This window comes from Rhodococcus sp. WWJCD1 (assembly GCF_002258735.1).
Classification (GTDB): Bacteria; Actinomycetota; Actinomycetes; order Mycobacteriales; family Mycobacteriaceae; genus Rhodococcoides.
Window position 1 is genome coordinate 115,344 of record NZ_NOXY01000026.1, and the last position, 57,671, is coordinate 173,014.

General features: G+C 64.8%; 50 protein-coding genes and 2 tRNA genes (2 of these 52 cut by a window edge). 31 read left to right on the forward strand and 21 right to left on the reverse strand.

Annotation, left to right across the window (positions count from 1 at the left end):
- The 3 genes in view from CH286_RS18640 to CH286_RS18650 are tightly spaced (at most 56 nt apart) and all read left to right on the forward strand, a layout consistent with a single transcriptional unit that may run on beyond the window.
- A protein-coding gene (locus CH286_RS18640) for an NAD-glutamate dehydrogenase (RefSeq protein ID WP_094610059.1) crosses the window boundary here: on the forward strand, positions 1-4,813 show its 3' portion. The gene continues 41 nt to the left of window position 1, outside the view; the window shows 4,813 of its 4,854 coding nt (coding positions 42-4,854); its start codon lies off the left edge, out of view; the stop codon is at positions 4,811-4,813.
- Between the two features lie 56 nt (positions 4,814-4,869).
- Complete coding sequence (locus tag CH286_RS18645) at positions 4,870-5,334, forward strand: acyl-CoA thioesterase (RefSeq protein WP_052077516.1); 465 nt, start codon at positions 4,870-4,872, stop codon at positions 5,332-5,334.
- Entirely contained in the window at positions 5,327-6,016 is a 690-nt protein-coding gene (locus tag CH286_RS18650; protein WP_032402371.1) for a hypothetical protein, read from the forward strand. Before CH286_RS18645 ends, CH286_RS18650 begins: the two co-directional genes overlap by 8 nt.
- Here the strand turns inward: CH286_RS18650 and CH286_RS18655 are convergent.
- On the reverse strand, positions 6,013-7,596 hold the full coding sequence (locus CH286_RS18655) for a glycoside hydrolase family 13 protein (RefSeq protein WP_094610060.1): 1,584 nt from the start codon (positions 7,594-7,596) through the stop codon (positions 6,013-6,015). The genes CH286_RS18650 and CH286_RS18655 overlap by 4 nt on opposite strands.
- Before the next feature lie 211 nt (positions 7,597-7,807).
- On the opposite strand from CH286_RS18655, the gene CH286_RS18660 reads away from it, so the two are divergent.
- Positions 7,808-8,272, forward strand: coding sequence for a cupin domain-containing protein (locus tag CH286_RS18660; protein ID WP_032402373.1), 465 nt, complete (start codon positions 7,808-7,810; stop codon positions 8,270-8,272).
- A gap of 12 nt (positions 8,273-8,284) precedes the next feature.
- Here CH286_RS18660 and CH286_RS18665 read toward each other — a convergent pair whose 3' ends face one another.
- Positions 8,285-8,680, reverse strand: a complete 396-nt coding sequence (locus CH286_RS18665; protein ID WP_032402374.1) for a globin — start codon at positions 8,678-8,680, stop codon at positions 8,285-8,287.
- Positions 8,681-8,745: 65 nt separating this feature from the next.
- Positions 8,746-9,705 (reverse strand): mechanosensitive ion channel family protein, encoded by a 960-nt coding sequence (locus CH286_RS18670; RefSeq protein ID WP_094610122.1) that lies wholly within the window; start codon positions 9,703-9,705, stop codon positions 8,746-8,748.
- Between the two features lie 231 nt (positions 9,706-9,936).
- On the opposite strand from CH286_RS18670, the gene CH286_RS18675 reads away from it, so the two are divergent.
- The 3 genes from CH286_RS18675 to CH286_RS18685 all read left to right on the forward strand — a co-directional run bounded on the left by CH286_RS18675 (position 9,937) and on the right by CH286_RS18685 (position 11,396).
- Positions 9,937-10,599: an HNH endonuclease gene (locus CH286_RS18675; RefSeq protein ID WP_170944789.1), complete on the forward strand. Its 663-nt coding sequence runs from the start codon at positions 9,937-9,939 to the stop codon at positions 10,597-10,599.
- An 82-nt stretch (positions 10,600-10,681) separates the two neighbouring features.
- Positions 10,682-10,933 carry an aa3-type cytochrome oxidase subunit CtaJ gene (ctaJ, locus tag CH286_RS18680; protein WP_032379229.1) on the forward strand — a complete coding sequence of 84 codons (252 nt, stop codon included), beginning with the start codon at positions 10,682-10,684 and terminating at the stop codon, positions 10,931-10,933.
- Complete coding sequence (locus CH286_RS18685) at positions 10,920-11,396, forward strand: DUF5130 family protein (protein WP_032402376.1); 477 nt, start codon at positions 10,920-10,922, stop codon at positions 11,394-11,396. Before ctaJ ends, CH286_RS18685 begins: the two co-directional genes overlap by 14 nt.
- A gap of 90 nt (positions 11,397-11,486) precedes the next feature.
- On the opposite strand, the gene pepN is transcribed toward CH286_RS18685, so the two are convergent.
- Entirely contained in the window at positions 11,487-14,060 is a 2,574-nt protein-coding gene (gene pepN / locus CH286_RS18690) for an aminopeptidase N (protein WP_094610061.1), read from the reverse strand.
- A 157-nt stretch (positions 14,061-14,217) separates the two neighbouring features.
- Here pepN and CH286_RS18695 point away from each other — a divergent pair, with 157 nt between their 5' ends.
- On the forward strand, positions 14,218-14,835 hold the full coding sequence (locus CH286_RS18695) for a mycothiol-dependent nitroreductase Rv2466c family protein (RefSeq protein WP_094610062.1): 618 nt from the start codon (positions 14,218-14,220) through the stop codon (positions 14,833-14,835).
- A gap of 62 nt (positions 14,836-14,897) precedes the next feature.
- Here CH286_RS18695 and CH286_RS18700 read toward each other — a convergent pair whose 3' ends face one another.
- Positions 14,898-15,560, reverse strand: a complete 663-nt coding sequence (locus tag CH286_RS18700; protein ID WP_094610063.1) for a DUF429 domain-containing protein — start codon at positions 15,558-15,560, stop codon at positions 14,898-14,900.
- A gap of 16 nt (positions 15,561-15,576) precedes the next feature.
- Here CH286_RS18700 and CH286_RS18705 point away from each other — a divergent pair, with 16 nt between their 5' ends.
- Together CH286_RS18705 and CH286_RS18710 are read left to right on the forward strand one after the other, a co-directional pair.
- Positions 15,577-16,056: a ribose-5-phosphate isomerase gene (locus CH286_RS18705; protein ID WP_032379225.1), complete on the forward strand. Its 480-nt coding sequence runs from the start codon at positions 15,577-15,579 to the stop codon at positions 16,054-16,056.
- Positions 16,057-16,851 carry an Fpg/Nei family DNA glycosylase gene (locus tag CH286_RS18710; protein ID WP_094610064.1) on the forward strand — a complete coding sequence of 265 codons (795 nt, stop codon included), beginning with the start codon at positions 16,057-16,059 and terminating at the stop codon, positions 16,849-16,851.
- Here CH286_RS18710 and CH286_RS18715 read toward each other — a convergent pair.
- Both CH286_RS18715 and CH286_RS18720 read right to left on the reverse strand, forming a co-directional pair.
- Positions 16,848-17,654: a hypothetical protein gene (locus tag CH286_RS18715; RefSeq protein ID WP_032402380.1), complete on the reverse strand. Its 807-nt coding sequence runs from the start codon at positions 17,652-17,654 to the stop codon at positions 16,848-16,850. The two genes, CH286_RS18710 and CH286_RS18715, sit on opposite strands and share 4 nt — an antisense overlap.
- A 110-nt stretch (positions 17,655-17,764) precedes the next feature.
- Positions 17,765-17,838: transfer RNA gene (locus tag CH286_RS18720), tRNA-Gly, on the reverse strand.
- Between the two features lie 170 nt (positions 17,839-18,008).
- On the opposite strand from CH286_RS18720, the gene CH286_RS18725 reads away from it, so the two are divergent.
- The 5 genes from CH286_RS18725 to clpX all read left to right on the forward strand — a co-directional run bounded on the left by CH286_RS18725 (position 18,009) and on the right by clpX (position 22,571).
- Positions 18,009-18,082: transfer RNA gene (locus CH286_RS18725), tRNA-Pro, on the forward strand.
- 113 nt (positions 18,083-18,195) lie between these two features.
- Positions 18,196-19,575 (forward strand): trigger factor, encoded by a 1,380-nt coding sequence (tig, locus tag CH286_RS18730; protein ID WP_032379222.1) that lies wholly within the window; start codon positions 18,196-18,198, stop codon positions 19,573-19,575.
- A 100-nt stretch (positions 19,576-19,675) separates the two neighbouring features.
- Positions 19,676-20,308: an ATP-dependent Clp protease proteolytic subunit gene (locus CH286_RS18735; protein WP_032379221.1), complete on the forward strand. Its 633-nt coding sequence runs from the start codon at positions 19,676-19,678 to the stop codon at positions 20,306-20,308.
- Between the two features lie 46 nt (positions 20,309-20,354).
- Positions 20,355-20,996, forward strand: coding sequence for an ATP-dependent Clp protease proteolytic subunit (locus CH286_RS18740; RefSeq protein WP_008715342.1), 642 nt, complete (start codon positions 20,355-20,357; stop codon positions 20,994-20,996).
- Between the two features lie 294 nt (positions 20,997-21,290).
- On the forward strand, positions 21,291-22,571 hold the full coding sequence (gene clpX / locus CH286_RS18745; RefSeq protein ID WP_032379220.1) for an ATP-dependent Clp protease ATP-binding subunit ClpX: 1,281 nt from the start codon (positions 21,291-21,293) through the stop codon (positions 22,569-22,571).
- Positions 22,572-22,639: 68 nt separating this feature from the next.
- Here clpX and CH286_RS18750 read toward each other — a convergent pair whose 3' ends face one another.
- From CH286_RS18750 to CH286_RS18760, 3 genes are all read right to left on the reverse strand, one after another.
- Positions 22,640-23,437, reverse strand: coding sequence for an N-acyl homoserine lactonase family protein (locus CH286_RS18750; protein WP_094610065.1), 798 nt, complete (start codon positions 23,435-23,437; stop codon positions 22,640-22,642).
- Positions 23,438-23,443: 6 nt separating this feature from the next.
- Positions 23,444-24,805 (reverse strand): MFS transporter, encoded by a 1,362-nt coding sequence (locus CH286_RS18755; protein ID WP_052058436.1) that lies wholly within the window; start codon positions 24,803-24,805, stop codon positions 23,444-23,446.
- 174 nt (positions 24,806-24,979) lie between these two features.
- Entirely contained in the window at positions 24,980-25,657 is a 678-nt protein-coding gene (locus CH286_RS18760; protein ID WP_032402382.1) for a TetR/AcrR family transcriptional regulator, read from the reverse strand.
- Positions 25,658-25,767: 110 nt separating this feature from the next.
- Here CH286_RS18760 and CH286_RS18765 point away from each other — a divergent pair, with 110 nt between their 5' ends.
- Both CH286_RS18765 and CH286_RS18770 read left to right on the forward strand, forming a co-directional pair.
- Positions 25,768-26,667 carry a shikimate dehydrogenase gene (locus tag CH286_RS18765; RefSeq protein WP_032402383.1) on the forward strand — a complete coding sequence of 300 codons (900 nt, stop codon included), beginning with the start codon at positions 25,768-25,770 and terminating at the stop codon, positions 26,665-26,667.
- Complete coding sequence (locus CH286_RS18770) at positions 26,664-28,553, forward strand: sugar phosphate isomerase/epimerase and 4-hydroxyphenylpyruvate domain-containing protein (protein WP_094610066.1); 1,890 nt, start codon at positions 26,664-26,666, stop codon at positions 28,551-28,553. Before CH286_RS18765 ends, CH286_RS18770 begins: the two co-directional genes overlap by 4 nt.
- Before the next feature lie 34 nt (positions 28,554-28,587).
- Here CH286_RS18770 and CH286_RS18775 read toward each other — a convergent pair whose 3' ends face one another.
- The 6 genes from CH286_RS18775 to pcaH are packed head-to-tail and all read right to left on the reverse strand — an operon-like array spanning position 28,588 to position 34,496.
- Positions 28,588-29,799 (reverse strand): acetyl-CoA C-acetyltransferase, encoded by a 1,212-nt coding sequence (locus CH286_RS18775; RefSeq protein ID WP_094610067.1) that lies wholly within the window; start codon positions 29,797-29,799, stop codon positions 28,588-28,590.
- Positions 29,792-30,613 carry an IclR family transcriptional regulator gene (locus CH286_RS18780; protein ID WP_037151053.1) on the reverse strand — a complete coding sequence of 274 codons (822 nt, stop codon included), beginning with the start codon at positions 30,611-30,613 and terminating at the stop codon, positions 29,792-29,794. Before CH286_RS18780 ends, CH286_RS18775 begins: the two co-directional genes overlap by 8 nt.
- Complete coding sequence (pcaDC, locus tag CH286_RS18785) at positions 30,610-31,779, reverse strand: bifunctional 3-oxoadipate enol-lactonase/4-carboxymuconolactone decarboxylase PcaDC (protein WP_094610068.1); 1,170 nt, start codon at positions 31,777-31,779, stop codon at positions 30,610-30,612. Before pcaDC ends, CH286_RS18780 begins: the two co-directional genes overlap by 4 nt.
- The gene (gene pcaB, locus CH286_RS18790; protein WP_032402388.1) at positions 31,776-33,125 is read right to left on the reverse strand and encodes a 3-carboxy-cis,cis-muconate cycloisomerase; all 1,350 of its coding nucleotides are present in this window, start codon (positions 33,123-33,125) and stop codon (positions 31,776-31,778) included. The genes pcaDC and pcaB overlap by 4 nt, the downstream gene beginning before the upstream one ends.
- Before the next feature lie 23 nt (positions 33,126-33,148).
- Entirely contained in the window at positions 33,149-33,787 is a 639-nt protein-coding gene (gene pcaG / locus CH286_RS18795) for a protocatechuate 3,4-dioxygenase subunit alpha (protein ID WP_037151045.1), read from the reverse strand.
- Complete coding sequence (pcaH, locus tag CH286_RS18800; protein WP_032402390.1) at positions 33,780-34,496, reverse strand: protocatechuate 3,4-dioxygenase subunit beta; 717 nt, start codon at positions 34,494-34,496, stop codon at positions 33,780-33,782. The genes pcaG and pcaH overlap by 8 nt, the downstream gene beginning before the upstream one ends.
- A gap of 108 nt (positions 34,497-34,604) precedes the next feature.
- On the opposite strand from pcaH, the gene CH286_RS18805 reads away from it, so the two are divergent.
- Positions 34,605-35,354, forward strand: a complete 750-nt coding sequence (locus CH286_RS18805) for a CoA transferase subunit A (protein ID WP_176458291.1) — start codon at positions 34,605-34,607, stop codon at positions 35,352-35,354.
- Complete coding sequence (locus CH286_RS18810) at positions 35,351-35,998, forward strand: CoA transferase subunit B (RefSeq protein WP_032379210.1); 648 nt, start codon at positions 35,351-35,353, stop codon at positions 35,996-35,998. Before CH286_RS18805 ends, CH286_RS18810 begins: the two co-directional genes overlap by 4 nt.
- Here the strand turns inward: CH286_RS18810 and fdhD are convergent.
- Positions 35,975-36,820, reverse strand: a complete 846-nt coding sequence (gene fdhD, locus CH286_RS18815) for a formate dehydrogenase accessory sulfurtransferase FdhD (protein ID WP_094610069.1) — start codon at positions 36,818-36,820, stop codon at positions 35,975-35,977. The two genes, CH286_RS18810 and fdhD, sit on opposite strands and share 24 nt — an antisense overlap.
- A gap of 60 nt (positions 36,821-36,880) precedes the next feature.
- On the reverse strand, positions 36,881-39,067 hold the full coding sequence (gene malQ, locus CH286_RS18820) for a 4-alpha-glucanotransferase (protein WP_255182710.1): 2,187 nt from the start codon (positions 39,065-39,067) through the stop codon (positions 36,881-36,883).
- A 147-nt stretch (positions 39,068-39,214) separates the two neighbouring features.
- Here malQ and CH286_RS18825 point away from each other — a divergent pair, with 147 nt between their 5' ends.
- From CH286_RS18825 to proB, 12 genes are all read left to right on the forward strand, one after another.
- Positions 39,215-39,646 carry an ATP-binding protein gene (locus CH286_RS18825; protein WP_032379208.1) on the forward strand — a complete coding sequence of 144 codons (432 nt, stop codon included), beginning with the start codon at positions 39,215-39,217 and terminating at the stop codon, positions 39,644-39,646.
- Positions 39,646-40,428 (forward strand): SigB/SigF/SigG family RNA polymerase sigma factor, encoded by a 783-nt coding sequence (locus CH286_RS18830; RefSeq protein ID WP_032379207.1) that lies wholly within the window; start codon positions 39,646-39,648, stop codon positions 40,426-40,428. The genes CH286_RS18825 and CH286_RS18830 overlap by 1 nt, the downstream gene beginning before the upstream one ends.
- 60 nt (positions 40,429-40,488) lie before the next feature.
- Positions 40,489-42,480, forward strand: coding sequence for a S9 family peptidase (locus tag CH286_RS18835; protein ID WP_094610070.1), 1,992 nt, complete (start codon positions 40,489-40,491; stop codon positions 42,478-42,480).
- A 9-nt stretch (positions 42,481-42,489) separates the two neighbouring features.
- On the forward strand, positions 42,490-45,159 hold the full coding sequence (locus CH286_RS18840; RefSeq protein WP_094610071.1) for a valine--tRNA ligase: 2,670 nt from the start codon (positions 42,490-42,492) through the stop codon (positions 45,157-45,159).
- The gene (gene folC, locus CH286_RS18845) at positions 45,160-46,590 is read left to right on the forward strand and encodes a bifunctional tetrahydrofolate synthase/dihydrofolate synthase (RefSeq protein WP_052077517.1); all 1,431 of its coding nucleotides are present in this window, start codon (positions 45,160-45,162) and stop codon (positions 46,588-46,590) included.
- Complete coding sequence (locus CH286_RS18850) at positions 46,587-46,976, forward strand: DUF4233 domain-containing protein (protein ID WP_032379204.1); 390 nt, start codon at positions 46,587-46,589, stop codon at positions 46,974-46,976. Before folC ends, CH286_RS18850 begins: the two co-directional genes overlap by 4 nt.
- Positions 46,977-47,043: 67 nt before the next feature.
- Complete coding sequence (gene ndk / locus CH286_RS18855) at positions 47,044-47,457, forward strand: nucleoside-diphosphate kinase (protein ID WP_032379203.1); 414 nt, start codon at positions 47,044-47,046, stop codon at positions 47,455-47,457.
- Between the two features lie 502 nt (positions 47,458-47,959).
- The gene (locus tag CH286_RS18860; RefSeq protein WP_094610072.1) at positions 47,960-51,388 is read left to right on the forward strand and encodes a translation initiation factor IF-2 N-terminal domain-containing protein; all 3,429 of its coding nucleotides are present in this window, start codon (positions 47,960-47,962) and stop codon (positions 51,386-51,388) included.
- 234 nt (positions 51,389-51,622) lie between these two features.
- The gene (gene rplU, locus CH286_RS18865; protein ID WP_027497555.1) at positions 51,623-51,934 is read left to right on the forward strand and encodes a 50S ribosomal protein L21; all 312 of its coding nucleotides are present in this window, start codon (positions 51,623-51,625) and stop codon (positions 51,932-51,934) included.
- A 59-nt stretch (positions 51,935-51,993) separates the two neighbouring features.
- Positions 51,994-52,257: a 50S ribosomal protein L27 gene (gene rpmA, locus CH286_RS18870; RefSeq protein ID WP_032379202.1), complete on the forward strand. Its 264-nt coding sequence runs from the start codon at positions 51,994-51,996 to the stop codon at positions 52,255-52,257.
- A 171-nt stretch (positions 52,258-52,428) separates the two neighbouring features.
- Positions 52,429-53,880: a GTPase ObgE gene (gene obgE, locus CH286_RS18875; protein WP_032368196.1), complete on the forward strand. Its 1,452-nt coding sequence runs from the start codon at positions 52,429-52,431 to the stop codon at positions 53,878-53,880.
- A 2-nt stretch (positions 53,881-53,882) separates the two neighbouring features.
- Entirely contained in the window at positions 53,883-55,022 is a 1,140-nt protein-coding gene (proB, locus tag CH286_RS18880) for a glutamate 5-kinase (protein WP_176458292.1), read from the forward strand.
- Here proB and CH286_RS18885 read toward each other — a convergent pair.
- The 3 genes from CH286_RS18885 to ectB all read right to left on the reverse strand — a co-directional run.
- Positions 54,995-55,861, reverse strand: a complete 867-nt coding sequence (locus tag CH286_RS18885; RefSeq protein WP_032379590.1) for a Sir2 family NAD-dependent protein deacetylase — start codon at positions 55,859-55,861, stop codon at positions 54,995-54,997. The genes proB and CH286_RS18885 overlap by 28 nt on opposite strands.
- A gap of 97 nt (positions 55,862-55,958) precedes the next feature.
- A complete protein-coding gene (locus tag CH286_RS18890) occupies positions 55,959-56,357 on the reverse strand; it encodes an ectoine synthase (RefSeq protein ID WP_032379201.1) in 399 nt (132 codons plus the stop codon).
- Between the two features lie 40 nt (positions 56,358-56,397).
- Positions 56,398-57,671, reverse strand: partial view of a diaminobutyrate--2-oxoglutarate transaminase gene (gene ectB, locus CH286_RS18895; protein ID WP_052058464.1) — the 3' portion only. The gene runs 4 nt beyond the window's last position; 1,274 of the gene's 1,278 nt are visible here — the last part of the coding sequence; the start codon falls outside the window, past its right edge; the stop codon is at positions 56,398-56,400.

The window sequence follows — 57,671 nt, forward strand, 5'->3', positions numbered from 1 at the left end:
CGGGCTCGACGACCGACTTCTGAGCGAGCTGGAGAAGCTGCGCGCCGAGTACTTCGAGCACGTGGACACCACCGCCGTCGGGGCGTCTGCACACGCGCCCGACATCACGTCGTTCCGCCGGCACGTCCGGCTCGCGGCCCAGCGTCGGCCGGAGACGGCGAACGTGGCCGTTCACCGACCGAGTGAGTCGGGTTCGGCAGCGCAGCAGGCCGCCGGAAGCTACCTGCAGATCGTCACGGACGACATGCCGCTCCTCGTCGAATCGATCATTTCGCTTCTTGCCCGTCTCGGCATCGAGTACACCGACGTTGTCCACCCGATTCTGTCGGTCGTTCGCGAGGCCGACGGCGTGCTGACGGGCCTGAACTCGAGCGGATCGCACGAGTCCTGGATCCACGTTCAGCTCCATCCCTCCACCTCCGAAGATGCGGTTGCCCGGCTCGAGTCGGAGGCGAGCCGCGTACTCGCCGACGTTCGACAGGTCGTCGGCGACACCGATCGAATGCGTCGAGTACAGGCAGAGGTCGCCGATCGCCTGGACGAGGTTGCTCAGCGGGCCGACGCTGCGGATTCCGACGCTTCCGATACCGGCAGTGCCGTGGAACATCGCGACGCAGCAGCGTTGCTGCGCTGGCTCGGCGACGGCCACTACACGCTGCTCGGCTACCGGCGGTACCGCATCGATCAGGTCGACGGCGACCGGACAGCGACCGGCGACGAGTCGAGCAGCCTCGGGGTCCTACGCGACTCGGTGCACCACGTGGACGGCCCCGAACATGTGGGACAGCGCGATCTGGTGACGTTGACCCAAGGAGCAAGCCCGGCCACGGTGCATCGTGCCGTCTACCCCTACTTCGTGAGTGTTCTCGACGACGACGATTCCGCCGAACATCGCTTTGTCGGCGTCTTCACCGTGACTGCGCTGCACGAGAACGTACTCGATATTCCGGTCATCGAGCGGCGGGTGCGCTCGGTGATCTCCCGCGCAGGCCACGATCTCGGATCGTTCTCGGGTCAGGCCATGCTCGAAGTGCTGCAATCGATGCCGCGCTCGGAACTGTTCGCCACCACGGCGTCGTGGCTGTTCGAGACGGCGAGTGCCGTGCTTGCGCTCGGCCGTCGGCGCAAGGTCAAGCTGTTCGTCCGGCCCGACGCCAGCGGCTCGTTCGTCTCCGCCCTGGTGTATCTGCCGCGAGATCGGTACACCACCCGTGTCCGCCTGGCCATCCAGGATCGATTGCTCCGCGAACTCGGCGGAACTTCGCTCGATTACACGGCGCGCGTGACGGAATCGGATCTGGCACTGTTGCACGTCACCGTGCGTCGGGCACCCGGGACTGCGGCGACCGAACTGTCGGCCGAGGACATCACCCGGATCGAGACGGCTCTCACCGAGACCACCAGAACCTGGGAAGATTCGCTCGGCGACGCCGTCTCCCTCGACCGTACGGTCGATCCACTGCGGATTCAGCGGTACACCGATGCGTTCCCGGAGGCCTACAAGCAGGACTTCAGTCCGGCAAGGGCCGTGACCGACATTGCTCGCCTCGAAGCGCTCGGCGACGAGTCGATCGATATGCAGCTCTATCGCAACGAGCAGTCCGCGGTGGGGAGCTGGCGTTTCTCGCTGTACATCGGTGGCGCGGGCGTCTCGTTGTCTCAGGTGTTGCCCATCCTGCAGAGCCTCGGTGTCGAGGTGGACGACGAACGTCCGTACCCGGTGGTGCGACCGGACGGAATGTCCTGCTGGATTTACGATTTCGGGCTGTCTGCTTCGCGAGAGATGCTGCGTTCGGCAATCGACGGCGACATCGACGCAGAGCTGTCCGAAGCGGGTACCGCCGATCGTGAGAGCCGAGTTCAGCACCGCTTCACCGATGCATTCGCAGCAGTGTGGAGCGGTCAGGCCGAGGCAGACCGGTTCAACGAACTGGTGATGCGTGCCGGCCTGCACTGGCGGCAGGCAGTGGTGTTGCGTGCGTACGCGAAGTACTTGCGCCAGGCCGGTTTTCCCTACAGTCAGTTCAACATCGAAGGTGTACTGCTGACGCATCCGCGCACGGCGCGGTTGCTCGTCGGTCTGTTCGAGGCGCAGTTCGACCCCGAGGTGAGCTCGGAGGAGAACGCGCAGGCGATCGGCACCCAGCTGGGGGAGCTGATCGACCAGGTCGTCAGCCTCGACGCCGACCGCATTCTGCGCAGCATGTTCGAGCTGATCCGCGCGACACTACGCACCAACTATTTCGTGATGGGAGCCGACGGCGGCCGTCGTCAGTACCTCTCGCTCAAGTTCGACCCGCAGTCGATCGCCGAATTGCCCAAGCCGAAGCCGAAATTCGAGATCTTCGTCTACTCGCCCCGCGTCGAGGGAGTGCACCTACGGTTCGGTGCCGTGGCCCGCGGCGGCCTGCGCTGGTCGGATCGACGTGAGGACTTCCGCACGGAGATTCTCGGGCTGGCGAAAGCGCAAATGGTCAAGAACGCCGTCATCGTCCCGGTCGGTGCCAAGGGCGGATTCGTCGTCAAACGTCCGCCGGTGGTCACCGGTGATGCCGATCGAGATCGCCAGGCATACGCCGAGGAAGGCAAGGCCTGCTATCGGTTGTTCATCGCCGGGCTGCTCGACATCACCGACAATCTCGATCGTGCAACAGGTTCGGTGTCGGTACCCGAGGGCGTCGTGCGCCGAGACGGAGACGACACCTACCTCGTCGTCGCCGCAGACAAGGGCACCGCGACGTTCTCCGACATGGCCAACGACGTTGCCGCGCAATACGGCTTCTGGCTCGGCGACGCCTTTGCCTCCGGTGGGTCGGCGGGCTACGACCACAAGGCCATGGGTATCACGGCCAAGGGCGCGTGGGAAAGCGTCAAGCGACACTTCCGTGAGCTCGGAATCGACACGCAGAGTCAGGATTTCACCGTCGTCGGTGTCGGTGACATGAGTGGGGACGTGTTCGGTAACGGCATGCTGTTGAGCCGACACATTCGCCTGCTCGCCGCCTTCGATCATCGGCACATCTTTCTCGATCCCAACCCGGAGCGGGAGTCGTCGTTCGCCGAGCGAGAGCGTCTCTTCGCGCTGCCGAGGTCGTCGTGGGCGGACTACGACACGTCGCTGATCAGCGAGGGCGGCGGAGTGTGGGAGCGGACGCGCAAGTCGGTTCCCATCAGCGCGGCAGCACGTACGGCGCTCGGGCTGGGGGACTCGGTCGAGTCGTTGTCTCCGCCGGAATTGGTGAACGCAATCCTGAAGGCTCCCGCCGATCTGCTGTGGAACGGCGGAATCGGCACCTACATCAAGGCATCCACCGAGACCAACGCCGAGGTGGGCGACAAGGCCAACGACGCGGTTCGCGTCGACGGGAGCGATGTACGAGCGGCCGTCGTGGGGGAGGGTGGCAACCTCGGTGCCACCGCACTGGGGCGTATCGAATACGCCGCAGCCGGCGGCAAGATCAACACCGACGCCGTCGACAACTCCGCGGGCGTCGACTGCTCCGACCACGAGGTCAACATCAAGATCCTGCTGGAGACAGCCATCACCAACGGGAACCTGGCACGTGAGGACAGGGACGAGTTGCTCGCGTCCATGACCGACGAGGTGGGTCGACTGGTGTTGTGGGACAACATCATGCAGAACGAGCTGCTCGGCACGTCCAGGTTCGATGCGCCCAGTCTCGTCACCGTGCACAGTCGAGTGATCGAGGATCTGGAAGTACGTCGGGGACTCGACCGTGAGCTCGAGGCCCTGCCGATCGAGGCCGATCTACGACGACGAAAGCAGGACGGTCGAGGACTGACGTCGCCGGAACTCGCCACCTTGATGGCGCATGTGAAACTGGCGTTGGAAGCGGAGCTGCTCGACAGCGAGCTCCCCGACAGCGACGTCTTCGCTCCGCGGTTGCCCAAGTACTTCCCCGAACCACTGCGGGAGCCGTACGCCGAGTCGATCAAGGCGCATCCGCTCCGGCGTCAGCTGGTGGCGACGACACTGGCGAACGAGGCCATCGATTGCGGCGGAATCACGTTTCCCTACAGGCTGACCGAGGATTCCGGTGCGGCGGGCACCGACGCCATTCGGGCGTTCGCCGCCGCCACCGAGATTTTCGGACTCGACGAGGTGTGGAATTCCATCCGTGCCGCGGATGTGCCGACCGCAGTCTCGGCCGAATTGCTGCTCGAATCGCGTCGCATGCTCGACCGTGTGTCGCGCTGGCTGCTCGCCAACCGCCCACAGCCTCTGGCTGTCGGAGCGGAGATCAGTCGGTACGCCGGTCAGGTTCGGGCCCTGCAACCGTCGGTGTCCACGTGGATCTCCGGGCACCAGGCCAGTGATCTGGACGCGCGGTCGGCAGCCGCGATCGAACGAGGTGCACCGGCCGGGCTGGCCCGGCGCATCTACGGCCTGCTCGACGTGTACTGCCTACTCGACATCATCGATATCGCGGACATCGTCGATCGAGACGGAGCCGAGGTAGCCGAGCTCTACTTCGCTCTCGATGCGCACATCGGAATCGACTGGCTGCTGTCGGCCGTCTCCAAACTGGCCCGCGGAGATCGTTGGCACTCGTTGGCGCGCTTGGCTCTTCGCGACGACCTGTATTCCTCGCTGAGAGGAATCACGCAGGCGGTGCTGGCCGGCGGGGAACCGGACGAGTCGGTGGCAGAAAAGATCGCGGAATGGGAATCGACCAATTCCTCCCGCCTGGCGAGGTCGCGTGCTGCGTTGACCGAGATCGCCGAGTCGGGAACCCTGGACTTGGCAACGCTGTCGGTTGCCGCCCGCCAGGTCCGCAACATGATGCCCTGACCCGAATCCGGAGCAAGGGAATCCGCGACACTCGACCGAGAAGAGGAAACGACCACGTGAGTGTGCCCGACGACCATCTGTCCGACAAACGACCTGCAACCGAGCGAGTGGGCTTTCATGCCGCCGTGGACGTGCGGTGGTCGGATATGGATGTCTACCAACACATCAACCATGCCCGGATGGTGACGCTTCTCGAAGAGGCGCGCATCCCATGGCTGTTGGTGGACGGCAGGCCGACGGCAAATCTGCGCCACGGAGCAGTGATTGCGGATCTGCACGTGAAGTATCGAGGCCAGCTTCGGCACGAGGACGGACCACTGGATGTCTTCATGTGGATCGATGCGGTCCGTGCAGTGGACTTCGTCGTGGGATACGAGGTGCGGGCGCGGGGTGCATCGCTGGATACTCCGGCGGCCGTGGTGGCCTCGACGCAGATCGCAGCCTTCGATATCGATGCACAGCGGCTGCGCCGGCTCACCTCGGAAGAGCGTGCGTTTCTGGTGAGCTGGCAGCGTGTATGAGCGCGTACTGACCGTTCCCGAAGCGGTCGATCGTGAGAATCTGGCGACGTTCTGCACCAAGGCATTGCGACTGGACGAGGCGGCGGTGATCCGCATGCGAACGCGTGCGGGCGGGGGCGTGTCCTGTTGGGCGATCACCGGATTCGATGCCCTGGCGGCGCGAGTGGTCACCGGTACCGTGGTGCCCGACGATACGTGCGCGGGTGCCGACGTGTTGGCTGCCGCGCTGCCGCACGCGGATGACGGCGTGGTGGACCCGGGATTCTCGATGGACTCCGCATGGCGTGGAGCACTGCCCCCGGACGGCGGATTCGAGCACCTCGACGATGTGCCTGCCCGGGTGCTGGTCGGGCTTGCGCAACGCGGCGCGGCACTGGCGAAGGAGCACGGTAGCAGCCACGGCCCGCCGAGTTCGCTGCTCGAACAGGAGGTGCTGCACGTGGCCGGCGACGTCGACGAAGTGTCGATCTCGATGCGCACCGTATTTGCCTTGACGGCAATGGGATTCGTGCCCCACAGTGGCAGTGACCCCATGACGATCGACGTCGATCCGGATCGGATCGCCGCCGACGAGGTGGTTCGGGTACGCGTATCCACAGTGTGGTTACGCCTCGATGCCCGCTACGGTTCGGTGTACGTTCGCCGCGCCGGCCACCAGCTGTCGCTGACGGTGGAGCGCTAGACGAGCCAGGCTGCGGCGTTCGCGTCGAGTCGGCCGTTCACCAGTGGGGCACTGGCAAGGAGTAACTCGCCAGGGGGCAGGGGGATCGGCTCGTCGGATGCGTTCAGGGCGCAGATGAGTCCTCCGCGTCGACGGAACGCCAGGCAGCCGGGGGGCGCTCCGTACCAATCGATTCCGGCACCGGTGAATTCCGGACGCAGAGCTCGGAGCTCGAAGGCCGTGCGGTACAGGCTCAGCATGGAATCGACGTCTTCGAGTTGCGCCTCGGCGGTGTGTCCGTCCCACTCCCCGGGCATCGGTAGCCAGGTGCGGTCGGTGGAAGAGAACCCGAACGGGGGTTCGTGTCCTTCCCAGGGCATCGGCACCCGGCAGCCGTCGCGTCCCCGTTCGGCGTGCCCGGAGCGCTCCCACACCGGGTCCTGGAGCGCGCTGTCGGGCAGTTGCACGTTGGGCAGCCCGAGTTCGGCACCGTTGTAGACGAAGATCGTTCCGGGAAGAGCTAATTCGACCAGAATCATGGCGCGGGCGCGGGTGCGGCCGACGTCCCCGCCGCCGTACCTGGTGACCTCACGTTCGACGTCGTGGTTGGACAGCGTCCACGTCGGAGTGCCGTCGACGAGCTCGACGGCGGCGAGTGAGTTGGAGATGGCGTCACGGATGGTCTCGGCGTCGAAATCGACACTGGCCAAACGGAAATTGAACCCCAGGTGCAGCTCGTCCGGCCTGATGTACTCGGAGAACCGAACATTGTCCTGTACCCAGATCTCGCCGACGGTGACCGTTCCGGGAAACTCGTCCATGACCGTTCTGATGCGCCGGTGGAGGTCGTGGACGCGGGGATTGTTGAACCGAGGATCGTCGTCGTCGTTCTTCATCAGCGCGTTCAGTTCGAGACTCATGTCGGCCAGGTCTGCTGGCTTGGCCATGCCGTGTGCCACGTCGAGTCGGAATCCGTCCACGCCGCGGTTGAGCCAGAACCTCAATGTGCGCGCGAAATCCTCGAACACTTCGGGGTTGTCCCAGTTCAGATCCGGTTGCTCGGGCGCGAAGATGTGCAGGTACCACTGCCCGGGGGTGCCGTCGGGTTCGGTGATGCGGGTCCACGCCGGGCCGCCGAAGATGCTCGGCCAGTTGTTCGGCGGTTGTGAACCGTCGTCACCGCGGCCGTCGCGAAAGATGTAGCGGGCACGCTCGGCGCTTCCGCGTGGTGCCGTCAGAGCCGACCGGAACCACGGGTGCTCGACGCTGGTGTGGTTGGGCACCAGGTCCATCGTGACCTTGATGTCGCGAGCATGCGCCTCGTCGACCAGTGCATCGAAGATCTCGAGATTTCCGAACAGTGGGTCGATGTCGCGGGGATCGGACACGTCGTATCCGTGATCGGCCATCGGTGATCGGGTGATGGGGCCGATCCAGACGGCGTCGATCCCCAGCAATTCGAGGTAGCCGAGCTTGTCCCGAATACCGTCGAGGTCACCGACCCCGTCGCCGTTGGAGTCCGCGAAAGACCGGGGATAGATCTGGTAGAAGACGGCGTCCTGCCACCACAACAACTCGGAGCTCTCGATCGGATCGGTCACAAGTGGCAATAGTGCCAAACGACCGGCCGCGTAACGATTCAGGGGCGCTGGGGTCGATCGGACCGATCATTCCCGGTCAACGTCGAGTAAAGCTTTGTGCTCATTCACATGACCGACACGTGCCTGTTGCTTTGGAAAGTGTTGTATGTTCTGCATCGGAAACCAGTAGCGGCTTCAAGCCGCGCCCGACGGTGAGGACGCGACCCACGCCATGACTACGTCGACCATCGAAGCAGTACGGCTCGGAGACATCGCGCTCGACGACAGTCCCATCGAGCCGACGTGGATTCTCGAAGGGAACCCGCACGCACGCGTCGCCGAGTGGTCGAAGAGCATCGACGGCACAACGACCACCAATGTCTGGGACTGCACGGCCGGCCGGTTCCGCTGGTTCTTCGCAGTCGACGAGATCGTGCACATCATGGACGGTTCGGTGACTGTCTCGAGTGACGATCACGCACCGCGCACCCTGGTCGCAGGAGACGCGGCACTCTTTCGTGCGGGCACCTGGACCGAATGGCACGTGGAGAACTACGTGCGCAAGCACGCCATCCTCCGCCAACACCTGCCCCGGCCGGTGAGCTTCGCGCTCAAGCTTGCCGGTGCCCTGCGGAGCAGAGTCAGCAAGCGCAGAACGTCCAGGGGCACCAGTCCGCAGCGCGTCGGGTCGCTGTGACCACACGCCTTCTCAGATAGCCGAGTTCACCATCGAATTCGCGGCCATGTCCATGTAATCGGTGAGCTGCGCACGGTGTGCAGCGTCCAACACAGACGGGTCGATGGACGCGATCGCGATGTGCATGCATCGAAGCCATGCATCTCGTTCGATCGGCCCGATTCGAAACGGGTTGTGCCGCATCCGCAATCGAGGATGGCCACGTTCGTCCGAGTAGGTCCGCGGACCACCCCAGTACTGTTCGAGGAACATTCGCATCCGCCGTTCGGCCGGTCCGAGATCCTCCTCGGGATACAGCGGGCGAACGATCTCGTCCTTGGCGACTTCTTCGTAGAACTTCGCCGTGAGCAACCGAAACGTCTCGGCACCGCCGACCGCGTCGTAGAACGTCTGCTGCGGTTCGGTCATCACACTCTCTCTTGTTTCTCGTCGTTCCTGCAGGCTCTCGATCGGCGTCCACCGCTCATTGTCCCTCAGGAGCCGGAGTCGGCCGCGACCCCACCCGGACGTCCCAATGCATACGGCGCTTTGATGTCGGCGTCGTCGAAGGCCTCGAGGATGTCCTGATGAAGGCGGCGCTGGACGGCCCACTGGCGTCCGGGGCGCGTTTTGATCGTGATGCGGATGGTGACGGTGTCTGCGCTGACCGCGTTGACTCCGAGCATCTCGGGCGGTTCGAGGATGTCGTTCTCGAAGTCGCCGGACTTCACCATCGACGCAGTGGTGCGTTCGGCCACCTCGCAGGCGTGCTCGATGTTCGCCGTGTGCGAGATGGGGAGATCGAGAACGGCGACCGCGAAGCCCTGGCTCATATTGCCTACGCGCAGAACCTCGCCGTTGCGGCAGTACCACACCGTGCCGTTGATATCTCTGATCGTGGTGACCCGCAGACCCACGCTCTCGACGGTGCCGGTGGCCTCACCGAGGTCGACGACGTCGCCTACTCCGTACTGATCCTCGAGCAGCATGAAGATTCCGGACAGGAAGTCTCGCACCAGGTTCTGGGCACCGAAACCGAGTGCGACACCGACGATGCCCGCAGACGCGATGAACGGTGCCACGTTGACGCCGACGACGTCGAGAACCGAGAGCACGAACCAGGTGAGAATCATGACCGAGACGGCCGACTTGAGCACCGAGCCGATCGTGCTGGCCCGTTGTTTGCGACGCTCGTTGAGGATTGCACCCTTGACGGTGCCGGACGAGCGGTCGCGAAGCGGTCGCAGCAGGATCGGCGATTTTCCGCTGCTGTTGTCGGTGAAACGGTTGATCATCCGGTGCAGACACAGGCGCAGCACTACGGCGAGGACCAGATAACCGAGGACCTGCAGCGGCCGATCGACCAGCCAGTCGCGTCCGGTATCCGTCAGCTCGAAGGCTCGGGTGTCGAGCTCCCGCAGAAGCGACGGCTCGGAAAGGGGTGATGCGGACAGAAGGGTTGATACAGACACCCGAAAAGTCTACGGAGACCCAGAATTCTCGCCAGTCATGCAGCGCATGGCGGCGTCGTTCGGCCGTGCCGAGCGTGAGGATGCGAAATGTTCACCGATCGGCAACAGGAAATGCGGAGAAAAAGCCTGTGCGCGGGCGGTGCATTCGTGTTCCACTGTGAATCGTGTTCCACGCAAGCCATGCGCGGGCGCCGACTGCTTCTGGAGTAACGCATGAAGAACTCTCAACATCGCCACCGACAACTCCCGCCCACTGAGGGCCGCAGCGCGCACGACCAGCGTGAGACGGCCTCGGGGGCTTCTCCGCTGCGCGTGGTGCCGACGGCCCACGATGCCACGGGCGACGACGCCGTACCGGCGTGGGTCAAGCGCCGTGTGCTGCTCCTCAACGCCACATTCGAACCACTGACCGCGCTTCCGATGCGCCGGGCGGTGGTTCTTCTCGTTTGTGGGAAGGCCGACGTGGTGCACGACGATCCGGAAGGACCGTTCATTCGATCGGCCGGGTTCTCGGTGCAGGTGCCGTCGGTGATCAGGTTGCGGACCTTCGTTCGCGTTCCGTATCGGGCCCGTGTGCCCATGACACGCGCCGCGCTGATGCATCGCGACCGCTTTCGGTGCGCGTACTGCGGGAGCAAGGCCGAGACTGTCGACCATGTGGTGCCGCGAAGCCGCGGAGGCGGTCACTCGTGGGAGAACTGCGTCGCGTGTTGCGCGTCGTGCAATCACCGCAAGGCCGACAAACTCCTCAGTGAGATCGGGTGGACGTTGCGCGCGCAGCTGGTGCCTCCGAAGGGTCCGCACTGGCGTCTGTTGGCGACGACGAAGGAGTTGGACCCCAGTTGGCTGGCGTATCTCGGCGAGGGTGCGGCCTGACGGTCGACCTGTGTGACCATTTCGGTCACAACACCGGCCCCGACGTGGTCCGACGCGCAATTGTCGACTAACGTCACACCCTGTGAGCATTTTTGAGACCACGCTGATTTTCGGGGTGATTCCGGTTGCGGTGATCGGACTCATCGGCGCGTTGTCCTACCTGACCGACAAGCAGCCCGGTATGGATGTTCCTCCCTACCGACTGACGGACGAGTGGACGCGCGAGCCATTGCTGTGGAGCGCAACGGACGAGGTGACTCCCTTCGGAGGCCACGGATCGCACGATGCCGACGCAGCCGACTCGATCGGAGGTGCTGCAAGTGGCAAGTGGTGAACTCGTCCGCAGCGACATCAAAGAAGAAGACCTGCCGTTCGGGGCTGCTGTGACGGCGAGTGGTCGCGTCTCGGCTGCTCACGAGTTCGGAACGGTCAATCCCGAGCACCTGCCTTTTGCGACGCAGGAACTGGTGGCCCTCGACGACGCGCTGACCGAGGCGACTCGGCAGACCAAGATTCGGTTCAACATCTACATCGGTGATCTCGGAGACGATCCGGCCGCTGGTGTCGAATCGGTGTTTCCGGGCACGCCCGACGCTGTTCGATCGATTCTGATCGCCGTCGACCCCAATCGGCACGCCCTGGAGATTCGCAGCGGTAAGCGAGTCTCGAACCGAGCGACCGACCGCGTTGCGCAGTTGGGTGTGACGGCTGCCCTCGGGCCGTTCCGCGACGGCAACCTGATCGACGGTCTCGTCGCTTCCGTGCGGGTGATGGCTGCGTCCATCCTCAGTCCCTAGCGGTCACCACCTGAGCGCGCTTTCACGACCAGGGCCGGTTGTTCCACCTCGCGGTGGAGCAACCGGCCCTGGTCGTATGTGCGGGAGCGATCAGCTCGCGTCGAACTCCCGTGCTGCGAGAGCCCGGACGACGCCTGCCCGTCCCTCGATCACCAGGCGACGGAGTGCCGGAGGCAGTTCGCCCTCCAGGAACCCGTCCGCGGCCGCGAGTGACTGTTCACTGATCGACCAGGAGGGGTACAGCCCGATCACGACGGTCTGCGCCACCTCGCTGGATCGACGAGACCAGACACCCTCGATGGCATCGAAGTAGCGGGCGACGTAGGGCTCGAGCAACTCGCCCTGGCCGGGCCCCGCGAAGCCGCCGATGATCGAGCGCGCCGTGATGTTCGGCACCGAGTCGTCGTCGACGACGGTTGTCCAGGCCTGCTCCTTGACCTCGGCACTCGGTCGAGCGGCCCGCGCAGCCGCGGCCGACCTTGCCCCGGCGGCGGTGTTGTCCGCGCTCGCTTCTGCATCGATGACCGGCGAATCGAGCCCGTCGGAGTCGATCGCTCCGGCCGCGGCCAGCGCCGTGACGATTCGCCACCGCAGGTCGGTATCGACGCCGAGGCCGGACAGCGACTGACCGTCGGCGTCCCCGTCGAGCAGGGCACGCAGCACGTCGATGTGGCGGTCGTGGAGTTCGGTACCGGTGAGGGCGTTGACGAACGCCAGCTGGTGATCCGAGCCCGACTCGGCACCGCGTGCCAGTTCCAGCAGTGCGTCGGCGAACTCGGGGGTGCCGTGCTCGGACGCCCACGCTGGATCGGCGTAGCTGGTGATGGCGGTCTGTGCCTGCAGCAGAAGGCGTTGCACCACACCCACTTCGGTCTCGCCGCCGATTCCGCGCTGGACGAGGGCAACAAAATCTCGGGCCTTCATCTCGGCCGATCGAGTCATCTCCCACGCTGCCGACCACGCGAGGGTGCGGGGGAGTGGTTCGGCGATGTCGCCGATCCGAGACAGGAGCGTCTCGAGCGAGTCCGGGTCCAGACGCACCGCGCAGTACGTCAGGTCGTCGTCGTTGACCAGCACCAGCTTGCCTCGCGAGACGCCGGCCAGCGCATCGACATTCGTCGATTCGGCTGCATCGAGATCGAGCTCCACTCGGTCGGTGCGCACGAGCTTGCCGTCGACGTCGTCGTAGATGCCGACGGCGATGCGGTGGACTCGATGCTCGCCTGCACCCGGCGCGGCACCGCTCTGCCGAACCGCGAAGCGCGTGAACTTACCGTCGCCATCGACGTCGAAGTCCGGGCTCAGAGTGTTCAGGCCGGTTGTCCGCAGCCACTGCGTGCCCCAGTCGGACAGGTCGCGACCCGACGACTTCTCCAGGGCAGCAAGCAGATCCGAGAAGGTGGCATTGGCGAAGGCGTGGTCGACGAAATATGCCCGCAGTCCGGCCAGGAAGTCTTCCTTGCCCACGTAGGCCACCAACTGCTTGAGCACACTCGCGCCCTTTGCGTAGGTGATCCCGTCGAAGTTGACCTCCACCGCGGCCAGGTCGGGGATGTCCGCTGCGATGGGATGCGTCGAGGGCAACTGGTCCTGGCGGTACGCCCATGCCTTCTCGACGTTGGCGAACGTGGTCCATGCGTTCGAGTACTCGGTGGCCTCGGACTGGCAGAGAACCGAGGCGAACGTGGCGAACGATTCGTTGAGCCACAGGTCGTCCCACCACGTCATGGTCACCAGGTCGCCGAACCACATGTGCGCCATCTCGTGCAGCACCGTCTCGGCGCGACGCTCGTACGAGGCCCGTGTCACCTTGGACCGGAAGACGTAGTCCTCGAGGTACGTGACGGCACCGGCGTTCTCCATGGCACCGGCGTTGAACTCCGGTACGAAGAGCTGGTCGTACTTGCCGAATGCGTACGGGGTGCCGAAGTTCTCGTGGTAGAAACCGAAGCCCTGCTTGGTCTCGGTGAACAGGCGCTCCGCATCCATGTGCTCCGCAAGCGTTGCGCGGCAGTAGATTCCGAGCGGGATAGTGCCGTGATCGTCGGTGTAGGAGTCGGTCCACTCCGCGTACGGTCCGGCGATCAGCGCGACGAGATAGGTACTCATCAGCGGGGTCGTGTCGAACACGTGCTCTCCCGCGGCAGGCTCGGCACCGTGCGCGGCATTGGAGATCACGGTCCAGCTCTCGGGAGCGGTGACCTTCAGGTCGAAGGTGGCCTTGAGATCGGGCTGATCGAAGCAGGCGAACATTCGCTTGGCGTCGGCGGTCTCGAACTGCGAGTACAGGTACACCGAACCGTCCGACGGGTCGACGAATCGGTGCAGGCCCTCACCGGTGTGCGAGTAGAGGCAGTCCGCGTCGATGACGAGCTCGTTGTGTTCGGACAGATTCTCGAGTGCGATACCCGTCGACTCGTCGTAGTTCGCAGTGTCGAGGGCGGTGCCGTTGAGCGTCGCGGAGCGAATCGTGCTCGCAATGATGTCCACGAAAGTCGACGATCCGGCGGTGGCCGCGAACGTGATGGTGGTGAGCGAGCGGAACGTCTTCTCGCCCGGATTGCCTTCGCCGTCGGTGAGATCGAGAACGATCGCGTACTTCGTTTCCCCGATGATCGCCGAACGTTCGGAGGCTTGGTCACGCGTCAGGTTGGGAGCAACCACTTCAGTCGACACCTCTTCGTGTAGTTATGGGTAGTGCTGTCCATCCCATCACGTCACGAGTGGCTCGCGCTGGCCGACCGGTAGTGCGGAATGTATGCGCGGTGGGCGGTTGTTATCGCAAGAAGAGATGTTGACCTCGACTTCCAAGGAGTAGACAGTGGCCGGTTCAGGACAGAAAGACACTGCGGATTTTTGGTTCGACCCACTGTGCCCGTGGTGCTGGATAACCTCGCGCTGGATTCTCGAGGTGCAGCAGGTGCGAGACATCGACGTGAACTTCCATGTCATGAGCCTGGCCGTACTCAACGAGGGCCGCGACCTGCCCGAGGAATACGCCACGATGATGAAGAAGGCGTGGGGTCCGGTTCGGGTGGCGATCGCCGCCGCGAAGCTGAAGGGTGACGAGATCCTCTCGCCGCTGTACACCGCCATGGGTACGCGAATCCACAACGAGGGCAACAAGGATTTCGACGTCGTCATCCGAGAGGCCTTGGCTGAACTGGACCTGCCTGCCGATCTCGCGAACGCAGCCGAGAGCACCGACTTCGACGAGGACCTGCGCACCAGCCATCACGCAGGAATGGACAAGGTGGGCCCCGACGTGGGCACCCCGACCATCCACGTCAACGGAGTCGCGTTCTTCGGCCCGGTGATCTCGCGAATCCCGCGTGGCGAAGAGGCGGGCAAGCTGTGGGACGCGTCGGTGATCTTCGCCTCGTACCCGCACTTCTTCGAGCTCAAGCGCACGCGCGACGAGGATCCACAGTTCGACTGATCGCACGAGCATCTCGCGCGTGGAAATTCGTAGCAGGAGGCGAACTTTCACGCGCGGGGTGACTAGGCGACGATGCGATCCGATGCGTCGGCGGTACCGAAAGTTCGGTGCTCGCCGACGTGGAATCGCCTCGCCGACCACGCCGCTGCGGCGGCGTCGAGAAAGTCGTCGACGACCGGCCCGTCCGGGAGGTCGTCCAGGTCGAGATGCTCGCTCCACCGTCCCAGCGCAGCCAACCGCTGTCCGACGCCGCGGCCGCTCTTCTTCGATGCGAACGTCGTCGTCGGTGACATTGCCCGGAAAGAACATTCGGGATGTACCTCGACGTAGATGTCCGGATCGAAGTCCGCCTCGCGCCATGACTGCACAGCAGGCAGGATGTGCCACGTCTGCTTGCTGATCGCTTTGCCGGTGATGCTGCGCGAGAGTGCGCAGGCCTGCTCGTATGTCGAGGCGTCGAGAACGTCGACAACGGGCGTGTGGAATATGGAGCTTCTCGCCCGGCCGAGAAACGCCTTCGCCTCGAGTTCGCTGATGCGATAGCCGTCCACCGGCAGAGACAGTGGCATGTCGACGCCCACTCGCGCGCAGTCTCGGGTGTGCTCCAACACCTCGGCCACGGAGGAACAGCCGGTCCACGTCAGTCTCGAGCCGTCGAAGACTGCAACCACCCATGCACCCTTCGCGCCGTCGACACCGGCGAATTTCTCGGCTCGTGAGTTCACCTGTCAGACTCTAGGCATGCGCGTATACCTGGGTGCCGACCACGCCGGCCTCGAGTTCAAGAATCAGATCATCGAACACCTGACGGCGACCGGGCACGAGCCCGTCGACTGCGGTGCCTTCGACTACGACCCCGTCGACGACTACCCGGCCTTCTGCATCGACGCAGCACGGCGCGTCGTCGCCGATCCGGGCAGCCGCGGACTGGTGCTCGGCGGCTCCGGAAACGGCGAGCAGATCGCTGCGAACAAGGTGCCGGGCGCTCGCTGCGCACTGGCATGGAGCGTCGAGACCGCAAAGCTGGCCCGCGAGCACAACGATGCTCAGCTCATCGGCATCGGTGGCCGTATGCACACGTTGCCCGAAGCCCTCGCCATCGTCGACGCGTTTCTCGGCACTCCGTTCTCGGGCGAGGAGCGCCACCAGCGCCGCATCGACATCCTGTCCGAGTACGAGCGCAGTGGCGAGGCACCCGAGGTTCCGGGAAAGCCCGCGTAGGTGCCCGAAGGCCACACTCTGCACCGGCTCGCTCGGCTGCATCAACGACGGTTCGGCGGGGCACCGGTCGAGGCGAGCAGTCCCCAGGGACGGTTCACCTCCGGTGCCGCGCTGATCGACGGGCTCGTGCTCGAAAGAGCGGAGGCCTGGGGCAAGCATTTGTTGCACCGTTACGAGACCGATCTGATCGTGCACATTCACCTGGGCCTGTACGGAAAGTTCACCGAACAGGCAGTGCCACTGGACGATCCGGTGGGCGCAGTACGTCTGCGCATGGTGGGGGAGAAGTACGGTGCCGACCTGCGCGGCCCCACCGCGTGCGAGATCTACACCGAGCAGCAGGTCGACGCCCTTCTGGCGCGGCTCGGGCCGGACCCGCTCCGCAAGGATGCAGATCCGGACGCGGCCTGGTTGCGAATCTCCAAGTCGCGCACCGCGATCGGGACACTACTGATGGATCAGAAGGTGCTGGCCGGCGTCGGAAACGTCTATCGCGCCGAAATCCTGTTTCGCCACGAGATCAATCCGATGCGCCCGGGGAAGGACCTCGATCGAGCCGAGTGGGACGCGATCTGGTTCGACCTCGTCGACCTGATGAAAATCGGCGTTCGACGCGGTCGCATCATCACCATCCGGCCCGAGGACGATCACGGAGACACCTACGGTGCCCGTCGACCTCGCTCGTACGTCTACCGCAGGCAAGGCCTTCCGTGCCGCGTGTGCGGCACCGAAATCATGCACTCGACGATGCAGGCGCGAAACCTGTTCTGGTGCCCGGTCTGTCAGGCAACCTAGAACCCGCCGAAGTCGCCTCCACCGCCGAAGTCGCCTCCGCCGTCGAACATGCCCCCGCCGCCGTCCATGGCACCGAAGTCGGTGTCGCCGCCGCTGTAGTCGTCGCCGCCGGAACCGTCCCCGTTGTAGTCGTCACCGCCGGAACCATCGCCCGAGCCGTCGGCTCCCATGTCTCCGCCCGCTGCCGTCTCGTCCGGCACTCCCGCCATGCCGGAGAACATCGCCGAGAACAGGAACATCGAACCCATTCCCCACGCGCCGGCGACCAGGGCGGGCCGCCACCACGGCTCGGAGTACCAGCCCGCAGGGACCGGACGGCCTGCTACGCGGCCGCCCGGGTAGTAGTTCGGGGTGCGGTCCGACGGATCGGGTGACGCTGCGATCTCGCGGCCCTCGAAGTCGACCTTGCGCTCTTCGGTGACTCGTCCGGCCTGCTGCTGGCCGTCGATGCCCTGCACCTCCGGGCCTGGGTCCATGCCCATGGCCAGGCGTGCCGCGCGGATGTAGTAGAGCCCCTCGAGTGCCGTCTGCTTGGCCAGTCTGGCCTGTTCGGGGGTGGTGGCCTGGTCGATCTGCGACCCGGCGGCGATATTGCGCTCGGACGCATCGGCCAGGGCCTGCTTGGACGGTGTGTCGGTGCCGATCAGGTTGTAGACCTGACCGCCGAGGCGTTCGATCGACTGGCGGGCGTCGGCCTTGGCGTCGGCCAGTGCAGTTTCGGCCGCCGCAGCCGAGTTCTTCTTGCTTCGCAGCACCAACAGGGCCACTGCGGCGATGACGAGGACGATCAGGACTATTTCCACTTCGGGCCTTCCGCCGACGGTGCATGTCCGGTTCGTTCGGACAATTCGGACTCCGTTTCAGGGTACGCGGACACGAAAAAGCCCCGCACTGAAAGTACGGGGCTTTTCGATGGAGCCGATGACGAGAATCGAACTCGCGTAGCCTGTTTGGAAGACAGGGGCTCTACCATTGAGCTACATCGGCGTGCAAACAACAGTCGTGGGATCGCCAGTTCCGTCGCCTGCGTTTCAAGACTGTACCCAAAGCCGTCGCCGGATTCCAAACCGGCATGCCGCGCCGGGTTCGCCCGAACGCCATCGGTGGGGCGCCGATGAGGGGCTACTATCGGTTGCTGTTCAATGGTGTGGGTACGACGGGGTGTGGCGCAGCTTGGTAGCGCATCCGCTTTGGGAGCGGAGGGTCGCAGGTTCAATTCCTGTCACCCCGACAAATGAGGGCCGCAGGCACGGTTCGCCGTGTTTCGCGGCGAGCGAGGTAAGACCGCAAGCCAGCACCGTAAGCACCACCAGCAAGCAAGAATTACCAGAAGGAGCATGTCCCGTGAAGAGCACCGTCGAGCAGCTGAGCCCGACGCGAGTCCGTATCAACGTTGAGGTGCCCTTCGAGGAGCTCAAGCCTGATTTCGACCGCGCATACAAGGCTTTGGCTCAGCAGATCCGCCTCCCCGGATTCCGTCCCGGTAAGGCTCCGGCCAAGTTGCTCGAAGCGCGCGTCGGCCGTGGTGCGGTGCTCGAGCAGGTCGTCAACGACGCTCTTCCCGCCCGTTACTCAGAGGCCGTGACGAACGAAAAGGTCAAGGTCATCGGCCAGCCCGAGATCGAGATCACCAAGATCGAAGACGGTACGGAGCTCACGTTCACCGCCGAGGTCGACGTTCGTCCCGAGATCGCACTGCCGGACTACTCGACCATCAGCGTCGTCGTCGATCCGCTCGAGATCAAGGACGAGGCCGTCGACGAGCAGCTGCAGTCGCTGCGCCAGCGTTTCGGCACCCTGACCGGCGTCGATCGCCCGGTTCAGTCCGGTGACTTCGTCTCGATCGACCTCTCGGCCACTGTCGACGGCGAGAACGTGGAAGAGGCAACCGCGAGCGGACTGTCCCACGAGGTCGGCTCCGGCCAGCTCATCGAGGGACTCGACGATGCGATCATCGGGGTCTCCGCGGACGAGTCGAAGGAGTTCACCTCGACTCTGGTCGCCGGCGAGTACGCAGGCAAGGAAGCTGTCGTCACGGTCAAGGTCGTGTCCGTCAAGGAGCGCGAGCTGCCCGAGGCCGACGACGAGTTCGCCCAGCTCGCCAGCGAGTTCGACACCTTCGACGAGCTGCTCGCCGACCTGAAGACGCGCGTCGAGCGAGTCGCGAAGGTCGAGCAGGCCGGTCAGATCCGCGACAAGGTGCTCGAGACGTTGCTCGAGACGCTCGAGATTCCGGCTCCCGAGGCCGTCGTCAAGGCCGAGGTCGATTCCCAGGTGCACGAGGCCATTCACGGCCTCGATCACAACGAGGAAGCACTCGCCGAGCTGCTCGAATCTCAGGGTTCGAGCCGCGAGGAATTCGACAAGGACGTCAAGGAAGGTGCCGAGAAGTCGGTGCGTACCCAGCTCCTTCTCGATGCGATCGCCGAGGCCGAGAACACGCAGGTCGGGCAGGAAGAGCTCACCGAGCGGATCATCTTCCAGGCGCAGCGCTACGGCATGCCGCCCGAGCAGTTCATCCAGCAGGTGCAGCAGGCCAACCAGCTCGGCGCGGTGTTCGCCGACGTCAAGCGCGGTAAGGCCCTCGCTTCGGTCGTCGAGCGCGTCACCGTGACCGACACCAACGGCGCGAGCGTCGACACGGCCGAGCTGTTCGGTAGCCCCGCCGATGCTCCCGACGAGGTCGAAGCAGCTGATTCTTCCGAGGGCGAACAAGAGAAGTAACGCTCACAGCGAACGACGGCGGTTCCGGGACTCCGGAGCCGCCGTCTTTCGTTAGTGTCTGTGTCAGGAACCAACGATTTGTTATGAAAAGGCAGGTACCGTGACTGTTCAGAATCCGGCGGCTTCGCACGAGCAGAGTCCCGTCATGACTTCGGCCGCAGCAGGGTTGAATCTCAGCGACTCCGTGTACGAGCGTCTGCTTCAAAACCGCATCATTTTCCTCGGTACCCAGGTCGACGACGACATCGCCAACAAGTTGTGCGCCCAGATCCTGTTGCTCTCCGCCGAGGATGCCACTCGCGACATTTCGCTGTACATCAACTCGCCCGGTGGCTCGGTCACCGCGGGCATGGCCATCTTCGACACCATGGAATTCGCCGAGTGCGACATCGCGACCTACGGCATGGGTCTGGCCGCTTCGATGGGTCAGTTCCTGCTCTCGGCCGGTGCCAAGGGCAAGCGGTACGCCCTGCCGCACGCGCGCATCATGATGCACCAGCCCTCGGCCGGTATCGGCGGCAGCGCATCCGACATCGCCATCATGGCCGAGCAGTTCGCGCACACCAAGCGTGAGATGGCCGAGCTCATCGCTCAGCACACCGGCCAGACCGTCGAGCAGATCACCGAGGACTCCGATCGCGACCGGTGGTTCACCGCCCAGGCCGCCAAGGAATACGGGTTCGTGGATCACGTCGTCAGCCGCGCGCAGCAGGCCGGCGGAATCGGCGAGTAAATCGGCCTGTACCGGCGACCTCGATCACTCACATCTTGGAGAAACGATGACAAACCTGTTCGATCCCAACCAGTTGCCGTCCTCGCGGTACATCCTTCCGTCCTTCGTCGAGCACTCCAGCTACGGCGTCAAGGAATCGAACCCGTACAACAAGCTGTTCGAGGAGCGCATCATCTTCCTCGGCGTGCAGGTCGACGACGCGTCGGCCAACGACGTCATGGCGCAGCTGTTGGTGCTCGAGGGGCTCGACCCCGACCGGGACATCACCATGTACATCAACTCGCCCGGCGGATCGTTCACATCGCTGATGGCGATCTACGACACCATGCAGTACGTCCGCGCCGACGTTGCGACCGTCTGCCTCGGCCAGGCCGCCTCTGCCGCGGCAGTTCTGCTCGCCGCCGGTACGCCCGGCAAGCGTGCGGCTCTGCCGAACGCACGGGTGCTCATCCACCAGCCTTCCAGCGGTGGAATCCAGGGCCAGGTCTCGGACCTCGAGATCCAGGCTGCGGAGATCGAGCGCATGCGTCGTCTCATGGAGACCACTCTCGGTCGCCACACCGGCAAGGACCCCGACGTCATCCGCAAGGACACCGATCGCGACAAGATTCTCACCGCGGAGCAGGCCAAGGACTACGGCATCATCGACACCGTGTTCGAGTACCGCAAGCTTTCCGCACAGAAGTAGCACTGCGAGTACCACCGGTCGGGCCGTAGCGGTCCGGCTCGAGTTCCGGCGCCGGGCGCGAGTGAGAAACTCCGCCCGGCGATCGCGATCGACGGCCCGATTTCTGGTACAGACGAAATCGGGTGGCGAATCACCGGAAACAACCCGCCCATGTTCGGCGAACACGGGTAGCGTCGCACCCAAGAACTCGGGCGGTCGATATCGGCACGACGAAAGCCCGGGAAGTAGCCCACGGTGTCTCGGCACAGTCGGACGGCGTGGGGCGTACGCGGACAAGGAAGTAGGAACCTCCGAATGGCACGCATCGGTGACGGTGGCGATCTGCTGAAGTGCTCGTTCTGCGGCAAGAGCCAGAAGCAGGTCAAGAAGCTCATTGCTGGACCAGGGGTGTACATCTGCGATGAGTGCATCGACCTGTGCAACGAGATCATCGAGGAGGAGTTGGCCGAATCGAGCGAAGTCAAGCTCGACGACCTACCCAAGCCCTCCGAGATCAAGGATTTTCTCGAAAATTACGTGATCGGTCAGGACGCTGCCAAGCGCACGCTGGCCGTTGCGGTCTACAACCACTACAAGCGAATCCAGGCCGGTGACAAGGCCCGTGACGTGCGGGGCGAGTCGGTCGAACTGGCGAAGTCCAACATTCTGATGCTCGGACCGACGGGCTGCGGAAAGACGTATCTCGCGCAAACGCTGGCCAAGATGCTCAACGTGCCGTTCGCCATCGCCGACGCCACCGCGCTCACCGAGGCCGGATACGTCGGCGAGGACGTCGAGAACATCCTGCTCAAGCTGATCCAGGCCGCCGATTACGACGTCAAGCGCGCCGAGACCGGCATCATCTACATCGACGAGGTCGACAAGATCGCCCGCAAGAGCGAGAACCCGTCGATCACGCGAGATGTGTCCGGTGAAGGCGTCCAGCAGGCATTGCTGAAGATTCTGGAAGGAACTCAGGCCAGCGTGCCGCCGCAGGGCGGTCGCAAGCATCCGCATCAGGAGTTCATCCAGATCGACACAACGAACGTGCTCTTCATCGTCGCCGGTGCCTTCGCCGGTCTCGAGAAGATCGTGTCCGATCGCGTCGGCAAGCGTGGTCTGGGCTTCGGGGCCGAGGTTCGCTCGAAGGCCGAGATCGACACCCAGGACCACTTCGCCGAGGTCATGCCGGAGGATCTGATCAAGTTCGGCCTGATCCCCGAGTTCATCGGCCGGTTGCCGATGATCGCGTCGGTCACGAACCTGGACAAGGAATCGCTCGTCACGATTCTGTCCGAGCCGAAGAACGCGCTCGTCAAGCAGTACCGTCGTCTGTTCGACATGGACGGTGTGGAGCTCGAGTTCACTGCCGAGGCCTTGGACGCAATTGCCGATCAGGCAATTCTCCGTGGTACCGGTGCTCGTGGACTTCGCGCGATCATGGAAGAAGTGCTGTTGCCGGTGATGTACGACATCCCCAGCCGCGACGACGTGGAGAAGGTTGTCGTCACTGCAGAAACGGTCAACGACAACGTGCTGCCGACGATCGTGCCGCGCAAGCCCGAGCGGCCGGAACGCCGCGACAAGTCGGCCTGACCAGTCGCCGATTCGACGAAAGAGCCCCGATCATCGTGATGATCGGGGCTCTTTCGTCGTTCGGAAGGTCAGCCGAGGCTCACCACGTGGGGCTGTCGATCGACTGCCCTGAATCGTTCGGACACCAGTGGGTCGTGTCCGGGCACGATGTGATCGGGACCGTCGGCCAGTTCCTGGATTCGGTCGAAGGCTCCGAACATGTCCGGAAGGTAATGCAGGATCGCGAACGGGTTGTCGGACTCGATGTTCTCGTAGAAGTGGCTCGCGTCCGACGCCAGCACGATGTTTCCTCGCGCTGTGCGTACTCGGACAATCTGCATGCCGGCGGTATGGCCGCCGACGGAGTGCACCGACAGACCGTCCAGCAGTTCACGATCTCCGTCGACGAGGTCGAGTCGCGTGCTCGCGGCCACGTGATCGATGTCCGGTCTGGAGTGCAACCATCGCTCCTGTTCGATGCGCGTTGCCCACGGACCGTTCCAGTACTCGAGCTCGCGCCGCTGTACGACGTAGCGGGCTCGGGGTAGGTCTGCCACGACCCCGGTGTGGTCGTAGTGCAGGTGCGTCAAGACACAGAGATCGATGTCGCCGGGCGCGATCCCCAGACCGCCGATGATCTCGAGCGGGGAGCCGAAGTAGTCCAGTCCCTGCATTCCTTCGGCGGTGGAGGGGGCGAGCCCGGCGTCGATCAGAACGGTGTCGGTCTGCGAGAGGGCGAGCCACACGTAGTAGGCAGTGGGATGTGGCTCGCCGCCACGGTTATCGTGATAGTGGAAGTGTGTGCTGCGCAGTGCCGTTCGAGTCGCGTACTGCACGGCGAACACTCGCCACAACTCCGGGGTATCAGGCCGTTCTGCGTCGATCATCGACGGTCACTGCGAGTTCGCGGTGGCGGTTGCATCGACGGTACGAGGCTTTGTGCCGAGTTCGTCGGTGGGCGTGCGGAACGTTTCCTTGGACGTGGAGACGATGGCGACGTTGATGGCACAGAACACGGCGGTGACGATGGCGACCGGTAGCCAGGCACCGATCTCGGCACCGGCGATCGCTCCGGCGATGGTGGGCGCGAATCCTGCGATGGCGAAGCCGATCTGGGTACCGAGGGCGGTGCCGGTCAGACGCACCCGAGCCGGGAACATCTCGCCGTAGAACGAGGGCCAGACTCCGCCGGTAGCACTGTGGACGAATCCGAACATCACGATGCCGAAGACGAAGATCAGTGCGTAGCTACCGATCGAGATGGACCAGAGGTAACCGAACATGAGGATGGCGCAGCCGATCGATCCGAACAGGAACACCGGCTTGCGGCCGACGCGGTCGGAGAGCGAACCGAAGAAGGGCAGCGAGAACAGTGCGACCACGTTGGCGAGCACGCCGACCCAGAGCATCGGAGTGCGTTCGAGGCCAACGGTATTGACGGCATACGACAGGGCGTAGACGGTGAAGATGGTGCTGACCGAGGCGATCACAGCGGCGAACATGACGCGAAGAACTGCGCGCCAGTGGTCGGCCAGCAGTTCGGCCAAGGGCAGGCGCTGCGGTTCGTTGGAAGCAACCTCTTCCTCGAACACCGGGGTCTCGTCGAGCGAACGGCGGATGAGGAACGCGGCGACGACGACGAATGCGCTGAGGAAGAACGGGATTCGCCAGCCCCAGCTGAGGAGCTGCTCTTCGGGAAGCATCGCGACGGGGAGGAATACGGCGGTGGCGAGAATCTGGCCGCCCTGGGTGCCGCTGAGTGTGAAGCTGGTGAAGAACGCGCGGCGGTTGTCCGGGGCGTGCTCGAGTGTCATCGAGTTTGCGCCTGCCTGCTCACCGCCGGCAGAGAATCCCTGCGCGAGTCGAAGCAGAACGAGGATGATCGGCGCAGCGATTCCGATGGACTCGTAGGACGGGAGAATGCCGACCCCGAGGGTCGCGACACCCATCAGCAGGACGGTGGCGACCATGACCTTCTTGCGGCCGTAGCGATCACCGATGTGTCCCAGCACCAATGCTCCGAGCGGACGCGCAAGGTAGCCGACGCCGAATGTCGCCAGGGCCAACAGTGTGCCGGTGGCGGGATTCGATCCGGGGAAGAACACGCGGCCGAATACCAGGGCTGCCGCCGTTCCGTAGATGAAGAAGTCGTAGTACTCGAGCGCGCTGCCCACCCATGCTGCGGTGGCGGCTTTGCGCGGGTTCGCACCCGGTCGAAGGGGTGTGGGGGTCGGTCCGGCTGTAACGGGATCCATCGTCGTTCGTCTCTCTTCGTGTGACGGGGGGAGCTGAGGTGCCCTTCGACACTGCGATCCAGCCGACCGGATCGCTAATGTACGAAATAGTTAAAACGAGGCGCTCCTAGATACTGAACGTGATCCATGCCACGTGTCAACCCCGGATGAGATTCGAAGGACTCGGCGAGCGCGTCAGGGGGCCGGTTTGGTGAGAAACGCGATGATCATGTCGCCGAGCATGGAGCGCAGTCGTTCTCGGTGCGCCGGGTCGGTGAGGTCGCGACCGAACAGGGCCTCGAAGGTGTAGCGATTGGACAGCCGGAACACACAGAAACTGCTGATGGCCATGTGGATGTCCAATGCGTCGACGTCGGTACGAAACAGCCCGTCGGCCTGACCGCGCTCGAGAATGCTGGCCAACAGCTCGGCCGCGGGGTTGCCCAGATTGCTCAGTGCCTCCGAGGTGCCGATGTGCTCGCCGCGCAGGATGTTCTCGGTGGACACCAATCGGATGAAATCGGGATTTTGTTCGTGGTGATCGAAGGTGAGGGACGCGATGGCGCGAATGGCCTCGACCGGTCCGAGTCCTTCGACGTCCACGGCTCGTTCTCGCTCGCGAATGCGCAGGTATGACCGTTCCAGAACGGCCTTGTACAGGCCTTCCTTGTCGGTGAAGTAGTAGTACAACATTCGTTTCGTCGTGTGCGTCCGCTCGGCGATCTCGTCGATGCGGGCACCGGCGAACCCCTTGTCCGCGAACTCTTCGGTAGCTACCTCGAGGATGTTGTGCCGGGTCAGGTCGCTGTTGCGGCGCCGTTTGACGGCCGGTCCGCTGCTGTCGTCGGACGAGGCGGTTGCGCGCGGAGGCATGGATCAACTCTATCGCCGTCGATTGTGCGGAAACGGTTGGGCGCGGGGCGATGGCGTAGTACCGTCGATCTAACTCACCAATTAGTACATTAAATAGCTAGGAGATCGAGATGCCGGAATCCGTGCTCTGTGGACTGATCGGGACGGGTATCGGCAAGTCGCTCACGCCCGCCATGCACGAGAAGGAAGGTGTCGAGCAGGGGCTGAACTATCTCTACCGCATCATCGATCTCGACCGACGTGGGCTGACTGTCGAGGATCTGCCCCGCCTGGTAGCGACGGCCGCCGACCTCGGATTTCGTGGACTGAACATCACTCACCCGTGCAAACAACGCGTCATCGGTTGCCTCGACGAGCTCTCCGACGACGCGGCCCGACTCGGGGCCGTCAACACGGTGGTGTTCGCGGACGGCCGAGCCGTCGGACACAACACCGACTGGTCCGGATTCGATCGCAACTTCGGCCGCGGGTTGCCCGGTGCCGACCTCGCCGATGTGGTCCAACTCGGTGCAGGGGGAGCAGGCGCAGCCGTAGCGTACGCCATGGCGCGCCGCGGCGCAGCCACACTCACCTTGGTGGACGCCGATCCTGTTCGAGCGCAGCAACTTCGAGACTCCCTTGCGGCGATGTTCCCCGATGTCGAGATTCTCTCGGCCGGACTCGATCGGCTCGGCGCCGTCCTCGAAACCGCGACCGGGCTGGTGCACGCGACCCCGATCGGAATGGTGGAGCACCCGGGATCGGCCGTGCCCGAGCACCTCCTGGATCCGCGCATGTGGGTGGCCGAGGTGGTCTATCGTCCGGCGGAGACCGAGTTGCTCTCGGCCGCAGCCAGAGTCGGTTGTCGAACGCTCAGCGGAACCGGGATGGCCGTATTCCAGGCCGCCGATGCATTCGAGATCTTCACCGGCCGCACCGCCGATGCGGATCGAATGATCGCCCACATGAGCTCGTTGATCGAGCTGGAGGATCGCCTCGCTGCCACTGCGGTAGCCGGAGCGCTCGCATGAGCGCCGTCGCGACGTCCGTCGCCACGGTCTCGCTCAGCGGATCGCTCGACGAGAAGATGCGTGCCATCGCAGATGCCGGGTTCGACGGCTTCGAGGTGTTCGAGCCGGATCTGATCAGCTCACCCGACCTGCCCGAGGACATCGCGAAGAAGGCCGCCGATCTCGGCCTGACTCTCGATCTCTATCAACCGTTTCGGGACGCAGACTCGGCAGACCCGGATCAGTTCGCCCGCAACCTCGTTCGCATCGAGCGCAAGTTCGACGTGATGGAGCAATTGGGATGCGATCTACTGCTGGTGTGTTCCTCGCCGCTGGCCGGGGCCGTACGCGAGGACGACCTGCTGATCGAACAGATGGCGATTCTGGCCGAGCGTGCGCACCGGCGCGGAATGCGATTGGCGTACGAGGCGCTGGCCTGGGGCACCCACGTCGATACCTACGGTCATGCCTGGGACATCGTTCGACAGGTCGACCATCCGGCACTCGGCACCTGCCTGGACAGTTTCCACATCCTCTCCCGCGGTGACGATCCCGCGGGAATTCGCGACATACCGGGCGAGAAGATCTTCTTCCTCCAACTGGCCGACGCACCTCACCTGGTGATGGACGTGTTGCAATGGAGCCGCCACCATCGGTGTTTCCCCGGGCAAGGCAACTTCGATCTTGCTCGCTTCGGAGCGGACGTGGTTGCCTCCGGCTACACCGGACCATGGTCGCTCGAGATCTTCAACGACGTCTTCCGGCACTCCGACACCGGGCGAACGGCATCCGACGCCCATCGCTCGCTGCTGTACCTGCAGGAGCAGGTGCGCGCCATCGAAACACCCTCTGCAGAAACAGATCTCTTCTCGCCTCCACCGCCAGGTCCGATCGAGAACGTCGTATCCCTACGGATAGCGGCGGGGCCTGCGAAGGCAGCGCAGCTGGGGACCGTTCTGCGCCAGTTGGGTTTCGACCTGACGGCCGCACACAGCGAACACGGACTGTCGTTGTTCACCCAGGGTCCACTGGCGGTGGCGGTCGACACGACCGTGGATACGTTGTGGACTGCGCCCGGCGTCCCGGCCCACTTGCCCGCGTTGGCTCAGATCGGCGTCCGTAGTGAGCGCCCCGATCTGTGGCTCACTCGGGCCCGCGCTCTCGGCGTCACCGCATCGACCGTCACCATGCCGGGTGTTGCGGACGCGACCGACGCGGTGGTGCGCCTTGCGGTGACCGGCGCAACCTCGCTCGACCTGCGCACCCGAGACAGTGCGGGTGCCTGGCAGTCGGCGTTCGACCTGGCACCTCGGGTGACAGAACGCCATGACGCCTGTGTCTCCCACGTCGACCACATCGCTCTGGCCGTACCCGCCGAGAGCTGGGACGGCGTGATGCTCTTGTTGCGTTCTGTGTTCGGCATGGTGCCCCGCGACGGGCAGGACGTCGTCGACGCGATCGGCCTGGTGCGGAGCCAGGCCCTCACGCTGGACACCGCGGGCGGCACGATTCGGCTCTCGCTCAACATGGTTCCCGGCCGGCCGTCCGACTCGGACCCGCTGCCCGCCGCCCGCCGCGGAGGCGTCGGACACGTGGCGTTCGGATGCGAGGACATCTACGCTGCGGCGTCGGCGATGGTCGACCGCGGCCTTACCCCGTTGCGTATCTCTCCCAACTACTACCGCGATCTCGACGCGCGATTCGAGCTCGGATCCGACACCTTGGACGCGATGCAACGCCTGGGAATTCTGTACGACGCGGACGCGTCCGGCGGGGAGTTCTTCCACTTCTTCACCGGAACCGTCGGCGACGATCTGTTCTTCGAGGTGGTCCAGCGAACAGGTAGCTACGAGGGCTACGGGGAGACCAATTCCGCGGTGCGACTGGCGGCTCAGCTGCAGGAGTGACGCCCGCAGGCAGCCGGCCGCCCGTTGCCGTGGGTCAGGTGAGGCGCTCGAAGACCGCAGCCAGGCCCTGGCCACCGCCGATGCACATCGTCTCGAGTCCGTAGCGGACCTCGCGGCGATCCATCTCGCGAAGCAGGGTGGCGAGAATGCGAGCTCCGGTTGCACCGACAGGGTGTCCGAGCGAGATGCCGGAACCGTGCGGGTTCAGTCGAGGGTCGTCGGATTCGATGCCCCAGGAACGGGTGACGGCGAGGGCCTGGGCAGCAAATGCTTCGTTGAGTTCGATGATTCCCATGTCGTCGAGGCTCAGACCGAGCCGTCCGAGTGCCTTCTCGCTGGCGGGGACCGGCCCGATACCCATGGTGCGCGGAGCAACTCCGGCGACACCCCATCCGGCCAGTCTGGCCAGCGGCCGAAGACCCAGTGCAGCAGCCTTGTCCGGAGTGGTGACGATCGCAAGCGCGGCACCGTCGTTCTGGCCGCTGGCATTTCCCGCCGTCACCGTCGATTCGGGATCGATCGACGCGCGAATAGCCTTCAGCTTCGCGAGTGACTCCACAGTGGTGTCGGCACGGGGATGTTCGTCGGTGGTGACGAGGAGTGGATCCGACTTACGTTGGGGGACAGACACTCCGACGATCTCTTCGGAGAACACCCCGCTGTTCTGTGCGGCGACCGCGCGCTGGTGGGATTGGACTGCCAGCGCATCCTGATCGGCTCGGCTGATCGAGAACTCGGCGCGAAGATTCTCTGCGGTCTCGATCATGCCGCCGGGCACGGGAAAGTTCTTGCCGCCTGCGGTCACTCGTGCCCGAGCGAGTCGGTCGGACAGGGCCACCGCCTCGGCTTTGACGCCCCAACGCATGCCGGTGGCGTAGAACTCGGTCTGGCTCATGCTCTCGACGCCGCCCGCCAGAACCAGATCGTTGCCGCCGGACTGAACCTGCATGCACGCGTGCAGAATCGCTTGCAGGCCGGAACCGCAGCGCCGGTCGACCTGCATGCCGGGGACGTCGATACCCAGGTCGGCGTCGAGTGCTGCGATACGTCCGATCGCCGGCGCATCGCCGTTGGGCGACGCCTGGCCCAGGATCACGTCGTCGATGTCGGCACCGGAAATGCCGGTCCGGGCAACGAGTTCCGCGATGACCGTGCCGGCCAGGGCTTGGGCGGAGATATCGCGGAACTGACCGCCGAAGCGGCCGACCGGGGTTCGAAGGGGCTCGCAGATCACGGCGTCAGGCATGGTTGTTTCCTCGCTTGTCGTTGGGTCCGGTACTCACCCGGAGCAGGTCGGTCTCGATGGCGCGGGTGGCGTCGAGCAAGGCCGGGAGTAGTTCGGTGCGGACTTCGTCTGCGGAATGACGCGCAGCTTGCGTCGAGACGTTCGCCGCCGCGACAACCACGCCGTTGCTGTCGTGGATGGGTGCGGCGATCGATCGCAGGCCCTCTTCGAGTTCCTGATCCACCAGACAGAAGCCCTCGGTCCGTACTCGTTCGAGTTCGCGTCCGAGGGCAGCCGCCGAGGTGAGCGTCTTACCGGTCAATGCAGTCAGCTGGATTCGGTCGAGGTATGCCGCGAGCTCGTCGGCCGGTAGACCGGCCAGCAATACGCGTCCCATCGAGGTGGCGAACGCGGGGAATCGCGTACCGATGTTGATTCCGACGGTCATGATGCGGCTCACCGGAACTCGCGCGACGTACACGACGTCGTCGCCGTCGAGAATCGATACGGAGGACGATTCGCGTACCCGTTCTGCGAGAGCCTCCAGATGCGGTCCGGAGACTTCCGGTAGGGACAGACTCGACAGATAGCTGTACCCCAGTTCGAGCACGCGTGGGGTGAGCCAGAACAAGGAACCATCGGTTCGGACATATCCGAGCTCGACGAGAGTGAGCAGAAACCGTCGGGCGGTGGCCCGCGTGAGTTCGGTTGCCCTCGCGACATCGGAGAGCGTTCGACGCGGATGCTCGGCGTCGAACGCTCGAATCACCGCAAGTCCGCGGCCGAGTGATTGAACGTAGTCCGAGGACGGTGCCGGCGATTCCCCGGAGTTCACGAGCTACCCGAATCGGTCTCGGCGATGGCCGCGTTCGCCAGGCCGAATGCGCTGTTGCTGTTCGGAACTCCCGCGTACACCGCGGTGTGCAGGAACACCTCGGCCAGTTCGTCCGGTGCCAGTCCTGCGCGGAGGGCTGCGCGAATGTGCATATCGAGCTCGTGCTGGTTGCCTACGGCCGTCAGAATCGCCAGGGTCAGGAGTCTGCGGGTGTGGTGGTCGAGTCCGGGGCGGCTCCAAATGTCACCCCATGCGGTGCGGGTGATGAAATCCTGGAACGGCGCGGTGAATTCCGTTCGCGCGGAGATGCTTCGGTCGACGTGAGCGTCGCCGAGGACGCTGCGCCGCACCGCCATGCCGGTGTCGTGGGCCGCCGCCCGGCCCGCAGCGTACGGATCCGACCCGATGTGTGCGGCGATCGCTGCGGTGACGGGTCCGGCCTGCTCGACGTTGGCCAAGTGTGCTGCAGGGTCGAGCACTCGGAACGTCGATCCGGTGACACCGTCGGCGATGATCTTCAGATCCTCGGGTGTGGTCGAGGGGTCCTGACGGCCTGCGATCACGAGGGTCGGGGAGCTGATTCGACCGAGGTCTGCGCGAGAGTCCCAGTCGGACAACGCCTCACAGCATGCCGCGTAGCCCTCGTCGGAGGTGTCGACGATCATCCGCCGATGCCGTTCGACGAGATCGGCGTCGCGACCGGCGAGTTCGGGAGTGAACCACCGGTCGAGTACTGCGTCGGCCACCGAGGCCGTTCCGCCCGCGCGGACCGTGGCCGCGCGATCGAGCCACTGCGCGGGCTCACCGAACTTGGCTGAAGTGCACAGCAACGTCAGAGTGTGCACTCGCTCCGGTCGATGGATGGCGATCCACTGCGAGACGGCACCGCCGAGCGAGAGGCCGACTATGTGAACGCGCTGCAGGTCCAATGAATCCAGCAGGGCCAAGACGTCTTCGGCCAGATCCGCGACGGAGTACGGGCCAGGGGGCACCGGGGATGCCCCGTGCCCACGCAGATCGACGGCGAGTACTCGAAGCGACGCGGAGAGCGGACCGACCTGCGGGTTCCACATCGATCGATCGGAGCCGAGGGAGCCGATCAGCACGACTGTCTCGGCGTCGGTGCCCGGTCCTTCGACGAGTCGGTGAGCCAGTGCGACGGTCATCGTGAGTCCTTCGAGTCTGAGGTGTTGTCGGTGTCGAGAGCGAGCTCGGCCAGGATGGTGTCGACCAGATCGGATGCGTGGCCGAGATACCCGGCCGGGTCGAGCAACTCGCGCACCGTCGGCGGTGCGAGAAATTCGGTGATCGCAGGGTCGGTGTCCAACGGTGCTCCGGCAGCACATCGAGCGGTCACGATGTCCCGGGCATCGTTCGTATGGTGCGACAGGGCTGCCGTGACACGTTCGGCGAGAAGCGCTCCGCCCGTCGCGTCGAGATTACGAGCCATCATCTCGGGATGTACGTGTACGCCGCCGAGGCTGCTGGCGATGCGGTGTGCTGCGCCGCCGGTGAGGCGCAGCAGGTCGGTGATCGTCTCCCACTCCGCGTGCCATGCTCCCGCGGCGCGCTGGTACTCGTGATCCATGTTCGAGAGCACCGTCGATACTGCCCCCGGCACGCGGCGGGCCGCGGCGCGAGCCGTGATGGCCGCAACAGGGTTTCGCTTGTGCGGCATGGCCGAGGATCCCCCCGGCGCGTCCTCGGACAGCTCGCCGAGCTCGGTGGCGGACATGGATACGATGTCCCCGGCGATCTTCCCGATCGCCCCGGCGGCCGTGCCCAACGCGCACGCGAGATCCGCGATTGCCGTGCGCTCGGTGTGCCAGGGCGCGACCTGCGGAGCCAGTGACAGTTCGGCGGCCAGCGCGGCGGCTATCGCCGGGCCGTGCGGATACACGGCCGCGAGAGTGCCTGCGGCTCCGCCGTATTGAACCGGACACGCCTGTCGAACGGCAGTCAGACGTGTGCGCGCGCGGTAGAGCCCCGATGCCCAGTTCGCGGCGACGAGGCCGAACGTGGTGGGGAGGGCCTGCTGACCGAGAGTGCGCGCCGCCATGGGAGTGGTGCGATGTGCCAGTGCGAGATCTCGTGCAGCGCGGCATGCGTCGTCGAGGGAGGCTTCGATGGCGGCGAGCGCAGTGCCCGAGACCAGCATCAGTGCCGTGTCCATGATGTCCTGGCTGGTGGCGCCGGGATGGACTGCGCTGGGCGGAACTGCAGAGGGTGACACAGCCCTGCGAAGCATCGTCACCAGCGGAATGACGGGGTTCCCGCCGGCGGCCGCATCGAGCCCGAGCTGGTTGATGTCCGCAGACGTCCCGAGCTCTGCTGCCGCAGTGGTGACGACGTCCGCGTGGTCGGCATCGACCAGTCCGACCGAGGCCGCGGCACGCGAGAGTGCAGCTTCCACGTCGAAGATCGCTGTCACCCAGGCGCGGTCTCCTACGAGTGGTGCGATAACGTCGCTGCCGAACGTGGGATCGAACAGTGCACCTCGCTCGGATGCCATTGTCCTCCTTCGCGAATCGTTCGTCACAGTTCGAAGAACGGAGTCTCGTCGCCGTCCGGGTCGGTGTTCTGCAGCACGATATCGAGGTGATAGCCGCCGTCGACCGACCGTGCGACGAGTCTGGCACGCTTGTGCTCGGGCAAGGCGGACAACACAGGATCGACGGCGTTGGCCTCGGCCTCGTCGGGGAAGTACACCCGGGTCACGACCCGTTCGAGCATTCCGCGAGCGAAGATGCCGACGTCGATGTGCGGCGCCTCGACGGCACCGTTCTCGGCGGGCAACGGTCCCGGCTTGATCGTGGTGATCGTCATCGTCCCGGTCGCGTCGGCGAACGCTCGCCCGAATCCGCGAAAGCACTCGACTCGTGGCGCAACTGCGCCCCGTGGGTCGTCGGAATGATCGAACCGGCCGTCGGCATCGGCTTGCCAGGTCTCGATCATGGCGTCGGCCATGGGGGTTCGGGAGCCGTCGATCAACGTGAACGTCACCGTGACGGCACCGTCCGTGCCCGGCGGCACCACATGTTCGCCGTCGGGCCACAACAGTCCGATGTGGACGTACGGGCCCACCGTCTGGGACGGGGTCTGTCCGAAGGGGGCGGTGGTGAAGTCGGCTCCGGTGACCACGGGGTAGCGAGGCGCGAATTCTGGGTCAGTCATCGTGGTCGTCTTCCTCGAAGGGGGTGGCGTTTCGGCCACGCAGCACGATGTCGAATCTGAAGCCGAGTGCCCAGTTCTCCTGCGTTGCTTCGTAATCGAACGTGCTGATCATGCGAGCGCGAGCGTCTTCCGGTGCGGCGTTGTAGATCGGATCCTGGAAGAACATCGGGTCGTCCGGGAAGTACATCTGGGTCACCAACCGTTGGGTGAACGCCTGTCCGAACAACGAGAAGTGAATATGGGCGGGACGCCACGCATTGTGATGATTGCCCCAGGGGTATGCGCCCGGCTTGATCGTGGTGAATCGGTAACGGCCCTGCTGGTCGGTGAGCACTCGGCCGACTCCGTCGAAGTGCGGATCCAGTGGTGCCGGCCAGCGGTCACCGGTGTGTCGGTATCGCCCGCCCGCGTTGGCCTGCCACACCTCGACGAGCGTGTTGGGGATTGCCTTGCCGTCACTGTCGAGTACTCGGCCGTGCACGATGATGCGCTGCCCCTGTGCTTCACCGCCGTTCGCCAGAGTCAGATCGGCATCGGCGGCGGTGATCCGCCCCTCGCCCAGTACCGGTCCGGTGATCTCGGTGAGTCGCTGGGGAAGCAGCGTCAATGGCTGTGCTGGGTGTCGCAGAGCCGTGGTGCGGTACTCGGCGAAGTCTCGCGGGGCGTTGGTGCCCGCTTGATCCCGATAGTCGGGCGGGAGATGAAGCATCGAAGGTTCCTCACGATCGTGGTGATCTACGCAATAGCTACCCTACGGAAGTGTTCGCATAGTGGCAAGGTGTTCACATAACGCACGAATTCGGGTAGCGTGGATCTCATGTTGGACAAAGTCGTGGCCAGCGCCACCGAAGCCGTATCGGACATCCCGGACGGATCCTCGCTCGCCGTGGGGGGATTCGGACTGGTCGGAGTGCCGGAAATCTTGATCGACGCAGTACTCGCGCAGGGTGCCACCGATCTCGAGACCATCAGCAACAACTGTGGAACCGACGGATTCGGTCTGGGAGTTCTGTTGGCACAGCACCGCATTCGTAGAACGATCAGCTCGTACGTCGGGTCGAACAAGGAGTTCGCGAGGCAGTACCTGTCCGGCGAACTCGAAGTCGAACTCACGCCCCAGGGCACTCTTGCCGAACGACTGCGCGCCGGCGGTGCCGGAATCCCTGCCTTCTTCACTCCGGCAGGTGTCGGGACGCAGGTTGCCGACGGTGGACTCCCGTTGCGCTACGACGGCAGCGGTGGAATCGCCCTGGCCAGTCCACCGAAAGAGACACGCGAATTCGATGGCCTGACCTACGTGCTGGAGCGCGGCATCGTCGCCGACTACGCACTCGTGCACGCGTGGAAGGGCGATCGACACGGGAACCTGGTATTCCACGCCAGTGCGCGAAACTTCAATCCACCTGCGGCAGAGTCGGGGCGGATCACCATCGCGCAGGTCGAGCATCTCGTGGAGCCCGGCGAGATCGGGCCGGACGAAGTGCACACTCCGGGCATCCACGTGCAGCGGGTGGTCCACGTCGGACCGGTCGAGGTCGGCATCGAGCAGAGGACGGTACGAGCATGAGCGAGAAGATGACCCGCGAACAGATGGCCGCTCGGGTGGCACAGGAACTCGGTGACGGACAGTACGTGAACCTGGGCATCGGAATGCCCACGCTCGTGCCCAACTACATCGCCACCGACATCTCGGTGATCCTGCACTCCGAGAACGGAGTCCTCGGAGTCGGCCCGTACCCCACCGAGGACGAGCTCGATCCCGAGGTCATCAATGCAGGCAAGGAAACCATCACAGTCCTTCCTGGTGCCTCCTACTTCGACTCCGCGCAGTCGTTCGGAATGATCCGTGGCGGCCAGGTCGACGTGGCAGTCCTGGGTGCGATGCAGGTCAGTGCCACCGGTGATCTGGCGAACTGGATGATCCCCGGGCACATGGTCAAGGGCATGGGCGGCGCGATGGATCTGGTGCACGGAGCGCGGCGCGTGATCGTCATGATGGAGCACGTCTCGCGCAAGGGTGAGCCGAAGATTCTCGAACAGTGCACCCTGCCGTTGACCGGCAAAGGCTGCGTGCACAGGATCATCTCCGACATGGCCGTACTCGACGTCACCGAGAACGGTCTCCGTCTCGTCGAGACCGCACCGGGTGTGTCCGTGGACGACGTCGTGAACGCGACTGCAGCCGAACTACTGGTCGACGTGATCGCCTGACACCAGTACGCGGTCGGTGCAGGAGTAGAGGTTCATCGACCGACCGCGAAGGAATCCGATGACCGTCAGACCCGACTCGGTCGCCAGATCCACCGCCAGAGACGACGGTGCCGACACTGCCGCGAGGATCGGTATGCCGGCCATCACGGCCTTCTGCGCCAGCTCGAACGAGGCGCGGCCACTGACCATCAACACCATGCCGCGCAGCGGAATTCGATCGTTGGTCACGGCCCAGCCGACGACCTTGTCGACGGCGTTGTGGCGTCCGACGTCCTCGCGCAACACCAGCATCTCACCGTCGGCGGTGAACAGCGCCGCGGCGTGCAGACCGCCCGTCGCATCGAAGACTTTCTGCGCAGCGCGCAGTGTGTCCGGCAACCCGGCAAGAGTCTCCGAGGTGACGACGACCGTGTCGGCCGCGGGGGAGTGCTTGGTGCGCAGTCGAATTGCATCCAAGGATCCCTTACCGCACACCCCGCACGACGACGTCGTGTAGAAGTTCCGTTCGACGCCCGTCTCCGGGGGAGCGACGCCCTGGGCCAGCGTGAGATCCAAGACATTGTACGTGTTCGCGCCCTCGTCGTCGACCCCGTCGCAGTAACGAGCTGCAGCGATGTCTGCTCCCGAGGCGATCACGCCTTCGGTCAGCAGGAAGCCGTGTGCCAGCTCCACATCGTGTCCGGGAGTGCGCATGGTCACGGCCAATGCCTTGCCGTCGACCCGCAATTCGAGCGGCTCTTCCACCACCAGGGTGTCCGGGCGCTCGACTCGGTGCCCAGCTCGGAGGCGGACCACCGGTCTGCGAGCAGTGATGCGGCCCATCAGTACCGGCTGTCTTCACGGCGAGTGCGGTAGTTCATCCTTCGATTGTGGACCTCGGCGTCATCGGTCCGTCGACTCGGTGGCCATAGCCGCTGCCAACGACACCATCCGGGGATGGTCGACGAGATCCTCGACCAGCACACGCCTGCCGTCTGCGTCGGCCAACGGAACCTTCCAGTTCTCGTACTGGGTTTCGTCGGTTCCTGGCTGGTTCTGAATGCGGTGTTCTCCGACAGCGTCCACGAGTGCGACACCGATCAACAGAGACGGACTCCGCTGCACGAGACGATGCAGAGCTTCCACCGTCCGATGATCGTCGGCGGCGGTGTCGGTGTGAAGCAACCCGCGTTCACGTGCCAGGTCGAGAACCGCCTCGCGCTTGCGTGCATCGACCTCCTTCTCGGCGTCGATGTCGCGTTCGAGCAAGCCCAGACGTGAACGCAGGTCGATGTGCTCACCACGGAGATACCCGGCTGTGGGTGGCAGATCGTGTGTGGTCACCGAAGTCAGGCAGAGACTGCGGTACTCCTCGGGCGCGATCGGCCCGGATTCGTCGGCTTCGAACCACAGGATCGAGGTGCCGAAAATGCCGCGTTCGGTGAGGTACTCCTGCACCATCGGTTCGAAGACCCCGAGATCCTCACCGACCACCACCGCGCCCGCACGCTCGGCCTCCAGCGCCAGAATGCCGATCAATGCTTCGTGGTCGTACTCGACATACGTTCCGCCGCCGGCATTCTCGGCCTCCTGCGGAATCCACCACAGACGGAACAGGCCCAGAATGTGGTCGACGCGGATGCCGCCGGCGTGACGAAGGATCGTGCGCAGCATGTCTCGATACGGGATGTACGCCATTTCTCGGAGGCGGTCGGGGTCCCACGGTGGCTGATTCCAGTTCTGGCCCTGCTGGTTGAAATTGTCCGGCGGCGCGCCCACCGTGACACCCGAGGCCAACACATCGCCGAGCGCCCACGCGTCGGCTCCGCCCCGGGCCACACCGACCGCAAGGTCGTGCATGATGCCGATGTCCATCCCCGCCTCGAGCGCACCGCGTTGCGCGGCGGCGAGTTGCTCGTCGCAGATCCACTGCAGCCACATGTGGAAGTCGATGCGATCGGCCAGTTTCGCCCGTTGCTCTCGGACGAAGTCGGTTCGTGGATGCGCCGCCCGATCGGTCCAGACCGGATCCTGAGGGCCGAATTTCTCTGCAAGCGCACTCCATACCGCGAAGTCGCGCAGTCCGGTGCCCTCACGCTCGACGAATGCGCGGTACGCGGATTCGCGAGCCGGGCTGCGTTGGACCTTGTGAACGCGTTCGAGGGCACGAAGTTTCGCCGTGAACGTCCGGTCCCGATCCAGCTTCTTGGTTCGTGTGTTCGCCTTGTCGAACCGTCTCGCTGCGTCGTGGATCTTGCCGAATTGTTTCGGCGAGAGTTGTGCGGTCTCGCGAATGTTCTCGACTCGAATGTAGAGCGAGTTGAAGAATCGACGCGTGGTCGGCAGGTACGGGGATGCCTCGACCGGGGTGGTCGGTCGGTCGGCGTGCAGTGGATTGACGAGAAGGTAGTCGAATCCGTGCTCGCGGCCGGCGATGTCGGCCATGTCCTCGAGATCGGCGAGATCGCCGATTCCCCACGATCGTCGCGATCGCACCGAGTACAGCTGGGTGAGCAGTCCGGTCCGCTGTCGATCAGCCAGTTCCGCGTTGGGTGACAACGACTTCGGTGTGACCACCACGACCGCTTCCGATGTACGGACAGTGTTGTCCTCGCTGATCGTCGTCGCGGTCAGACTGTGCCAGCCGAGCGGGGCGTTGCCGGGAACGACGAAGGTGGCGCGACCGATCAGGTGGCCGTCGACCTCCCGTGGATCGACCCAGACGTCGGCCTGGGTGACGTCGATCGACTCACCGTCCTCGGAGACCATCGAGACTTCCACCGGATTGCCGTGCGGCACATGCACCCACACCGCGGAATCGGTGCCCTGCGTGGCCACGACCACCGGTGGTAACAGCCGTCGCCAGGGTGCGTTCTCGATGTCGGCCAGTGCTCGGTCGACGTCCTCGGCCGACTCGGTGGCGTAGCCGCGTGCGGTGAGCACCTGTTGCAGGGTGTCGTCGCTCACTTCGTGTTCGGTGTCGTCCCAGCCCCGATACGAGGTCGAAGTGCCGAGACGTCGGGCGAGAGTGCGAAGTGCCTGCGAGTGATCCACGGTGTCGATCGTGCCAGGTCGCCGCCCGTGCGTCATCCGGGCCACCGGGTCGTTCATCGATCGTTCGTCCGGCTGCGGTGCCGGAAGACCCGGTTCCAGAACTGTGAGGATTGAAACGTGGTCGGCTGGGTAGTCTTGCTCGGCAAACGGTAATTCAGTGCGCGGCGACGATGGGAAGTGCGGATGGCTGGGGTCAGCAAGATCGAAGAACTGGAGCGAGGTTCCGGTGCACCGGTCGAGCTGAGGGTGCGCGCCGAGGCCGACCAGCTTCCGGTGGTACGCGCCGTCGCAGAAACCCTCGTGGTTCTGAGCGACTTCACGCTCGACGACATCGCCGACGTCAAACTGGTCGTCGACGAAGTGTGTTCGCAACTGATCAAGGGCTCGGTGGCGGACTCGGAGCTCTCGTGCCTTTTCTCGGTGAGTGACTCCGGAATCCGGATCGTCGTCACGTCCACGTTGGCTGCCACGTCCGTGCCGAAGAAAGACAGCTTCGGCTGGCACGTTCTGCAAACCCTGACCGACTCCATCGAGCTGCGCGCAGACGACGCAGACGACAGCGATGCGGTTCGCACGGTTGCCATCGACGTGGTCAAGCGGAGGAGCACGATCTAGTGCCGGTGCACGAACGAAGCACGCGGCGAGAGTCCGACGACTACAGCGACGTTGTCGCTCTGATTCAGCAGATGCAGGCGCTCGACGAGAATTCACCACAGCGCCGAGTGCTGCGCGATCGCATCATCACCCGTTGCCTCCCGCTCGCCGAACACATCGCACGCCGATTCGGCGGTCGTGGCGAAGCCCACGAGGACCTGCTGCAGGTCTCCCGTCTGGGCTTGGTGAACGCAGTCGACCGTTTCGACATCGAGCGCGGATCGGACTTCGTCTCGTTCGCTGTGCCCACGATCATGGGCGAAGCTCGCCGCTACTTCCGCGACGCGGGATGGTCGGTTCGGGTGCCGCGGCGCATGAAGGAACTGAACTCGATGATCTCGCAGGCGGTGGGCTCGTTGTCGCAGAAATTGGGCCGAGCTCCCACGGCCAGCGAGATCGCCGTCGAACTCGGAATCGACGTCAAGGAAGCGTCGCAGGCGCTGCTCGCGCGCAGCGCGTACCAAACCGTGTCGGTCGACTCGGTGGTCAGCGAAGATCGCCTCCCGCTGATGGACACCCTCGGTGCCGACGATCCCGAACTGGAAAAGATGGAGAGCTATCTCGCCGTCCGCCCTGCGCTGGAGAAGCTGCCCGAGCGGGAACGTCGCATCGTGGTGCTCCGCTTCTTCGGGTCGATGACCCAGACTCAGATCGCGGAGAAGGTGGGAATCTCGCAGATGCACGTCTCGCGGATCCTGGCTCGTACTCTCGCCCAGCTCCGAGAGGATCTCGGCGAGGACTGAGGGCAGGAGTGGAGCCCGCGGAACGACCATAGTGGACTACCGTTTGGCTAGGCTCGGTGTATGAGTATCTACGACGACGTCGACGAGTACATCGGAGCCCGGCGAGTGACCGATGTGGCCGTGACCGCCGACTTTTCGCGAGCGGTGATTTCCATTGCTGCACTCGATGATTCGCGGACCGAGTACCGAACGTCGTTGTGGGAGCTCGACGTCGACGGCAGTTCACCTGCCCGGCGCATCACCCACGGCGAGTGGGGTGAGAGTGCGCCGGTGTTCACCGCTTCCGGTGATCTGTTGTTCTCGCGTCGATCGAACAAGGACGATCCGGCCAGGCTGTGGATTCTGCCTGCCGCGGGCGGCGAAGCGCGACTGCTCGAGACCCGATCCGCCGGGCTGAGCGGGATCAAGGCCGCTGGTTCGGAGGCCGTACTCGTCGGATTCTCCCCGGTATTCGGCTCGTCGAGCACCGAGGAGGACGACGACGCTCTGCGCACCGAGCGCACGGCCAACAAGGTGAATGCGATTCTGCACACCGGTGTTCCGGTGCGCTACTGGGATCACGATCTGGGTCCGGCGACTCCACACCTTTTCGTGGGATCGGCGGACGGTTCGACAGGACTGCGTGACCTCACCCCGGATGCGCGCACAGGACTGCACGAAGCAGCCTTCGATGTCAGCGCCGACGGTTCGTTCGTCGTGTCCACCTGGGTCGTTCCCGGCTCGCTGGGGACCGTGCGGACAGTGTTGGTGCGCATCGAGATCGAGACGGGGGAGCGGACGACGATCGTCGACGATGCCGATGCCGATCTGGGAGCCCCGGCGATTTCACCCGACGGCGGGTCCGTGGCGTTCGTGCGCGAGTCGATCTCCACCCCCGAGGACGCGCCGCGAATGACATTGCAGCGGTACGACTTCGGCGACTCTTCGGTCTCCGATCTCGCGACCGGTTGGGATCGGTGGCCGAGCGACCCGGTGTGGCTGCCGGACGGATCAGGATTACTGGTGACCGCAGACGACGACGGCCGGTCGCCGATCTTCGTCGTCCGCGACGGTGCGGAACCGCGTCGGCTCACACAGACCAGCGATGCCTACACACATGTGCACGTGTCCTCGGACGGCACCAGGGTGCTGGCGCTCGCCGCCTCGTATCTTGCTGCGCCGCATCCGGTGTCGATCGAGCTGTCCGACGGTGCCGTCACTGCATTCGACACCGGCATCGACCACAGTCCGTTGCCCGGAACTCTCACCGAGATGGACACGATCGTCGCCGACGGTGCCCGGGTACGCGGTTGGCTGGCACTGCCGGTCGGGGCATCCGAGCTCGAGCCCGCTCCTTTGTTGCTGTGGGTGCACGGGGGCCCGCTGAGTTCGTGGAACACGTGGTCGTGGCGCTGGAATCCGTGGCTGATGGTCGCTCGTGGGTACGCGGTGTTGCTGCCCGATCCGGCGCTGTCCACCGGTTACGGCCAGGAGTTCGTGCAGCGAGGTTGGGGCGCGTGGGGCAAGGCCCCGTTCACCGATCTGATGGCGTTGACCGACGTTACCGTCGCACGGCCGGATATCGACGACACCCGCACCGCTGCGATGGGCGGGTCTTTCGGCGGGTACATGGCCAACTGGATAGCGGGCCACACCGATCGGTTCGACGCCGTGGTCACCCATGCGAGTCTGTGGGCACTCGATCAGTTCGGACCCACGACGGACGCGCCGTGGTACTGGGCGCGGGAGATGTCTCCGGAGATGGCCGTGGAGAATTCCCCACACCTGTTCGTGGCGGACATAGCAACGCCGATGCTGGTGATCCACGGCGACAAGGACTATCGCGTGCCGATCGGCGAGGGCCTGCGGCTGTGGTACGAGCTGCTCAGCGAGTCGGGTCTGCCGGCCGACGACGAGGGCAACACCGAGCATCGATTCCTCTACTTCCCCGCCGAGAACCACTGGATCCTGAGTCCTCAGCACGCCAAGGTCTGGTACGAGGTCGTGCTGGCATTCCTGGCGCAGCACGTGCTGGGCGAGAGCGCGTCGATGCCGCGAATCCTCGGCCACTAGAATCGCCGCGTGACCAGTTCCGTGCCAGAGACACCCGACAATCCAGCAGACCGCTTGCCCAAGAACTGGGACCCGAGCGAGGTAGAGGCCGAGCTGTACCGTTCCTGGGTCGACGCCGGGTACTTCGAGGCCGATGCCACCAGCGGCAAGCCGCCGTACTCCATCGTGCTGCCTCCGCCGAACGTCACCGGCAGCCTGCACATGGGGCACGCTCTGGACCACACGCTGATGGACGCGCTGAGTCGCCGCAAGAGGATGCTCGGGTACGAGGTGCTGTGGCTACCGGGCATGGACCACGCGGGCATCGCCACGCAGACCGTGGTGGAAAAGCAGCTCGCCGCAGACGGTAAGACCAAGGAAGAGTTCGGCCGCGAGCTGTTCATCGACAAGGTCTGGGACTGGAAGCGCGAATCCGGCGGAACCATCGGCGGCCAGATGCGACGGATCGGCGACGGTGTCGATTGGAGCCGCGAGCGGTTCACCATGGACGACGGTCTGTCCGAGGCTGTGCAGACCATGTTCAAGCGGATGTTCGACGACGGCTTGATCTACCGCGCGGAGCGGCTCGTCAACTGGTCCCCGGTGTTGCAGACTGCCATTTCCGACATCGAGGTCAAGTTCGAGGATGTCGAGGGCGAACTCGTCTCGCTCCGTTACGGCTCCCTCGACGATTCCGAGCCGCACGTGATCGTCGCGACCACGCGAGTGGAGACGATGCTCGGCGACACCGCAGTGGCGGTACATCCCGACGACGAGAGATACAAGGCTCTGGTCGGCACCACCCTCGAGCACCCGTTCACGGGTCGGCAGATCCCGATCATCGCCGACGACTATGTCGATCCCGAATTCGGCACGGGCGCAGTGAAGATCACCCCCGCACACGACCCCAACGACTTCGAGATGGGTGTGCGGCACTCGCTGCCGATGCCGTCGATCATGGACAAGGCCGGCCGAATCACGGACACCGGAACACAATTCGACGGGATGGACCGCTTCGAGGCGCGCGTGAAGGTTCGTGAAGCTCTCGCCGAACAGGGCCGCGTGGTCGCCGAGAAGCGTCCGTACCTGCACAGCGTCGGCCATTCCGAGCGCAGCGGCGAGCCGATCGAACCGCGGCTGTCCCTGCAGTGGTGGGTCAAGGTCGACGGCCTCGCGAAAGCTGCCGGTGACGCAGTACGCAACGGCGATACCGTCATTCACCCCAAGAGTCAGGAGCCACGCTGGTTCGCCTGGGTCGACAACATGCACGATTGGTGCATCTCGCGCCAGTTGTGGTGGGGACATCGGATTCCGATCTGGTACGGACCCGACGGTGAGACTGTCTGCCTCGGACCGGGAGAAAGTGCGCCCGAGGGCTGGGAGCAGGATCCCGACGTCCTCGACACCTGGTTCTCGTCCGGCCTCTGGCCTTTCTCGACGATGGGGTGGCCGGAAGCCACGGCTGATCTCGAGAAGTTCTATCCCACCGGCGTTCTCGTCACCGGGTACGACATCCTCTTCTTCTGGGTCGCCCGCATGATGATGTTCGGCACCTACGTCGGAGCCGACGACGCGATCACCGCAGGCAAGCAAGGGCCGCAGGTTCCGTTCCGAGATGTGTTCCTGCACGGATTGATTCGCGACCAGTACGGCAAGAAGATGTCGAAGTCGCGCGGCAACGGAATCGATCCGCTCGATTGGGTCGATCGGTTCGGTGCAGATGCGCTGCGCTTCACGCTCGCTCGCGGTGCCAACCCGGGTGCGGACATGTCGGTCGGTGAGGACCACGCGCAGTCCTCGCGCAACTTCGCGAACAAGCTGTTCAACGCCACCAAGTTCGCCCTGATGAACGGTGCGGCACCGGCAGACCTACCCCCGCGTGCCCAGCTGACCGACGCCGACCGGTGGATCCTGGATCGACTCGAACAGGTTCGTGCAGAGGTGGATTCGGCCTTCGACCGCTACGAGTTCAGTAAGGCCTGTGAGGCGCTCTACCACTTCGCCTGGGACGAGGTCTGCGATTGGTACCTCGAGATCGCCAAAGTGCAGTTCGCCGACGAAGCCATCGCCGCCACCACGCGCGGAGTGCTCGGAAACGTGCTCGACGCGTTGCTGCGCCTGCTGCATCCGGTCATTCCGTTCGTGACCGAGACGCTGTGGAAGGTGCTCACCGGCGGCGAGTCCCTGGTGATCGCGACGTGGCCTGCCCCTGCCGCTGAGCCTCTCGATCACGTTGCGGCACAACGGATCGCGGACATGCAGCGCCTGATCACCGAAGTCCGCCGATTCCGCAGCGATCAAGGGCTCAAGCCCTCGCAGAAGGTCGCGGCCCGCATCGTCGGAGTATCCGAGGCGGATCTGGACGGACAGATTTCGGCGGTCACGGCTCTGGCCCGACTGACCGAGCCGGCCGAGGACTTCGCGGCCACGGCGTCGGTGGAGGTGCGACTGAGCAAAGCGACCGTGGTCGTCGAACTGGACACCTCGGGCACCGTCGACCTGGTCGCCGAACGAGCTCGGCTGGTGAAGGATCTCGCCGCTGCCGAGAAGGAGTTGGCGCAGACCACCGGAAAGCTCGGTAACGAGGCGTTCCTCGCGAAGGCTCCTGATGCTGTGGTGGACAAGATCAGAACGCGACAGTCCATCGCGCAGGAAGAAATCGCCCGGATCAACGCGCGCATCGAATCGATGGGGAACTAAGTGACCGAGCCCGACGCCGCACTGCCGACGCCGCCGCCGAGTCCGGTCGACCTCGCCGAACTGGCGTTGGTCGAGGCCGAGCTCGACAAGCGTTGGGGCGAAACGAAGATCGAGCCGTCGACGGATCGAATCTCGGCGCTGATGGACCTTCTCGGTTCGCCGCAGAAGGCGTACCCGTCGATTCATGTGGCCGGCACCAACGGCAAGACCTCGGTCACGCGCATGATCGATGCTCTGCTCACGGCCTTCCACCGACGCACGGGCCGCACCACCAGTCCGCACCTGCAGATGGCGACCGAGCGGATCAGCATCGACGGGCGGCCCATCTCGCCGCGGCTCTACGTCGACACCTACAACGAGATCGCACCGTTCGTCGAGATGATCGACGCGCAGTCCGAAGCCGCGGGCGGACCGCGAATGAGCAAGTTCGAGGTGGTCACGGCAATGGCGTTCGCAGCGTTCGCCGAGGCACCGGTGGAGGTCGCTGTCATCGAGGTCGGGCTCGGCGGACGCTGGGACGCCACCAACGTCGTCGACGGTGAGGTCGCTGTGATCACCCCGATCGGGCTCGATCACGTCGAATTCCTCGGCGACGACCTCGCGACGATCGCAGGGGAGAAGGCGGGGATCATCAAGAAGGCACCGGAATCGCTCGTGCCGCGGGACACCGTAGCGATCCTGGCGCAGCAGAAGCCCGAGGTATCGGATGTTCTGCTGCGGGCGGCGGTGCAAGCAGACGCTGCGGTGGCGCGGGCGGGATCGGAATTCACCGTGCTCGGCAGGCAGATCGCGGTGGGCGGTCAGCAACTGGAACTGCAGGGGCTCGGCGGGGTCTACACCGACATCTTTCTTCCGCTGCACGGCGAACATCAGGCTCACAATGCGTCCCTCGCGCTGGCGGCGGTCGAGGCGTTCTTCGGTGCCGGCCCGGATCGTCAACTCGATCAGGACACCGTCCGCGCCGCGTTCGCGACGATCGTCAATCCAGGGCGACTCGAGCGGGTCCGCAATGCCCCCACCGTGTTCCTCGATGCCGCACACAACCCGCACGGAGCGGCAGCCCTCGCTGCCGCCCTCAACGACGAGTTCGACTTCCGCAAACTGGTCGGCGTCGTCAGCGTCATGGCGGACAAAGACGTCGGAGCCATCCTCGACGAACTGGAGCCGGTCTTCGACGACATCGTCGTCACCCACAACGGGTCGGCACGGGCGATGGATGTGGACGCTTTGGCCGACATCGCCGTGGCCAAGTTCGGCGACGAACGCGTCGTGGTGGCGTCGACCCTGCCCGATGCCCTCGAGACAGCCATAGGCCTGGCCGAGGAAGTCGCCGAGCCGGGAGAAGCAGTCTCCGGTGCCGGAGTCGTCGTCACCGGATCCGTGGTGACCGTCGGCGCAGCTCGCACTCTGTTCGGAAAGGACCCCGCGTGAGCGAGCCAGAGTTCCGACCGCCCACGAACGACCCGTGGAAAGGCTTCCGCGGGGTCGTGGCGGGAACCCTCGTCCTCGAAGCCATCGTGACCCTGCTGGCGCTGCCGGTGGTGGCGACCCTCGGCGGCGGTGCGACCTGGTTCTCGACGACGTACATCGTGGCGCTGGCCGTCGTGATGATTCTCGCCGCAGGCAAGCAGGGGGAGCCGTGGGCGATGAAGCTCAATCTGATTCTTCAGCTGTTCGTGCTGGCCGGGGCCGTGTTCCACCTCTCCATCGGGGCGGTCGGCCTGATCTTCATCGCGGTCTGGCTGTATCTGCTCTACCTGCGCCGGGACATCACCGAACGGATCCGGCGAGGAATGCTGCCGGGGCAACGGGACTGACAGAGGACGCGCCTGCTTCGGCGATGCGACGCGCGCGCCTGCGCTCGCGTCCATTACTGTCGTCGACGTGACCGACCGCACCCTTGTACTGATCAAGCCCGACGGAGTTGCCCGGCGTTACGTAGGAGAGATCCTCGGCCGCGTGGAGAAGAAAGGTCTGAGCATCGTCGCACTCGAGCTCAAGACCGTCTCCCGTGAACTGGCCTCGGCTCACTACGCGGAGCACGAGAGCAAGCCGTTCTTCCCCGACCTCCTCGAGTTCATCACGTCCGGACCGGTCGTGGCCGCAGTTCTCGAGGGCCCCCGTGCCATCGCCGCCTTCCGGCAGATCGCCGGTGGCACCGACCCGGTGGCCAAGGCGGTCCCCGGCACCATCCGAGGTGACCTCGCGCTCGACGGTCAGCAGAACCTGGTGCACGGGTCGGATTCCGTGGAGTCGGCCGAACGCGAGATCGCGCTCTGGTTCCCCGGCCTGGCCTGACGGTTCCATCCTCGGCACTACAGCAACGCATCCACGCAGCCACGCCGCAACCGCTCGGTACTCGATCGGTGCGGCGTGGCGAGTACGCATCATCGCGTGTGGGATACTCGACGGAGATCGACTCCACTGCACGAGTACGTACAGGTTTCACGCTCCACCGAAGTCAAGGCTTCACCGAAGTTCGCTAGACCGGTGTTGTGGATTCGATCGGATGACTGTCGTCTATCCGCTGCCCGTCATCGCAGATGCTCGAACGAGAGACAGGCTCGTTCGCGTTCTTGCTTGATGATCAGGCGCTCGGATCGCCGAGACACCACCATCCAGCCAGGCACTGCACACGCTGTCGTCGACCATCGAGAACTCCGACGTGGTCATCGGCTCGAGTGCGGAGCGAGACAGAACAGCTGACGTCCAACCCGACGTGAGTACACAAGGATTGCCCTCGCGTGGCCGCGTCACACCCGACATCGGATGAACGCGCCCGGGGGCCCGAGGAGACTACGTGGCCGATCAAAGCCCGCCCGAAGATGTACAGAACGAGAACGTGGGAGGTCCGGAGCGCGACGAAGCGGTGCCCCCTGTGGAAACAGGTGCGGTGTCCCAGGCGCAACCCGACACCATCGAGCTGCCCACCAGGCTGCGCGTACACGCACTGGCCAAGATCCTCGGTGTCACCAGCAAGCAGTTGCTCGTCACACTGGGTGAACTCGGCATCGAAGCGCGCAGTGCCCAGTCGAGCTTGAGCCGCGACGTTGCGGAGTCCGTCCGCGACTCGGTGAACGCGCCTGCTGCACCGGTGGTCGACTCGCCCGCCGAACGGTCCGAGCCGAGCGCTCCGTCCGAGGTGCCCTCCGCGGACGTACCGTCGGCCGAGACCTCGTGGTCCGACCCGCAACTGTTCACCAGTGCACCCGCGGCGGAACCCGAGCCTGCCCAGCCCGCGGCAACGACCGACCAGGCCACGGCAACCACGTTTGCCACTCCGCTCTTCCTGCAGCCCGCCGCCGTGGATGCTGCTGCTCCGGAGTCCACGGAGTCACCGGCAGAGCCCCCGGCCCGCCGTCGACGCAGTCGCAAGGCGGCGCCGAAGGACGAGGCCGCGAACGCCGACAGCACCGAGACCACAGCCACGGTCGAGACCACAGCCACGACCGAGACCACCGAACCTCGAGCCGACGAGACCGAGTCCGTCGTACCCGCGGTCGACGAGTCGACTGCGTCCGACGGCTCTACCGACGATGACGGCGACGACGATCAGTCCCAGCCACGACGCCGCAGGCGAGGGCGTCGCGGCCGGGGCCGTGGTCGCGGGGAACAGTCCTCGGACGAGAACTCGACCGACGAGAATTCGGACGACGATTCCACGAGTGACTCCGACAGCACCGATTCTGCCGACGCAGAGTCGTCCGACGGGACCGACGCGGACTCGGACGAGTCCTCCGCCGGTGACGACCAGCAGTCGGGCTCGAGCAGGCGTTCGCGTCGGTCGCGCACCCGAAACCGATCCTCGGACCGGCAGAACTCCGACTCGAACGATGCCTCGGACGACACCCGCGCAGCGGACTCCTCGGTTGAGGACAAGGACGACGAGTCGGATTCGGATGCGCAGGACAACTTCGACGACTCCGACAACGGTGGTTCGGAGGGAGACGGCTCCAGCCGCCGTCGCCGCCGTCGTCGCCGTCGTAAGACCGGAGCCGAGGTAGCGGCCGAGGCTGCAGCGTCCGAGGACGACCCGCCGAACACGGTCGTGCACGAGCGGGAGCCGCGGAACAAGAGCCGCGCCCCCAGGGACGAGGTCCAGGGGATCACCGGTTCGACACGTCTCGAGGCCAAGCGTCAGCGACGGCGCGACGGCCGCGATGCCGGTCGTCGTCGACCGCCGATTCTGACCGAGTCCGAGTTCCTGGCGCGGCGTGAGTCCGTGGACCGGGTCATGGTCGTGCGCGAGAAGGCCACCCCTGACCACCCGTTGACCACACAGGTTGCCGTGCTCGAAGACGGCGTGCTCGTGGAGCACTTCGTCACCAGCAGCGCGACCGCGTCCATGGTCGGAAATGTCTATCTCGGGCGCGTCCAGAACGTGTTGCCGAGCATGGAAGCAGCATTCATCGACATCGGCCGTGGCCGCAACGGTGTGCTGTACGCCGGTGAGGTCAACTGGGACGCTGCCGGCCTGGGTGGCAATTCGCGGAAGATCGAGCAGGCCCTCAAGCCGGGCGATCAGGTTCTCGTCCAGGTGAGCAAGGACCCCGTGGGGCACAAGGGTGCTCGCCTGACGACGCAGCTCTCGCTCGCGGGACGCTTTCTCGTGTACGTGCCCGGCGGCAGCTCCACCGGCATCAGCCGCAAGCTGCCCGACACCGAACGCAAGCGTCTGAAGGACATTCTCCGAGACATCGTTCCTCCCGAGGCGGGCGTCATCATCCGCACCGCGGCCGAGGGCGTCAGCGAGGAAGAGCTCGCCCGCGATGTGACGCGACTGCAGGCGCAGTGGGCGAGCATCGAGGAGCGCTCGGCCAATGCCGAGACCGGAAAGGGTGTGCAGCCGCAGACCCTCTACGAAGAGCCCGACATGCTCGTCAAGGTCATTCGCGACTTGTTCAACGAGGACTTCTCGAAGCTCGTCATCGAGGGCGACAAGGCGTGGACGACGACGTCGAACTACGTCGAGACCGTCGCTCCCGACATGGTGGAGCGGCTGCAGCGCTACGAGGCCGACGGCAGTTCTGTCGACGTCTTCGCCGCGCATCGTATCGACGAGCAGCTTGCCAAAGCGCTCGATCGTAAGGTCTGGCTGCCTTCCGGCGGCACCCTGGTGATCGATCGCACCGAGGCGATGACCGTCGTCGACGTCAACACCGGCAAGTTCACCGGTTCGGGCGGCAACCTCGAAGAGACGGTCACTCGCAACAACATCGAGGCGGCCGAGGAAGTCGTCCGTCAGATGCGTCTGCGCGACATCGGCGGAATGATCGTGGTCGACTTCATCGACATGGTGCTCGAATCCAACCGCGATCTGGTGCTGCGCCGACTGACCGAGGCGCTGGGTCGCGACCGCACGCGCCACCAGGTCTCCGAGGTGACCTCGCTCGGGTTGGTGCAGATGACTCGAAAGAAGCTCGGTACCGGGCTCGTCGAGGCGTTCTCCACGACCTGCGAGCACTGCCAGGGACGCGGCATCATCGTGCATCCGTTCCCCATCGACGCCAAGCCGGACAACGACGGCCGCTCCAATTCGTCGCGCTCGGAGTCGAGCAGCTCGGGCACGAGCAGCAGGCGGCGACGAGGCAAGGACAACAAGGCCGACGGGAACGACGGCAGCGAGCGCACCACCTCGAACTCCCAGTCGGGAGCCGCGGACGGGGCCGATCACCCCGCAGTCGACCCGTCGATCAAGAGGGCGCACCCTGTCGCCCTGGCGATGGCGGCACACCACGACGACGTGGTGGCCGACGTCAGCCCCGCCGACGTCGAGACATCGCCTGCGAGTGAGACTTCGGACGCAGGTGCTGTCGTGACGGTTGTCTCCGTCGAGGATGTCGACGTTGCCGCCGCGTCGGTCGCCGATGCGGAGTCGAACGTCGCTCTCGTTGCCGAGACCACCGAGTCGGCAGCCGACCAGCCTGCCGCCGAGCCGCCCGTCGAGGTCGAACCGGTGGCACCGAAGGCTCGGCGTGGACGCCGGGTTGCGCGGAAGGCGGCTGCTCCGACCAGTGCGGCACCGGACGCCGGTGTGGTTCTCGTGGTGCCGGTTTCGGGCGACGCCGCCCCTGCCGGTGCGGCAGAGGCCACCGAAGCCGAGGTGTCGGAACCATTGACGTCGGCGGCCGAGCAGCCCGTCGAGCCGGTGGAGGTGCCGACGGCACGTCCTCGCAGACGGCGCGCAGCAGCGCGGCCTGCAGGTCCTCCGGTGGACATCGATGCCTAGCAGTTCAGGCAGTTTGACCCTGGCCGTCTCTCTGCCGTAACCTTGATAAGTCGCTCCCGGTGACACCGTTCTGCTGTGCCGTAGTGGTCCTGCAGGGAACAACGGTTCTCGAGCGGGTCGAGATGATCATCATCCCGGCCGGCCGATAGGGAGCAAGCAAACACGTTTTACCAGACCAGTCGTGTTGCCATGTGCAACGCGAGCAAGTTCGAAGAAGCAAGGGGTAGCCCTCCGATGGCAACGTACGCGATCGTCAAGACCGGCGGAAAGCAGTACAAGGTCGCTGTTGGTGACCTCGTCAAGGTCGAGAAGATCGAGGGAGCGCCCGGCACTGCTGTCTCGCTTGCTCCGGTCCTCGTCGTAGACGGATCCGACCTGACCACAGATGCAGACAAGCTGGCGAAGATCTCGGTCGCCAGTGAGATCGTCGAGCACACCAAGGGCCCGAAGATCCGCATCCACAAGTTCAAGAACAAGACCGGATACCACAAGCGTCAGGGACACAGGCAGAAGCTGACTGTCCTCAAGGTCACCGGCATCAAGTAACCAGGTCTCACCGGACCCGCGTTCTTTTCAGCTGATTAACCCCGAGGAGGGTATGCAACATGGCACATAAGAAGGGTGCATCAAGCTCCCGTAACGGTCGCGACTCGAATGCACAGCGCCTCGGCGTCAAGCGCTTCGGCGGCCAGACCGTAGGCGCAGGCGAGATCCTGGTCCGCCAGCGCGGCACGCACTTCCACCCCGGCGTCAACGTCGGTCGCGGCGGCGACGACACCTTGTTCGCACTCGCTCCCGGCGCAGTCGAATTCGGTGCCAAGCGCGGACGCAAGACCGTGAACATCGTTCCGGTCGCTGTAGAGGCCTAGTCCTTCTGCAGCGCTCGCGCTCGTAGATGATCCGATCGAGCAGCAACTGCTCGATCGAATATTCACGGCGTACGTTCACAGCTCCCGATAGGGGCGGACCAGGGTCATGAGACCGGTCCGCCCCTATCGCTTTTTTCTCCCGCTTTTTCTCAGAAAGGATCGAAGACAGCTATGTCACGATTCATCGACCGCGTGGTGCTGCACGTCAGCGCCGGCAAAGGTGGCAACGGCTGCTCTTCGGTTCACCGCGAAAAGTTCAAGCCTCTCGGTGGCCCGGACGGTGGAAACGGCGGGCAGGGTGGCGGTGTCATCTTCGTCGTCGACAGCAACGTCCACACTCTGCTCGACTTCCACTTCTCCAGCCATGCCAAGGCGGGCAACGGAACTCAGGGCATGGGTGGCAACCGAGAGGGTGCCAACGGCGAGGACCTGATTCTCAAGGTCCCCGACGGCACTGTCGTTCTCGACAAGAAGGGGAACGTCCTCGCCGACATGATCGGTGAGGGAACACGTTTCGACGCGGCACCGGGCGGACGTGGTGGCCTCGGCAACGCTGCACTCGCGTCCAAGGCTCGCCGGGCACCCGGCTTCGCGCTGCTCGGCGAAGAAGGCATCGAGCGCGAGCTGGTGCTCGAGCTGAAGTCCGTCGCCGATGTCGGTCTCGTCGGTTTCCCGTCGGCCGGCAAGTCGTCGCTGGTCTCGGTGCTCTCCGCAGCGAAGCCGAAGATCGCCGACTACCCCTTCACCACACTGGTACCGAATCTCGGAGTGGTCTCCAGCGGAGACACCACGTTCACCGTCGCCGACGTACCCGGGCTGATCCCCGGAGCGAGTCAGGGCCGCGGTCTCGGGCTGGACTTCCTGCGGCACCTCGAGCGTTGCGCTGTGCTCGCACACGTAGTCGACTGCGCGACACTGGATCCGGGCCGCGACCCGATCTCCGACGTCGACGCCCTCGAAGCCGAGTTGGCGGCATACAAGCCGGCACTGTCCGGCGATGCCAGCCTCGGCGACCTCGCCGACCGACCGCGCATCGTCGTACTGAACAAAGCGGACATTCCAGAGGGTGCCGAGCTCGCGGAGATGGTGACCGCCGAGTTCGAGTCCCGCGGCTGGCCGGTGTTCACCATCTCGGCGGTGACGCGCGCCGGCCTCAAGCCGCTGACGTTCGCGTTGGCGAAGCTCGTCGAGGACTACCGCACGGCTCACCCGGCCCCCGAGCCGCGGCGTCAGGTGCTGCGTCCCGTCGCTCGAAACGACGACAGCTTCAAGGTCGTCAAGGATCCGGACATCCCTGACGGCTTCATCGTTCGGGGTACGCGCCCCGAGCGGTGGGTTCGCCAGACGCAGTTCACCAACGACGAGGCCGTCGGCTACCTCGCGGACCGGCTCGCGCGCCTCGGCGTCGAGGACGCGTTGATCAAGGCCGGTGCTCAACCGGGTGCCTCGGTCACCATCGGCGACGTCTCGTTCGACTGGGAGCCGCAGACACCGGCCGGTGTCGAGATCACCATGACCGGCCGCGGCACCGATGCTCGACTCGATCAGGTCGAGCGCATCGGCGCATCCGAACGTAAGCATGCCCGCCAGGTACGCCGCGGGCTCGATACCGAACAGGAGTAGACGTGGTGTCGGTGCGTGAATCCGATTCGCCCGTAACGGCTCTCACCGATACCCGTCGCACGATTGCCGACGCCAAGCGCATCGTGGTCAAGATCGGATCCTCGGCGCTCACCAGTCTCGACACCGGTCTCGATCTGGGCCGACTCGATCTGCTCGCCGATGCCATCGAGTCGCGGATGCGTAGCGGCACCGACGTGGTGGTCGTCTCGTCCGGCGCGATCGGTGCAGGCATGGCACCGCTCGGCCTCACCAGACGCCCGCGCGATCTGGCAACGAAGCAGGCCGCGGCGAGCGTAGGACAGCTTGCTCTGGTCAACGCCTGGAGTTCGTCGTTCCATCGGTACGGACGCACGGTGGGGCAGGTGTTGCTGACAGCCGAGGACATCGCGCGTCGAACCAATCACCGCAATGCGCAGCGCACGTTGGATCGACTGCGCTCGCTCGGTGCGGTCGCCATCGTCAACGAGAACGACACCGTCGCCACCGCGGAAATTCGCTTCGGCGACAACGATCGCCTCGCAGCTCTGGTGGCACATCTCGTCGGTGCGGACGCACTGTTCCTGCTCTCGGATGTCGACGGGTTGTACGACGGCGATCCCCGCAAGGGTTCCGCCACGTTGATTCCGGATGTCTCGAGCCCGGAGGATCTCGACGGCGTGGTCGCCGGGTCCGGGGGAGCACTCGGTACCGGCGGAATGGCCTCCAAGCTGTCCGCTGCCCGCCTGGCGGCCGACGCAGGTGTGCCCGTGCTGTTGGCTGCGGCGTCCGACGCTGCCCAGGCGCTGACGACGTCCGAGGTGGGTACCGCATTCGCAGCTCGGCCGACACGGTTGTCCGCTCGCAAGTTCTGGGTGCGGCATGCCGCCGATGCAGCGGGCGAACTGCACCTGGACGCTGGGGCCGTGCGAGCGGTCGTGGAGCGTCGACGGTCGTTGCTCTCCGCTGGGGTCACGTCGGTGACGGGTGCCTTTCACGGTGGAGATGTGGTCTCGCTGATGGACCCGGACGGCACACTGGTGGCCCGCGGGGTCGTCGCATACGACTCGGGAGAACTGGCCGGAATGCTCGGCCGGTCGACGGGGGAGTTGGCCGCGGAGCTACAGCGGCCGGTGGTTCACGCCGACGATCTGGTTCCCGCCTGATCGAGTGTGTCGGCCAGCGCTGTCGCGGTCTCGGAGCAACCCGCATGCACTGTGAGAGAGGCGAATTCGTCGCCGCGAGTGGTCCCGCGATTGACGATGACGATCGGCTTTCCGGTCTTGGACGCGTGCCGGACGAAACGTAGGCCGGACATGACGGTCAGCGAGGAGCCGAGCACCAGCAGTGCATCACTCCGGTCCACCAGATCGTAGGCCTCGGCAACGCGCGGCTTGGGTACGCTTTCGCCGAAGTAGACGATGTCGGGTTTGAGTATGCCGGAACATGTTTCGCAATCGACCATCCGGAAGTGTGCGGTCGATGAGATGATGGCGTCGGCGTCGGGAGCGATCTCGACACCGTCCGCAGGTGCGACGGATTCGAGAAAGCCGGGATTGGCGCGATCGAGCCTTCGGGCCAACTCGAACCGCGAGATCAACCGCTCGCAGTTCAGACAGCGCACCCGAGCGTAGACGCCGTGCAGGTCGATGACGTTCCGGCTGCCGGCCTTGGTGTGCAACATGTCGACGTTCTGGGTGATGATTCCGGTGACGACGCCTGCACGTTCGAGCCGGGCGAGCGCTCGGTGTCCGTCGTTGGGCATTGCGGCGTCCATGTGCCGCCATCCGACGTGGTTGCGGGCCCAGTAGTGACGACGGAACTCGGCGTCGCCGATGAACTGCTGGAACGTCATCGGGTTGCGGGGCGGCGACTGCGGGCCGCGATAGTCGGGAATACCCGAGTCGGTGGACATGCCTGCACCGCTGACGACGGTGATCGTCCGACCGTCGAGCAGCGAGGTGAGTTGCTCGTACGTAGTCGCGGACGCGGTGGGTGCATTCACTTCGTCCAGGGTAGCGACCGATCGCACTACGGGCTACCGACACGAACGGCCCGCACGGACGCGTGTGCGTCGGTGCGGGCCGATGTACGAGTGAGGGTTACGCAGGTACCTCGACGAGTGGGTACACGCCGTTCTCGTCGTGGGTCTCGTTGCCCACGACGGGAGGGTTGAACACGCACAGCATGCGCATCTGGGTACGCGGCTCGACCGTGTGGCGCTCGTGTCCGTTGAGCAGGTACATCGATCCCGCACCGAGCTCGTAGGTCTCTCCGGTCTCGCGGTCGGTGAGCGTTCCTTCGCCTTCGATCAGCCAAACGGCCTCGACGTGGTTGGCGTAGTGGAAGTTGTTCACCGTGCCGGCTTGGATCGTGGTCTCGTGGAACGAGAATCCGACCTTGTCGCCGCCGAGAATGATTCTCTTGCTGCGCCAGTTGCCGTCTTCACTCGAGATGTCACGGTCGGTGCCGGTGATCTCCTGTGTGGTGCGAACGATCATACGATGTCCTCCTTCGATATCGGTGTGTGCGAACTGGTCTCTAGGAGAGAACCTTTGCCACTGCACTTTCGATGATGTCCAGGCCGCGGTCGAGCTCGTCGATCGTCGTGGTCAACGGGGGAAGAAGCTTGACGACCTCGTCCTTGGGGCCTGCGGTCTCGACGAGCAGACGCTCGTCGTAGCAGAGCTGAGACACCTTGCCGGCCAACTCGGCGTCGTCGAACACCAAGGCCTGAACCATGCCGCGACCGCGGGTCGAGATGCCGTCGAACTTGGCGCACAGCTTGATGAACCGATCCTGGATGTGCTCGCCCTTGGCGAGGGTTTCCTTCTCGAACTTGTCGTCGGACCAGTAGTGGTCGATAGCTGCCTTCGCCGTGACGAACGACGGGTTGAAGCCGCGGAAGGTGCCGTTGTGCTCACCCGGTGCCCAGACGTCCAGCTCGGGCTTGAACAGTGTCAGCGCCAGCGGCATGCCGTAACCGCCGATGGACTTCGACAGGGTGACGATGTCCGGGGTGATGCCGGCTTCCTCGAACGAGAAGAACTGGCCGGTGCGTCCGCAGCCCATCTGCACGTCGTCGACGATCAGCAGAATTTCGCGTCGCGAGCACAGTTCGGCCAACGCGCGCAACCATTCCGGACGTGCGACGTTGATTCCGCCCTCGCCCTGAATGGTCTCCACGATCACCGCGGCCGGACGGTTGAATCCACTGCCCGAGTCGTCGAGAACGCGCTCGAACCACTGGAAATCCTCGGTGACGCCGCCGAAGTAGTTGTCGTACGGCATCGGGGTGGTGTGCACCAACGGAATTCCGGCGCCAGCTCGCTTCATCGAGTTGCCGGTGACCGACAACGCGCCGAGTGTCATGCCGTGGAATGCGTTGGTGAAGTTGATGATCGCCTCGCGCCCGGTGACCTTACGAGCGAGCTTGAGGGCCGCCTCGACGGTGTTGGTGCCCGTCGGGCCGGGGAACTGAACCTTGTAGTCCAAGCCGCGCGGGTCGAGGATGTTCTTCTTGAACGACTCGAGGAACTCACGCTTGGCGACGGTGGACATGTCGAGTCCGTGGGTGATGCCATCGCTGGTGATGTAGTCCACCAACGCGCTCTTGATCATGTCGTTGTTGTGGCCGTAGTTGAGTGCGCCTGCGCCACCGAAGAAATCGAGGTAGTCGTTGCCGTTCTCGTCGGTGATGACCGAGTTCTTCGCGGTGGTGAACACGGCGGGCCACTGGCGACTGTAGCTACGCACGCCGGACTCGACGGTCTCGAATACGTCGGGCTTCTCTGTTGTCACTGTGTTCTTTTCGG

What these genes read in the sequence shown, in the direction of transcription:
- rplU (WP_027497555.1), top strand. Translation starts at nt 51,623, where the DNA reads ATGGCAACGTACGCGATCGTCAAGACCGGCGGAAAGCAGTACAAGGTC.
- CH286_RS18825 (WP_032379208.1), top strand. Translation starts at nt 39,215, where the DNA reads ATGGCTGGGGTCAGCAAGATCGAAGAACTGGAGCGAGGTTCCGGTGCA.
- CH286_RS18755 (WP_052058436.1), bottom strand. Translation starts at nt 24,805, where the DNA reads ATGGATCCCGTTACAGCCGGACCGACCCCCACACCCCTTCGACCGGGT.
- CH286_RS18665 (WP_032402374.1), bottom strand. Translation starts at nt 8,680, where the DNA reads ATGACCGAACCGCAGCAGACGTTCTACGACGCGGTCGGCGGTGCCGAG.
- fdhD (WP_094610069.1), bottom strand. Translation starts at nt 36,820, where the DNA reads ATGGGCCGCATCACTGCTCGCAGACCGGTGGTCCGCCTCCGAGCTGGG.
- CH286_RS18760 (WP_032402382.1), bottom strand. Translation starts at nt 25,657, where the DNA reads ATGCCTCCGCGCGCAACCGCCTCGTCCGACGACAGCAGCGGACCGGCC.
- CH286_RS18675 (WP_170944789.1), top strand. Translation starts at nt 9,937, where the DNA reads ATGAAGAACTCTCAACATCGCCACCGACAACTCCCGCCCACTGAGGGC.
- malQ (WP_255182710.1), bottom strand. Translation starts at nt 39,067, where the DNA reads ATGACGCACGGGCGGCGACCTGGCACGATCGACACCGTGGATCACTCG.
- CH286_RS18765 (WP_032402383.1), top strand. Translation starts at nt 25,768, where the DNA reads ATGCCGGAATCCGTGCTCTGTGGACTGATCGGGACGGGTATCGGCAAG.
- CH286_RS18890 (WP_032379201.1), bottom strand. Translation starts at nt 56,357, where the DNA reads ATGATCGTTCGCACCACACAGGAGATCACCGGCACCGACCGTGACATC.
- CH286_RS18705 (WP_032379225.1), top strand. Translation starts at nt 15,577, where the DNA reads ATGCGCGTATACCTGGGTGCCGACCACGCCGGCCTCGAGTTCAAGAAT.
- clpX (WP_032379220.1), top strand. Translation starts at nt 21,291, where the DNA reads ATGGCACGCATCGGTGACGGTGGCGATCTGCTGAAGTGCTCGTTCTGC.
- pcaB (WP_032402388.1), bottom strand. Translation starts at nt 33,125, where the DNA reads ATGGCATCCGAGCGAGGTGCACTGTTCGATCCCACGTTCGGCAGCGAC.
- CH286_RS18660 (WP_032402373.1), top strand. Translation starts at nt 7,808, where the DNA reads ATGACTACGTCGACCATCGAAGCAGTACGGCTCGGAGACATCGCGCTC.
- CH286_RS18740 (WP_008715342.1), top strand. Translation starts at nt 20,355, where the DNA reads ATGACAAACCTGTTCGATCCCAACCAGTTGCCGTCCTCGCGGTACATC.
- rpmA (WP_032379202.1), top strand. Translation starts at nt 51,994, where the DNA reads ATGGCACATAAGAAGGGTGCATCAAGCTCCCGTAACGGTCGCGACTCG.
- CH286_RS18770 (WP_094610066.1), top strand. Translation starts at nt 26,664, where the DNA reads ATGAGCGCCGTCGCGACGTCCGTCGCCACGGTCTCGCTCAGCGGATCG.
- pcaH (WP_032402390.1), bottom strand. Translation starts at nt 34,496, where the DNA reads ATGCTTCATCTCCCGCCCGACTATCGGGATCAAGCGGGCACCAACGCC.
- pcaG (WP_037151045.1), bottom strand. Translation starts at nt 33,787, where the DNA reads ATGACTGACCCAGAATTCGCGCCTCGCTACCCCGTGGTCACCGGAGCC.
- obgE (WP_032368196.1), top strand. Translation starts at nt 52,429, where the DNA reads ATGTCACGATTCATCGACCGCGTGGTGCTGCACGTCAGCGCCGGCAAA.
- pcaDC (WP_094610068.1), bottom strand. Translation starts at nt 31,779, where the DNA reads ATGACCGTCGCACTGGCTCACCGACTCGTCGAAGGACCGGGCACCGAC.
- CH286_RS18775 (WP_094610067.1), bottom strand. Translation starts at nt 29,799, where the DNA reads ATGCCTGACGCCGTGATCTGCGAGCCCCTTCGAACCCCGGTCGGCCGC.
- CH286_RS18835 (WP_094610070.1), top strand. Translation starts at nt 40,489, where the DNA reads ATGAGTATCTACGACGACGTCGACGAGTACATCGGAGCCCGGCGAGTG.
- CH286_RS18750 (WP_094610065.1), bottom strand. Translation starts at nt 23,437, where the DNA reads ATGATCGACGCAGAACGGCCTGATACCCCGGAGTTGTGGCGAGTGTTC.
- CH286_RS18810 (WP_032379210.1), top strand. Translation starts at nt 35,351, where the DNA reads ATGAGCGAGAAGATGACCCGCGAACAGATGGCCGCTCGGGTGGCACAG.
- CH286_RS18805 (WP_176458291.1), top strand. Translation starts at nt 34,605, where the DNA reads ATGTTGGACAAAGTCGTGGCCAGCGCCACCGAAGCCGTATCGGACATC.